This is a genomic window from Parageobacillus sp. NEAU-HV-2 (assembly GCF_059115485.1).
Genome location: NZ_JBXUJJ010000003.1, coordinates 281,763 through 339,433, shown reverse-complemented (window position 1 = coordinate 339,433; position 57,671 = coordinate 281,763). Strand labels below are relative to the sequence as shown.

Annotated in this window: 53 protein-coding genes and 1 pseudogene (1 of these 54 only partly in view); 46 read left to right on the top strand and 8 right to left on the bottom strand. The window is 46.0% G+C overall.

Going from position 1 to position 57,671, the window contains the following annotated elements:
- The 6 genes from AC1WMD_RS08010 to AC1WMD_RS07985 all read left to right on the top strand — a co-directional run bounded on the left by AC1WMD_RS08010 (position 1) and on the right by AC1WMD_RS07985 (position 7,413).
- On the top strand, positions 1 to 1,020 hold the full coding sequence (locus AC1WMD_RS08010; protein WP_494256603.1) for a S66 family peptidase: 1,020 nt from the start codon (positions 1 to 3) through the stop codon (positions 1,018 to 1,020).
- Positions 1,021 to 1,046: 26 nt separating this feature from the next.
- Positions 1,047 to 1,670: a histidine phosphatase family protein gene (locus AC1WMD_RS08005; RefSeq protein WP_043905065.1), complete on the top strand. Its 624-nt coding sequence runs from the start codon at positions 1,047 to 1,049 to the stop codon at positions 1,668 to 1,670.
- Between the two features lie 368 nt (positions 1,671 to 2,038).
- Entirely contained in the window at positions 2,039 to 3,220 is a 1,182-nt protein-coding gene (locus AC1WMD_RS08000) for a PAS domain-containing sensor histidine kinase (RefSeq protein WP_088124169.1), read from the top strand.
- Between the two features lie 270 nt (positions 3,221 to 3,490).
- Entirely contained in the window at positions 3,491 to 4,213 is a 723-nt protein-coding gene (locus AC1WMD_RS07995) for an EAL domain-containing protein (RefSeq protein ID WP_494256600.1), read from the top strand.
- Positions 4,214 to 4,443: 230 nt separating this feature from the next.
- Positions 4,444 to 6,504 (top strand): flagellar assembly protein A, encoded by a 2,061-nt coding sequence (locus AC1WMD_RS07990; protein WP_494256599.1) that lies wholly within the window; start codon positions 4,444 to 4,446, stop codon positions 6,502 to 6,504.
- 171 nt (positions 6,505 to 6,675) lie between these two features.
- Positions 6,676 to 7,413, top strand: a complete 738-nt coding sequence (locus AC1WMD_RS07985; RefSeq protein ID WP_494256598.1) for a LytR/AlgR family response regulator transcription factor — start codon at positions 6,676 to 6,678, stop codon at positions 7,411 to 7,413.
- 41 nt (positions 7,414 to 7,454) lie between these two features.
- Here AC1WMD_RS07985 and AC1WMD_RS07980 read toward each other — a convergent pair whose 3' ends face one another.
- From AC1WMD_RS07980 to AC1WMD_RS07970, 3 genes are read right to left on the bottom strand one after another with little or no spacing between them, the layout of a single operon-like run.
- Positions 7,455 to 8,849, bottom strand: coding sequence for a nucleoside recognition domain-containing protein (locus AC1WMD_RS07980; RefSeq protein ID WP_494256597.1), 1,395 nt, complete (start codon positions 8,847 to 8,849; stop codon positions 7,455 to 7,457).
- Positions 8,818 to 9,552, bottom strand: coding sequence for a FeoB small GTPase domain-containing protein (locus AC1WMD_RS07975; RefSeq protein WP_494256595.1), 735 nt, complete (start codon positions 9,550 to 9,552; stop codon positions 8,818 to 8,820). The genes AC1WMD_RS07980 and AC1WMD_RS07975 overlap by 32 nt, the downstream gene beginning before the upstream one ends.
- Complete coding sequence (locus AC1WMD_RS07970; protein WP_494256594.1) at positions 9,539 to 9,799, bottom strand: FeoA family protein; 261 nt, start codon at positions 9,797 to 9,799, stop codon at positions 9,539 to 9,541. Before AC1WMD_RS07970 ends, AC1WMD_RS07975 begins: the two co-directional genes overlap by 14 nt.
- Before the next feature lie 279 nt (positions 9,800 to 10,078).
- Between AC1WMD_RS07970 and AC1WMD_RS07965 the strand changes: the two genes are divergently transcribed.
- The 7 genes from AC1WMD_RS07965 to AC1WMD_RS07935 all read left to right on the top strand — a co-directional run bounded on the left by AC1WMD_RS07965 (position 10,079) and on the right by AC1WMD_RS07935 (position 20,711).
- Complete coding sequence (locus AC1WMD_RS07965) at positions 10,079 to 12,067, top strand: acetoacetate--CoA ligase (RefSeq protein ID WP_494256592.1); 1,989 nt, start codon at positions 10,079 to 10,081, stop codon at positions 12,065 to 12,067.
- Positions 12,068 to 12,191: 124 nt separating this feature from the next.
- Positions 12,192 to 14,414: a helix-turn-helix domain-containing protein gene (locus AC1WMD_RS07960; RefSeq protein ID WP_494256591.1), complete on the top strand. Its 2,223-nt coding sequence runs from the start codon at positions 12,192 to 12,194 to the stop codon at positions 14,412 to 14,414.
- 98 nt (positions 14,415 to 14,512) lie between these two features.
- The gene (locus tag AC1WMD_RS07955) at positions 14,513 to 15,373 is read left to right on the top strand and encodes a 3-hydroxyacyl-CoA dehydrogenase family protein (RefSeq protein ID WP_494256589.1); all 861 of its coding nucleotides are present in this window, start codon (positions 14,513 to 14,515) and stop codon (positions 15,371 to 15,373) included.
- An 84-nt stretch (positions 15,374 to 15,457) separates the two neighbouring features.
- The gene (locus AC1WMD_RS07950) at positions 15,458 to 16,237 is read left to right on the top strand and encodes an enoyl-CoA hydratase/isomerase family protein (RefSeq protein WP_494256588.1); all 780 of its coding nucleotides are present in this window, start codon (positions 15,458 to 15,460) and stop codon (positions 16,235 to 16,237) included.
- 170 nt (positions 16,238 to 16,407) lie between these two features.
- On the top strand, positions 16,408 to 17,760 hold the full coding sequence (locus AC1WMD_RS07945; RefSeq protein WP_494256587.1) for an MFS transporter: 1,353 nt from the start codon (positions 16,408 to 16,410) through the stop codon (positions 17,758 to 17,760).
- A 210-nt stretch (positions 17,761 to 17,970) separates the two neighbouring features.
- Positions 17,971 to 19,512: a class I adenylate-forming enzyme family protein gene (locus AC1WMD_RS07940; protein ID WP_494256585.1), complete on the top strand. Its 1,542-nt coding sequence runs from the start codon at positions 17,971 to 17,973 to the stop codon at positions 19,510 to 19,512.
- Positions 19,513 to 19,532: 20 nt separating this feature from the next.
- Positions 19,533 to 20,711, top strand: a complete 1,179-nt coding sequence (locus tag AC1WMD_RS07935; protein WP_494256584.1) for an acetyl-CoA C-acetyltransferase — start codon at positions 19,533 to 19,535, stop codon at positions 20,709 to 20,711.
- A gap of 173 nt (positions 20,712 to 20,884) precedes the next feature.
- Here the strand turns inward: AC1WMD_RS07935 and AC1WMD_RS07930 are convergent, their stop codons facing one another.
- Positions 20,885 to 21,664 carry an IclR family transcriptional regulator gene (locus AC1WMD_RS07930; RefSeq protein WP_494256582.1) on the bottom strand — a complete coding sequence of 260 codons (780 nt, stop codon included), beginning with the start codon at positions 21,662 to 21,664 and terminating at the stop codon, positions 20,885 to 20,887.
- Positions 21,665 to 21,885: 221 nt separating this feature from the next.
- Between AC1WMD_RS07930 and AC1WMD_RS07925 the strand changes: the two genes are divergently transcribed.
- The 7 genes and pseudogenes from AC1WMD_RS07925 to AC1WMD_RS07895 all read left to right on the top strand — a co-directional run bounded on the left by AC1WMD_RS07925 (position 21,886) and on the right by AC1WMD_RS07895 (position 29,394).
- On the top strand, positions 21,886 to 22,974 hold the full coding sequence (locus AC1WMD_RS07925) for a cupin domain-containing protein (protein WP_494256700.1): 1,089 nt from the start codon (positions 21,886 to 21,888) through the stop codon (positions 22,972 to 22,974).
- Between the two features lie 137 nt (positions 22,975 to 23,111).
- Positions 23,112 to 24,698 (top strand): class I adenylate-forming enzyme family protein, encoded by a 1,587-nt coding sequence (locus tag AC1WMD_RS07920; RefSeq protein WP_494256581.1) that lies wholly within the window; start codon positions 23,112 to 23,114, stop codon positions 24,696 to 24,698.
- 24 nt (positions 24,699 to 24,722) lie between these two features.
- Positions 24,723 to 25,586, top strand: a complete 864-nt coding sequence (locus AC1WMD_RS07915) for a fumarylacetoacetate hydrolase family protein (protein WP_494256580.1) — start codon at positions 24,723 to 24,725, stop codon at positions 25,584 to 25,586.
- A 26-nt stretch (positions 25,587 to 25,612) separates the two neighbouring features.
- The gene (locus tag AC1WMD_RS07910) at positions 25,613 to 27,064 is read left to right on the top strand and encodes an MFS transporter (protein WP_494256578.1); all 1,452 of its coding nucleotides are present in this window, start codon (positions 25,613 to 25,615) and stop codon (positions 27,062 to 27,064) included.
- A 23-nt stretch (positions 27,065 to 27,087) separates the two neighbouring features.
- A complete protein-coding gene (locus AC1WMD_RS07905) occupies positions 27,088 to 28,311 on the top strand; it encodes an FAD-dependent monooxygenase (protein WP_494256576.1) in 1,224 nt (407 codons plus the stop codon).
- A 19-nt stretch (positions 28,312 to 28,330) separates the two neighbouring features.
- A pseudogene (locus tag AC1WMD_RS07900) lies at positions 28,331 to 28,769 on the top strand (acyl-CoA thioesterase).
- A 40-nt stretch (positions 28,770 to 28,809) separates the two neighbouring features.
- Positions 28,810 to 29,394, top strand: a complete 585-nt coding sequence (locus AC1WMD_RS07895; protein WP_494256574.1) for a hypothetical protein — start codon at positions 28,810 to 28,812, stop codon at positions 29,392 to 29,394.
- A gap of 64 nt (positions 29,395 to 29,458) precedes the next feature.
- On the opposite strand, the gene AC1WMD_RS07890 is transcribed toward AC1WMD_RS07895, so the two are convergent.
- Positions 29,459 to 30,397: an amidohydrolase family protein gene (locus tag AC1WMD_RS07890; protein WP_494256572.1), complete on the bottom strand. Its 939-nt coding sequence runs from the start codon at positions 30,395 to 30,397 to the stop codon at positions 29,459 to 29,461.
- 52 nt (positions 30,398 to 30,449) lie between these two features.
- Positions 30,450 to 30,992, bottom strand: coding sequence for an IclR family transcriptional regulator (locus AC1WMD_RS07885; RefSeq protein ID WP_494256571.1), 543 nt, complete (start codon positions 30,990 to 30,992; stop codon positions 30,450 to 30,452).
- A 66-nt stretch (positions 30,993 to 31,058) separates the two neighbouring features.
- Between AC1WMD_RS07885 and AC1WMD_RS07880 the strand changes: the two genes are divergently transcribed.
- Genes AC1WMD_RS07880 through AC1WMD_RS07865 form a run of 4 tightly spaced genes read left to right on the top strand, consistent with a single transcriptional unit; the run spans position 31,059 to position 34,131 of the window.
- Positions 31,059 to 31,688 carry a branched-chain amino acid ABC transporter permease gene (locus AC1WMD_RS07880; protein WP_494256569.1) on the top strand — a complete coding sequence of 210 codons (630 nt, stop codon included), beginning with the start codon at positions 31,059 to 31,061 and terminating at the stop codon, positions 31,686 to 31,688.
- Between the two features lies 1 nt (position 31,689).
- A complete protein-coding gene (locus tag AC1WMD_RS07875; RefSeq protein WP_494256568.1) occupies positions 31,690 to 32,679 on the top strand; it encodes a branched-chain amino acid ABC transporter permease in 990 nt (329 codons plus the stop codon).
- Entirely contained in the window at positions 32,676 to 33,431 is a 756-nt protein-coding gene (locus AC1WMD_RS07870) for an ABC transporter ATP-binding protein (protein WP_494256566.1), read from the top strand. Before AC1WMD_RS07875 ends, AC1WMD_RS07870 begins: the two co-directional genes overlap by 4 nt.
- Positions 33,424 to 34,131: an ABC transporter ATP-binding protein gene (locus AC1WMD_RS07865; protein ID WP_494256564.1), complete on the top strand. Its 708-nt coding sequence runs from the start codon at positions 33,424 to 33,426 to the stop codon at positions 34,129 to 34,131. The genes AC1WMD_RS07870 and AC1WMD_RS07865 overlap by 8 nt, the downstream gene beginning before the upstream one ends.
- Positions 34,132 to 34,400: 269 nt before the next feature.
- Here the strand turns inward: AC1WMD_RS07865 and AC1WMD_RS07860 are convergent, their stop codons facing one another.
- On the bottom strand, positions 34,401 to 35,171 hold the full coding sequence (locus AC1WMD_RS07860) for an IclR family transcriptional regulator (RefSeq protein ID WP_494256562.1): 771 nt from the start codon (positions 35,169 to 35,171) through the stop codon (positions 34,401 to 34,403).
- An 18-nt stretch (positions 35,172 to 35,189) separates the two neighbouring features.
- Positions 35,190 to 35,951: an IclR family transcriptional regulator gene (locus AC1WMD_RS07855; RefSeq protein ID WP_494256560.1), complete on the bottom strand. Its 762-nt coding sequence runs from the start codon at positions 35,949 to 35,951 to the stop codon at positions 35,190 to 35,192.
- A 192-nt stretch (positions 35,952 to 36,143) separates the two neighbouring features.
- Between AC1WMD_RS07855 and AC1WMD_RS07850 the strand changes: the two genes are divergently transcribed.
- From AC1WMD_RS07850 to AC1WMD_RS07745, 22 genes are all read left to right on the top strand, one after another.
- Positions 36,144 to 37,421 carry a phenylacetate--CoA ligase family protein gene (locus AC1WMD_RS07850; RefSeq protein ID WP_494256559.1) on the top strand — a complete coding sequence of 426 codons (1,278 nt, stop codon included), beginning with the start codon at positions 36,144 to 36,146 and terminating at the stop codon, positions 37,419 to 37,421.
- A 60-nt stretch (positions 37,422 to 37,481) separates the two neighbouring features.
- A complete protein-coding gene (locus AC1WMD_RS07845) occupies positions 37,482 to 38,708 on the top strand; it encodes an FAD-dependent monooxygenase (RefSeq protein WP_494256699.1) in 1,227 nt (408 codons plus the stop codon).
- 14 nt (positions 38,709 to 38,722) lie between these two features.
- Positions 38,723 to 39,154: an acyl-CoA thioesterase gene (locus tag AC1WMD_RS07840; RefSeq protein WP_494256557.1), complete on the top strand. Its 432-nt coding sequence runs from the start codon at positions 38,723 to 38,725 to the stop codon at positions 39,152 to 39,154.
- Positions 39,151 to 40,089 (top strand): fumarylacetoacetate hydrolase family protein, encoded by a 939-nt coding sequence (locus AC1WMD_RS07835; RefSeq protein WP_494256698.1) that lies wholly within the window; start codon positions 39,151 to 39,153, stop codon positions 40,087 to 40,089. Before AC1WMD_RS07840 ends, AC1WMD_RS07835 begins: the two co-directional genes overlap by 4 nt.
- Positions 40,089 to 40,586 (top strand): DinB family protein, encoded by a 498-nt coding sequence (locus AC1WMD_RS07830; protein ID WP_494256556.1) that lies wholly within the window; start codon positions 40,089 to 40,091, stop codon positions 40,584 to 40,586. The genes AC1WMD_RS07835 and AC1WMD_RS07830 overlap by 1 nt, the downstream gene beginning before the upstream one ends.
- A 19-nt stretch (positions 40,587 to 40,605) precedes the next feature.
- A complete protein-coding gene (locus AC1WMD_RS07825) occupies positions 40,606 to 41,727 on the top strand; it encodes a cupin domain-containing protein (RefSeq protein ID WP_494256554.1) in 1,122 nt (373 codons plus the stop codon).
- 81 nt (positions 41,728 to 41,808) lie between these two features.
- Entirely contained in the window at positions 41,809 to 42,537 is a 729-nt protein-coding gene (locus AC1WMD_RS07820) for an MFS transporter (RefSeq protein ID WP_494256553.1), read from the top strand.
- A gap of 74 nt (positions 42,538 to 42,611) precedes the next feature.
- Complete coding sequence (locus tag AC1WMD_RS07815; protein ID WP_494256552.1) at positions 42,612 to 43,145, top strand: MFS transporter; 534 nt, start codon at positions 42,612 to 42,614, stop codon at positions 43,143 to 43,145.
- 141 nt (positions 43,146 to 43,286) lie between these two features.
- Complete coding sequence (locus AC1WMD_RS07810; protein WP_494256550.1) at positions 43,287 to 43,877, top strand: hypothetical protein; 591 nt, start codon at positions 43,287 to 43,289, stop codon at positions 43,875 to 43,877.
- 19 nt (positions 43,878 to 43,896) lie between these two features.
- Positions 43,897 to 45,357, top strand: a complete 1,461-nt coding sequence (locus AC1WMD_RS07805) for an aldehyde dehydrogenase family protein (RefSeq protein ID WP_494256549.1) — start codon at positions 43,897 to 43,899, stop codon at positions 45,355 to 45,357.
- Positions 45,358 to 45,481: 124 nt separating this feature from the next.
- The gene (locus AC1WMD_RS07800) at positions 45,482 to 46,453 is read left to right on the top strand and encodes an iron-hydroxamate ABC transporter substrate-binding protein (RefSeq protein WP_494256547.1); all 972 of its coding nucleotides are present in this window, start codon (positions 45,482 to 45,484) and stop codon (positions 46,451 to 46,453) included.
- A gap of 27 nt (positions 46,454 to 46,480) precedes the next feature.
- On the top strand, positions 46,481 to 47,518 hold the full coding sequence (locus AC1WMD_RS07795; protein ID WP_043905056.1) for a FecCD family ABC transporter permease: 1,038 nt from the start codon (positions 46,481 to 46,483) through the stop codon (positions 47,516 to 47,518).
- A complete protein-coding gene (locus AC1WMD_RS07790) occupies positions 47,515 to 48,510 on the top strand; it encodes a FecCD family ABC transporter permease (RefSeq protein ID WP_043905055.1) in 996 nt (331 codons plus the stop codon). Before AC1WMD_RS07795 ends, AC1WMD_RS07790 begins: the two co-directional genes overlap by 4 nt.
- 203 nt (positions 48,511 to 48,713) lie before the next feature.
- Complete coding sequence (locus AC1WMD_RS07785; RefSeq protein WP_494256546.1) at positions 48,714 to 49,289, top strand: GNAT family N-acetyltransferase; 576 nt, start codon at positions 48,714 to 48,716, stop codon at positions 49,287 to 49,289.
- Positions 49,290 to 49,471: 182 nt separating this feature from the next.
- Entirely contained in the window at positions 49,472 to 50,449 is a 978-nt protein-coding gene (locus AC1WMD_RS07780; RefSeq protein WP_494256544.1) for an ABC transporter ATP-binding protein, read from the top strand.
- On the top strand, positions 50,439 to 51,212 hold the full coding sequence (locus tag AC1WMD_RS07775; RefSeq protein WP_043905052.1) for an ABC transporter permease: 774 nt from the start codon (positions 50,439 to 50,441) through the stop codon (positions 51,210 to 51,212). Before AC1WMD_RS07780 ends, AC1WMD_RS07775 begins: the two co-directional genes overlap by 11 nt.
- 2 nt (positions 51,213 to 51,214) lie before the next feature.
- Positions 51,215 to 52,003 (top strand): ABC transporter permease, encoded by a 789-nt coding sequence (locus tag AC1WMD_RS07770; RefSeq protein ID WP_494256542.1) that lies wholly within the window; start codon positions 51,215 to 51,217, stop codon positions 52,001 to 52,003.
- Positions 52,004 to 52,107: 104 nt separating this feature from the next.
- Positions 52,108 to 52,497 carry a MerR family transcriptional regulator gene (locus tag AC1WMD_RS07765; RefSeq protein ID WP_043905050.1) on the top strand — a complete coding sequence of 130 codons (390 nt, stop codon included), beginning with the start codon at positions 52,108 to 52,110 and terminating at the stop codon, positions 52,495 to 52,497.
- Positions 52,494 to 54,023, top strand: coding sequence for a class I adenylate-forming enzyme family protein (locus AC1WMD_RS07760; RefSeq protein ID WP_043905049.1), 1,530 nt, complete (start codon positions 52,494 to 52,496; stop codon positions 54,021 to 54,023). Before AC1WMD_RS07765 ends, AC1WMD_RS07760 begins: the two co-directional genes overlap by 4 nt.
- Positions 54,001 to 55,674, top strand: coding sequence for an acyl-CoA dehydrogenase family protein (locus tag AC1WMD_RS07755; protein WP_043905048.1), 1,674 nt, complete (start codon positions 54,001 to 54,003; stop codon positions 55,672 to 55,674). The genes AC1WMD_RS07760 and AC1WMD_RS07755 overlap by 23 nt, the downstream gene beginning before the upstream one ends.
- 118 nt (positions 55,675 to 55,792) lie before the next feature.
- A complete protein-coding gene (locus AC1WMD_RS07750; protein WP_043905047.1) occupies positions 55,793 to 56,272 on the top strand; it encodes a DUF5680 domain-containing protein in 480 nt (159 codons plus the stop codon).
- A gap of 100 nt (positions 56,273 to 56,372) precedes the next feature.
- On the top strand, positions 56,373 to 57,671 hold the 5' portion of the coding sequence (locus AC1WMD_RS07745) for a monovalent cation:proton antiporter family protein (RefSeq protein ID WP_043905046.1). Its footprint extends 537 nt past the window's final position; the window shows 1,299 of its 1,836 coding nt (coding positions 1–1,299); it begins with the start codon at positions 56,373 to 56,375; the stop codon falls past the right edge of the window.

Genomic DNA, 57,671 nt, shown 5'->3' with positions numbered 1-57,671 from the left:
ATGATAATACGTCCGAAAAGGCTGCAGCGGGGAGATACGATTGGCATCGTTTCTCCTTCATCTGGCATAGCGGCATTGTGCCCAAGACGATTACAAAGGGGCATCGATGAGCTAGAGCGTTTAGGATTTAAGGTCGTCGTTGGAAAGAACGCCTGCAAGCGGAATGAGTATATGGCAGGAACGATCGAGGAGCGCATTGAAGATTTGCATGAAATGTTTTCTAATCCTGAAATTAAAGCCATCATTACGACGATCGGCGGAACGTGTTCGCACCAACTGCTCGAGGAATTGGATTATGAGCTAATCAAAAACAACCCGAAAATATTGATGGGCTACAGCGACATTACGGCCCTTCATGCCGCGATTCATCAGCGGACAGGACTGGTGACGTTTTTGGGCCTCGCCGTGCTGCCGCAGTTTGGCGAATATGGCGGATTGCTTGCCTATACGAAAACATATTTTGAGGCAGTTTTAATAGAGGCAAAAGCTGTTGAAATCCATAGCTCCGACTGCTGGGTGTTTGAACATTTGAAATGGGACATAGAAGACAATCGTCCGCGGAGCTCTCTTCCAAACAGCGGGATGAAGGTGTTAAAATCGGGATGTGCTGCCGGGCGCATTATTGCGGGAAATATGGGAACGTTGCTTTTGCTTGCGGGGACGCCGTATTTTCCGAATATGGACGGAGCGATTTTATGTATTGAGGATGACGAGGAAGAAACGCCGGCGTCCATTGACCGCTATTTGACACAGCTGCGCCAGATCGGTGTTTTTCGGCAAATTTGTGGTCTTGTTATCGGAAGATTTCACCCGTCTGTAGGGTTTCAGCACCAGTCGCAACTATTGCAGGACATGTTGTTGCGCTCGACGCGCGGATACGATTTTCCGATTGTGTATGATGCCGATTTTGGACATACCGACCCGATGGCGATTTTGCCAAACGGCATCCACGCCGAATTGAAAGCAACCGATGAAGGGAGCGTAGTATTCCGCTTGCTTGAGCCAGCGGTGGAACAATAAAAAACAACAGGAACGGGGGAACAAGAATGCTAACGTTATATTTAACTAGACACGGAGAAACCAAATGGAACATCGAAAAGCGGATGCAAGGATGGCAAGACTCGCCGCTCACGGAAAAAGGCCGGCAAGACGCGATGCGGCTTGGAAAAAGATTAGAAGAGATTGACTTGACCGCGATTTATGCCAGCACAAGCGGACGCGCGCTCGAAACCGCCCAGCTGATTCGCGGCGAGCGGTTGATTCCGATTTATACAGAGGAACAGCTGCGGGAGATTCACCTCGGCGACTGGGAAGGAAAGACCCATGAGGAAATCAAAGAAATGGATCCTATTGCGTTTGACCACTTTTGGAATCATCCGCATTTATACGCACCGCGGCGCGGCGAGCGGTTTATCGATGCCCAAAATCGGGCGTTTGCCGCCATTGAACGAATTATCGAACGTCACTCCGAAGGAAGCATTTTAATTGTGACACATGCGGTGGTGTTAAAGACGGTCATCGCTCGTTTCAAAAACACGCCGTTAAAAGAGCTTTGGGCTCCTCCGTATATGTATGGCACCAGTGTGACGACCGTGCGGGTGAACGATGGGAAGTTTGAGCTGCTTTCAGAAGGCGATGTGTCGCATTTGGAAGAAGTAAGGGAAGTATAATGGACCATATCCCGCTCCTTTTCGAAAACAAAGGAGCGGGATATGGTTTAATAGCGCTATACAAAAGACATTTGTCCGCAAGCTAATTCGATCGATAATAGTCATCTGCCTAGCTGCCTCCCGTTACACGTAATCCTGTCCTAGACCATTTTCATCAATAATATTTTTTCTTCACTTAGATTCCTGTTAGAAATAATTTGTAAATGTTTTGTCTGTGGTTGTTGCCTTCCTCCACAGCAAATTGGCATGTTTGTCTTAAATATGTAATTGTTTCCTTTTATAAATTTTACTATGATTATGGTGTCCTTGATTTAAATAAATTATAAAGGAGGTAACTATGAGCGTTACAGGATGCCATGATCTAACAATTGCTCTTTTTATTGTTATTACGGTTGTTTTCTCTTGTCTATTTTTATTTCTTGCGTTTTTTTGTTCATCATCGTTCGAAATATCAAATGATTTTTCAACAACAAGGCCTGATTTTTAAGTTTGTTAAAAAAGGGGATATATTTATCCATACATTTTGCGGCGGTAAATTGCTTCGTCGCTTGGGGATATCTCCAAGCGATGTTATTGGGAAAACGTTGCATGATTTTTTGCCTAAATCTGTTGCCGATAAAAAAATAGAACATTATCAAGAGGCTTGGAAGGGAAAAACGTTGTATTATGAGGCGGAGATAGACGGCATTAGTTATTTGACTAGTCTTTGTCCTATAAAAAAACATGGTAAAGTGGTCGAAGTTATTGGTTTTGCCATTGATATTACAGAACGAAAAACGATGGAAAAAGCGATAATTTGCGCAAAAGAGAAAGCTGAAAAGGCCAATCAGGCACAGTCAGAGCTTATTTCGAGGATGAGCCATGAACTTAGGACTCCATTAAATGGCATTTTAGGTTTTGCGCAGCTGTTAGAAATGGATGATTCATTAAATAGTCAACAGCGAGAATTTGTACAAGAAATATTAAGTGGCGCTCGCCATTTATTAAATTTAGTGAATGAAATGTCAGATGTTTCGAGAATCGAAACAGGGAAGTTAAAATTAAATTATGATATGATTAGACCCGGCTCTATTATTGACGAAACGATTAAGTTAATTCAACCGTTGGCGGACAAGAGAAAGATAAAAATCGTTAATCAAGTGCAGCTTGACGAATACTATGTGTATATTGATTCGACAAGATTTAGACAAATTTTATTAAATTTGTTAGATAACGCTGTGAAGTATAATCGCGACAATGGCATAGTGACAATTACGGGGAGAACGGAAGGGGGAATGATATATATACATATAAGAGATAGCGGGATTGGTATTCCTAAAGATGAGTACGAAAAAATTTTTGAACCGTTTTATCGAATAAAAGGAACCGGAGTTGACGGTACCGGTATTGGACTGGCTTTTGTAAAGCAGCTTATTCAATTAATGGGAGGAACCATTGGCGTGAAAAGTCAATTAGGAGAAGGAAGTGATTTTTGGTTTAGCCTTCCCGCCATAAAAGGAGATTATTCTAGCGATCGGTTAGTTTCAGGGAATATACGACAAAGCCGTTAGAAGTAAAACTATTTTTTAGAAAGTATTAACACAAGAATGAAAAAAAGAGAATCGATCCTTCGTTTAGCAGGGATCATTCTTTTTTTATTAACTTTGTAGAAAGATGTCGTTAAAAGTCGAAAAATCGATCTGATATGTCCCATTTTGTTCCTGATAAGAGAATATTATCGTCTCATATGCATGTAGATCATTAGACAAATGAAGAAGAAAAAATTTACATTAATTTCATCAATAAAATTCACTAATAAAACAGCGAATTGAGGGAAAACCATGAATTTTTACATAAAGAAATGGGAAACAGAGGGAAAAACATTTGAACATGTTTATCAACCGCTTTGGAATTTGGAAAATTGGAGCATATTTGGGTACGAGGCATTAATTCGTGTAGTGAATAGAAATATACAAAATGTAGAGCATTTGTTTCAAAAGGCTCGGGAAGACGGATATTTATATGAATTCGATACAGCCTCCATCAAAAATGCGGTATCCCATTTTCCTTTTTCAAAGCTGAATAAAAAATTACTATTTTTAAATATTTATCCTTCGACGATTCTTCATGATCGTTTTAAATGTTTTTTGGATGATTTGTTTAATCAATTTCCTGCGGTAAGCGGGCGAATTGTATTTGAGTTAAACGAGGCGAAGGAAGAGGAAGAAATTTGGGAGATTGCTGAATTAAAAGAGAAAATACAAATGATAAAAAATTACGGATTTCACATTGCGATTGATGATGTTGGAAGAGGAGTTTCGACGCTGCAAAAAATCATTGAGTTCCAGCCGAGCTACATTAAATTAGACCGGTATTTTGCGAAAGATTTGGCGGCCAATAAAGAAAAACAGCAAATAGTTGCTTTGCTGGCAAGTTATTGCCGCAAAAAAATGGTCCTTGTACTAGAAGGGATTGAAAAAGAAGTTGATTTAGCGCAGGCAAAATTATTAAGAGTACCGGCGGCGCAAGGCTATCTTTTAGGAAAGCCTCAGACATTTTTGTAAAAAGATTGTTTGTGATGGAAAACAGGCTGATACTTCATTGGCTGGCTATGTGCGAAATTTAGTCAAAGCCCGCTTTTTATCAAATACGCAAACAGGATGGGACAAATTCAAGTGTTAGCTGACGGATTTTATAAGTGGATGGTAACAAATGAAAAATTAGATCAAAAAGGATTAATCAGATGATTGTCCATTCCGATTTCTCTGTTATCTGCTTAAAGAGGTAGATGAAAATGGGACAAACAATTATTTCCAAAGGACATAATATAGAGGAAGCAATCAATGTGGGGCTCATGGTATTGAAAAGCACCCGCGAGGAAGTGTTGATTGAAATTATCCAAAAGGAAAAAAAAGGAATTTTTCGGATTAGATCCAAACCTGCGATTGTAAAACTGACAAAAATCGCAAAACCAAAAGAGCAACTTAATGACCTTAATCATCTTCGTAATATCGAAGACGTGATGAACGCTCCTGATTTCGATTCACATTCTGCTACTCAGACGGAAGAAAAACGTCAGGAAGTTCCGGAACAGCTTTTGCAAGATGAATTAGAGGGAAAAGTGTGGGTAAAGGATGGAAAAATTTTTTGTAAACCATCTCCTTTGCGTTATCCAACGGTTACGGCTGGATACGGAATTAAGCTTTTTAAAAACAATAAATTAGTCACAGGGACAACGATCGTGACGGAAACGGACCAATTCGAAATTAAAACAGATGAAAGAATAATAGAAACGAAATGGAGCATAACGGTTGACGAAAACAAATTACATGTCATTTTGCACGTAGAACCGGGAATGAAGAAAAGTTTTATCATCAAAGACATTGCCCCTGATTATCATATTGGACTGAGTGCGGAGGAACAAGTTGAGATTCGAAGTGATTTGCAATATGAACAAATATTGCAAAAGCTGAAAGAATTAAATGTTGTTCGAGGCTTTGATTTTGCCGAAATGGCAAATGCGGTAAATACGAAAAAAGCCGGCCGCTTTGTGATTGCTAGAGGTGTTAAACCGCAAGAAGGAAAAAATGGATGGGTAGAATTAAAGGTAAATTTGGCTAGCCGACAAGCGGGGCCTAAGCTTCGCGAAGATGGCACGGTGGATTTTCGTGAGTTGAAAAACATTCCTGCTGTCCGTAAAGGCGAAGTGATTGCCGTTGTTCATCCCCCAATTCCCGGGAAGCCTGGCGTAACTGTCACGAACGAGCCAATCCCGCCGCGGCCGACGTATCCAGTGATTGTTCAATTAGGCAAGGGAGTTACGGCAGTAGAGGACGGAACGAAAATTGTCACTATCAAAAGCGGGCGTCCCCATTTGGAACAAAATGGGATGCTAGTGAAAGTATCTATTATGGAAAAGTTCATTCATCAAGGGGATGTAAATATCGCTTCAGGTAATATTCATTTTAAAGGGGATGTTGATATATTAGGCAATGTTGAAGATGGAATGATCGTGGAAGCAGAAGGAAATATTACAGTGTTTCAAAATGTCAACCGCGCCAATATTACGTCCAAACAGGCAATCTTTGTGCGGCAAAATGTAATTGGGAGCATCATTTCCTCTGGACAAAGCAATATATTCGTTTTAGAGTTAATCCGTTTGCTGGCTGTCATCGAAGAACAGATGGAAAAGTTCGTTCTCTCCATTAAACAATTAACGGCTTTTTCTGCGTTTAAAGCGCAAAATAGCTTGTTTCCTTTCATTAAGCTGCTGTTAAGCGATAAATTTCGTTTGTTAGCTGCAACAACAAAACAATATATGGAGGTTAGCGAAAGGGGAAAAGATGTATTAGATCGCAACTGGATGGATCTCGCCAAGCGATTCCGGCTTTGTTTCTTTTCCCATGTTCCAAATGAATGGCATTCTTTAGAACAGCTTACCATATTGCTGGCCGATATAAGAGAGGCAATGAATAGGCATCGAATGGCGGAGCGCCAAAATGGCTATGTAGAGTTGATGTACGCGTTAAATAGCACAATATATTGCAGCGGCAATGTGGCGGTGCTCGGACAAGGATGTTATAATTGCAAAATTCACGCTGGCGGTTCTTTGCAAATAAACGGGGTCATGCGCGGAGGAGAAGTTTATGCCGAGCGAGGGGCGATCATTAAAGAATCAGGCTCAGAATTAGGAGTTCCGACGCGTATTGTTGTTCCATCTGATCAAACGATTAAAATCGAACTTGCTAGGGAAGGAACAGTGATTCAAATTGGCAAAGTAAAATACACTTTCCAAAAAGAGCGGAGCTACGTTGAAGCTGCTTTAAATGAGAAGCAACAAATTGTTTTTTTATAAAGTAAATGAAAAGGTTTTAGAAATAAGTTTCTTTTGTTAATGCTACTGGATTTAATTAATTGAGTAGATAGATAGAAACAGACGATCAGTTTTGACACACGACCTGCGGTTAGGTAAAGTAGGATGATGTTTTGTGCGTGAGGGGGGAAATGATAGAAAGGGGACACAATAATGGATTTCTTAAAAATTATTATTGCGGATGACAATGTGACATCGAGAGCCCTTTTACGCCACTTCATTCATTTTTTGCCGCAATATAAAATTGTCGGGGAAGCGAAAAACGGGGAAGAGTTGGTACGGCTTGTACTAGAGGAAAAACCCGAAATTGCATTAGTAGATATAGACATGCCTGACTTAAATGGGATGGAAGCGGTAAAAATATGCAAACAGCTTGTTCCTACCTTGCAGATTATTTTTATTACTGGCTATGATGAATTTGCCGTCGAGGCTTTCGAGATTTCTGCGACGGATTATATTGTCAAACCGATTGAGCGAACTCGTCTTTTCCATGCCCTGGAGAAAGCCCGCAAACTAATCGAATTATCCAGACAGAACTATTTATTAAAAAACAAAGACAAAAGACTTGGCATCAAATCACAAAGTTCCATTCTGTTCCTTCCTTTAAAGGATATTTTATTTATTGAAAAGGAAAGCAGAAAAACCGTCATTCATACTTCAAATGAACGGTATGAAACAACAGAAACACTAAGTGAAATCGAGAGTAAATTAGACGATTATTTTTTCAAAACCCACCGTTCGTACATAGTCAATTTGGAAAAAATAGTAAAAATTGAACCAGCAGGGGAAACATATTTAGCCCACTTTTTGGACAGCCATAAGATTGCTTATATTTCTAAATTAAAAATAAATGAGGTGCAAAAAAAAATCTTTAATATTCATGATATTTAATATCCCCCGTCCCTTGTTCCAAAAAGGGCGGGGGAATATGATTAAACGAGTCCAAACCATCGTGCAATATGCGCCGTCAAAAACGTGACGGTAATCGCTATAGCGGTTGGCAGAGCAAATGCGACAAACGTCCATTTTTTACTTTTTGTCTCTTTATAAATATTAACAAGCGTGGTGCCGCACGGATAATGAAGCAAGGAAAACAGCATCATATTGAACGCGGTCAGCCATGTCCAGCCGTGGTCGACAAAAATTTGTTTGAGCGAGTGAAGGCCATCGACTTCCGTCAAGGAACCGGTCGATAAATAGCCCATTAATAAAATCGGCAAGACGATTTCATTCGCAGGCAGTCCTAAAATAAACGCCATTAAAATATAGCCATCGAGTCCAAGCGCTTTGGCAAAAGGATCGAGCCAGTTTGCCAAATAAGCGAGAATCGTCGTATCACCGATATGAATATTTCCGAGCACCCATGTGATGATCCCGGCCGGAGCGGCAACCACAACGGCTCGTTTTAGCACATACATGGATTTATCTAATGTGGCGCGAACAATGGTATCCCATATTTTCGGACGACGGTATGGCGGCAGTTCTAATGTATAATGGGTCGGGATGCCGCGCAATGCTGTTTTTGATAGCACCCATGAAACCGTCAGCGTGACGACGATGCCAAACAGCACCATCGCGACGACAACACTAGCGGTGACGAATGTTTTCCATCCGCCTGTGTAGCTTGCCGCCATAAATAGAGAAGATAGCAAGATCAATGTCGGCCAGCGTCCGTTGCAAGGGACGAAATTGTTCGTTAAAATCGCCAGCATTCGCTCGCGCGGCGATTCGATGATGCGCGTCGACATAATGGCAGCGGCGTTGCAGCCGAATCCCATTGCCATCGTGAGCGACTGTTTTCCATGTGCGCCTGCCTTTTTAAACAAGCGGTCCATATTGAAAGCGACACGCGGCAGATAGCCGTAATTTTCAAGCAACGCGAAAATTGGAAAGAAGATCGCCATCGGCGGCAGCATGACGCTCACCACCCAGGCTGTGCCTCGATATAAGCCTAACACAAGCAGTCCGTGTAGCCAGTCAGGCGCATGGATCGCTTGAAAGAACAGCGTCAGATAGCCTTCCACCCCGCCGAAAAAGTTCGCTAACATGCTCGACGGGATATTCGCGCCGGCAACGGTGATATAGATGACGACGGCCAGCATCGCAAGCATAATCGGAAACCCAAGCCATTTGGAAGTAAAAATGCGGTCGAGCTTTTCCGTTTCGTCTTGTTTTATTTGCTTTGTATATGTTACGGCTTCTTGGCAAATGGTTTGGGATGTCCGGAAAATTGCCGATACGATTTGTTCACGGGCATCATTAGGCGCAAGCGCTTGTGCCTGGTGAACGAGCTGATCAAAGCGATGTTGCGGAATGGTGGTCTGCATGGGAAACCACCTCCTTTTGTAACAGAGTGGAGCGCTGCTGTAAAGCGCGAAGCAATGACGTGTCCCCATCGAGCAGCCGCAGCGCTACCCAGCGGGCCGGATACGCATCGCCGAACATTTCTTTAATGGATGGAGTCAGTTCATGAATGCGCCGCTCAATGTCCGGGTCGTAACGAACGACAATGGGATTCGTTTTGATTTTGCCGTGTACCATTTGATCAAGCGTTTCTAGCAATGCGTCAATTCCTTCTTTATTGCGCGCCGAAATCGGAATGACCGGCACTCCTAACGAAGCTGATAGTTTTTCGGGGTCGATGCGAATCCCTTTCTTTTTCGCTTCGTCCATTAAGTTGACGCAAACAATGACGCGATCCGTCATTTCGAGCACTTGCAACGCAAGATTGAGATTGCGCTCAAGCGCGGTGGCGTCAAGTACAACGATTGTCGCATCCGGCTTTTCAAAAATGATGAAATCCCGCGCCACTTCTTCATCTGCCGAGTTGGAATATAGCGAATACGTTCCAGGCAAATCAACCAGCTTATAACGGCAGTTTTTATAGGTGAAAAATCCTTCCGCATGAACGACTGTCTTTCCCGGCCAATTTCCCGTATGTTGGCGCAGCCCGGTCAAGACATTAAACAACGTGCTTTTTCCCGTATTCGGGTTTCCGGCAAGAGCGACTGTGCAGTTATTTAGTGCCATATCGGATTCTCTCCCCGTAGATATGGTCACTCTCTTCTTTTCTTAGAGCAACGGTCGTTTGAAATACCCGATAGGCCGTTGGATCGCCGAGCGGGCTTTTTTGCAGCACCGTGACTTCACAGCCGGGTACAAACCCTAAATCTAGCAATCTTCGCTTCATGATGGCATCATTTATAGCCAGTTTTGCAATGCGGAAACGTTCTCCCGGCTCAGAGTCGGATAAGCGGGAAATTTTTGCTCCTGCCATAATAGTTTCCCTCCTGTTAATAAGTTTGCCTGGTGTTATTTTTTTTACCTAGACCAACTTTTTATTTTATCTTATTCCTGTCTTGAATTTTTGTCAATCATTTTGTTTCGCCGTTTTACGACGAAATTTCCCTATGTAGATAAGTTTTTATCATTTATGAATTGTATTCTCAATAATAAGAAAAGGTGGTATTATATAAATAGTCTAACAATTCTGTATTATAAACACCAAAAGTCTAAGGAAAGGTGGTGGCGTCTGCGTTTTGAAACGCAGATCATTATGAAAGCGATTGCGGAAGGGACAGTGCTTTGGAAACCGACAAAAGAGCAAATAGAGAAATCCAACATTCAACGTTATATGAACTGGCTTAAAGAAAAAAAAGGACTTTCTTTTGAAACGTACCGGCAATTATGGACATGGTCGGTAGAGCAGCTAGAAGACTTTTGGGAAACGGTGTGGGAATATTGCGGTGTCAAATCAGCGACTCCATATCAATGTGTGCTGGAAGAACGCAAAATGCCTGGCGCAAAATGGTTCTCGGGGGCAACGTTAAATTATACGGAGCATGTATTCCGCCATGTGCGCGATGACCGTCCAGCGCTTATTTTCCGCTCGGAGCGCGTTCCGTATCGGGAAGTATCTTGGCAGGAACTAAAGGAAAAAACAGCAGCTGTGGCAACCGCCCTTAAAAAAATTGGCGTCAAGCCGGGAGACCGCGTTGTTGGGTATATGCCGAACATTCCGGAAACGGTGATCGCCTTTTTGGCGTGCGCCAGCATAGGCGCGATTTGGTCGAGCTGCTCACCGGACTTTGGTGCGGGCAGCGTTATTGACCGCTTCCAGCAAATAGAGCCGACCGTGCTGTTTGCGATCGACGGCTGCCAATATAACGGCAAAGAATTTGATAAGATGCCGATTGTTCATGAATTGCGTGAGAAACTGCCATCGCTGAAAAAGACGATTTTGCTTCCGTATTGGCGCGAACAGGTGCAAGCGCCGGATGATTCCGTGTTATTATGGGAGGATATTATTCAGGAAAAAGGCGAGCTTTCCTACGAATATGTGCCGTTTGACCATCCACTCTGGATTTTATATTCCTCGGGGACAACCGGGCTGCCAAAACCAATTGTCCAAGGGCATGGCGGTATTTTGTTGGAGCATTTAAAGGTGTTCGCGATTGCGGAAAATATGACAGAGGAGAGCACGTTTTTCTGGTTTACGACAACGGGGTGGATGATGTGGAATTTTCTCATCGGCGGTTTGCTTGTTGGGGCAACAGTGGTGCTTTATGACGGCAGCCCGACCTATCCGGATGGTAACGTATTATGGGATCTGGCCGAAAAAGCGAAGATTACCCATTTTGGCACGAGCGCAGCGTTTATCAACGTATGCATGAAACTAGGGCTGAAACCGAAAGAATCGTACGACTTGTCTCATTTGCAGGCGGTTCTTTCTACTGGGTCTCCGCTCACTGTCGAAGGCTTTTCCTGGGTATACGAAAATGTCAAGGAAGACATTAATTTGGCCTCCTGCAGCGGGGGGACGGATGTATGCACGGCCTTTGTCGTCGGCTCGCCGATTTTGCCGGTTCGCGCCGGCGTCATTTCCTGCCGCGCGTTAGGGGCGAATGTGCAGGCATTTGATGAAAATGGCGAGCCATTAATTAATGAAGTCGGGGAGCTCGTAATTACCGAACCGATGCCGTCGATGCCGTTATTTTTCTGGAACGACAGCAATCATGAACGCTATATTAGCAGCTATTTTGATACGTATCCAGGGATTTGGAAGCATGGCGACTGGATTAAAATCGATGAGGAAGGCGGCTGCGTCATTTACGGACGTTCTGATTCTACGATTAACCGCGCCGGTGTCCGCATGGGCACAAGCGAGATTTACCGCGCCGTGGAAGCGGTCGACGAAGTGCTCGAAAGCATGATCATCGATTTGGAAATGATGGGCAGAACCTCATTTATGCCGCTCTTTGTCGTATTGAAGCCGGGCGCGATGCTCGATGAGGTGTTAAAAGAGAAAATCAAGCAATCCATCCGACAAAACGTGTCGCCGCGCTTTGTCCCGGATGAAATTTACGAAGTGAAGCAAATTCCAAAAACGTTAAACGGAAAGAAAATGGAAATCCCAATCCGCAAGCTGCTGCTGGGATTCCCGCTCGAAAAAGCGGTTAATCCAGGGTCGATGGCGAATCCGGAGGCGCTTAACTTCTTCATTGAGCTGGCAAAGACGATCGAAACGAAGACGCATACGAGTTGATGGATCGGATCTCCTCCTTCATGGGGAGGATAAACAAGAGGTTGTTATTAAGTGCTGCCGCTTAATAACAACCTCAATGCATGTTGACGATGAGATTTGATTACAAATAAAGGAGAACCGGGGCATGGAGCTAAGCAAGCGGCAAAAGCTAATGAAAAAAATTGAAAGTCATTTGCGGACGACGGCGAGAAAATTAGTGAAGTTTGATACGGAAGGAGAAGCGTTGCAATACTTGGTCAATTCGTTTCGGGCGGAGCTCGAATGTGATTTAATTGTCATTGTATTAAAAGAAGGAAATGATGTAGTCCCTACATTGTATCAGGGTGACTTTCTATACGGAACGACATATCCCCCTATTGAGATCACCAGCTGCTCGCCCCGATTGTTTGAAGGAAGCGTAACGTTTCAAGAGATGGAAGGCGATGATACGTGTCCATTAATCGGTTTATTGAGAAAGAACGGCATCAAGACATGGTTTAGCGTCGTAATTAAAGACGAGGAAAACGAATATGGTATTTGCATGATCGGATTTCAACGCCATGTATCTTTGCTTGCTGAGGCAAAGCAGCTTTTCGACCATTTTGGCGAAGATGTCGCCCTTGCGATTACGGTGGCCAAGAAAAAAGAAATACAGCGGAGGAAAATGGTCGGCATCGAGTGGATTGCACAACATTTTTCTTTGGATATGCCGATTGAGCAGTTTGTTGAAAAAATTGTCGAACGGGCAGGGAAAGGGACAAATGCAGCCGGTGCCTGTATGTATTTATACAGAGAAGAAGACAATAGTTTTGTTTTTCATCCCCCTTCGTACGGAAGAGTGAACAGCCCGGATCAAATTATGATGAAAAATAACTACCGGGTAAGCGATTATTTTCCTTTCTTAGAGAAACCGGGCGGAGATCAATTAACCGTTCCGCTAGTCGTCAATTTCAAAACGATCGGGGTATTGCATGTCGAGAGGAAAAAAGGAGGAAGGTTCACCAAAGAGGATCTAGAGATCCTCGACATGCTTGCGAACTATGTTGCCGTGATGCTGGAAAATGTCCGGCTATACCAGCAGGAACGGGACCATACCCATCGCCTGCGCTTTCTGCTTCAATATCAACAAACGTTAATGAAAGAAACGATTCGGCACGAGGATTTTCACGGCATCACAAAAACATTGAGTAAAATGTTTGCCAAAGACGTTATTTTATTTGACCGGTTTATGCGGCCGATCGCGTATGAATTGGGGCGCTTGAACGAGCAACAGTTTCGGGAAATTGCGAAACAAGCGTCAAGGCAAGTGCCGTGGAAAAGCAGTATGGGTGGATATTTTCAACTTGATTGCCTCCTGGATGTTTCGGTTGCTGTTTGGCCAATTAACAGCGGGGGAGATGTGGTCGGCTATTTAGCCATTGAAGCATATCCGCAAGAAATAGATGATTTTTTTCGCTTGAGTGTCGAATTAGCCCTCAATATTTTCTCTATCCAGTTTATTAAACAGAAGCTCGTTTTTGATACAAAGGAACAGCTTAAAGATAGCTTTTTGCATAAATTGTTGACAGCAGAGATTCAGGATGAAGAGAGCATTATCCAGTATGCCAATGTATTTCAATGGAATATTTTTGACGAGCATCGAATCGCTGTATTGCATCTGCAATTTCCCGCCCTCGAGCAACAACATACCGATTTGTTAAAGCTGAACGCAGAGAGAGCGGCATTATGGGACCAATTAAAAGTGCGAATTGCCATTGAGGATCCAGCCGTTTTATACGGCTCCATAGAAGATAAATATATTTTGATTGTTCCGGCAAGCAAAGAAAAGAATCAGCCAGCGAAATATTGGAACGAGTGGCATCGGCGGATCAATGGATGGATTGAGGCGGAAGGAGCGTCTTGCCGCGCGTTTTTTGGCATCGGGGGAATTACAAAATCGATCAGCGATTATTATTTTTGCTACCGGCAGGCGGTACAAGCATTGCAAGTCATTTTCCATGATTTTCAAGGGACGAGTTTGGCATTTTTTGATGAGCTAGGGGCGTACACGGTATTGCACCATTTAAAAGAAATTTCGGCAGCGAAACTGTTTGTGGAGAAATATCTTGGCCCGGTGATTCAATATTCATCGGAAAGACACGTTGATTTGCTGCAAACGATCCGCGTCTTCCTCCATTGCAACGGCAATTTGACAGAGGCTGCAGAAAAGCTGTATATCCACCGAAGCACACTTCAATATCGGATGGAAAAAATAGAAGAAATGCTTGGCTTTCCTTTAAACGAGTCGGAGCAACGGTTTAACCTAATGATGGCGTTAAAATTATACGATTTATATGGTCTTGACTCCGCAAAAATGATGAAAAGATAAGCTTGTTTTCCTGCATTATGCAGGTATTTTTTTTATATTCACCTTTTTTATAATAATTAGCAAATAAAAAGAAAATTCAAAAAAGGAGGACTTGAACAATGATTTCGACAATTGGAGTCGTTGGAGCTGGCACAATGGGAAGTGGCATTGCCAATTTAGCCGCTTTATCAGGATTTAACGTCATTTTAGTAGATCTTGAAGAACGCGTACTGCAAAAAGCGTTATCGCGAATGGAATCGTTTATGGATAAGAGTATCGCGAAAGGAAAAATAACCCCCGAGCAGAAGCACGAAGCGATGGAAAAGGTGAGAGGATCTACGGATTTGCTTGAAATGAAACATGCCGATGTCGTCATTGAAGCGGTCATTGAAAACATGGACGTGAAAAAAGAAGTGTTTTCAAAGTTGGATCAAATTGCTCCTGAACACGCCATTCTAGCAACGAATACTTCATCGATGTCCATCACCGAAATAGCTTCCGCAACAAATCGTCCTAACCAAGTTGTCGGTATGCATTTTTTCAATCCCCCGCAGCTGATGAAACTCGTTGAAGTCGTTCGAGGATATAAAACTAGCGATGAAACGGTCGAACAAGCGAAAGAACTCGCGCGAAAACTGAAAAAAGAGCCGGTCGAGGTCAAGAAAGATTCTCCGGGTTTTATTGTGAACCGCATTATGATTCCGCAATTTATCGAAGCGATTCGCCTAGTTGAAGAAGGAGTTGCCTCGATGGAAGATATTGATAAAGCAGTGACACTCGGTTTGAACTATCCGATGGGGCCATTTACGCTGCAAGATTTTGCCGGAGTCGATATCGGCCTTCACGTCATGGATTATTTTTATCAAGAATTTAAGGACGACCGGTTTGCCGCCCCCTTGCTGCTGAGACAGCTTGTTCGGGCAGGAAGGCTAGGCAGAAAAACGGGAGCCGGCTTTTATGACTATGACGATGCCCAATAAACATTGCCATCAGAAGTAGGCATGACCATCATCGTTGATCATTCGTGTTGAACAAACATTAGCCAACTGTTGGAGGGAGTTATCATGAACTACGAATTTTTACAATATGAAGTGGAGAATCAAGTAGCGGTCGTATACATTAACCGCCCCCCGTTAAACCCATTGAATACAAAAGTGTTTCATGAGTTATACGCTCTGATCGATGAGTTGGAAGCAAATCGCCATGTTAGAGCCATTGTGATTACTGGGAAAGGAGAAAAGGCGTTTGTAGCCGGGGCCGATATTCATGAAATGCTGGACTTGGATTTAGCGGGAATGATGGAAATGAACAAAATTTCACGGGCCGCTTTTTCAAAAATCGAAAACGCTTCCAAACCGGTCATCGCCGCCATTAACGGGATTGCGCTTGGCGGGGGCTGCGAATTGGCGCTCGTGTGCGATTTGCGCATTTGTTCAGATAAAGCCAAGTTTGCTTTTCCGGAAGTCAACCTCGGCATTATCCCAGGCGGCGGGGGGACGCAGCGCCTGCAGCGCATCGTCGGCCAAGGGGTGGCCAAAGAACTGTTATATTTCGGAGAGATGATCGATGCACAACGGGCGCTCGACATTCATTTAGTGAATAAAGTTGTCCCATCCGATCAGCTATTGCCGGCCGCAAAAGAATGGGCCGAGAAATTAGCGCAAAAACCAGCAATTGCGATGCGAATGCTCAAAGAAGCGGTCAACACAGGAGCCAATGTTGACTTGCAGTCGGGGCTTATGGTGGAAAACGCCTGCTTCGGAAACGCCTTTGCGACAGAAGACCGGAAAGAAGGAATGCGTGCCTTTGCAGAAAAGAGAAAGCCGGTGTTTAGCGGAAAATAAATAAACATCAGGGTATGCAGTTGGTATCAGGGATGGTTAGGAAAGTCCGCTGCCCTATCAACTTGGACATAGGTTCGCTACCTTTGGGGGCGGATTTGTCCTTAACAACTAGCACCCCAAAGGTGGCGGATGACGAGGACAAAAAATGAATATATGAGGAGGGAGTTAGTATGAAACAAATTCATCTGATCGATGTGATCGACAATAGCCGAATCCGTTCTTTCCATATTTGGCTCATTGTTTGGCTGTTCCTTGTTATCACGTTCGATGGGTATGATGTTGTCATTTATGGCGCTTCTGTTCCTTTGCTTATTCAAGAATGGGGAATTTCAGACGTTACCGCAGGCGCCATTGGTAGTTATACGGTAATCGGAACTGCCATTGGCGCGGTATTGTTTGGAATGTTAGCTGATAAAATGGGGCGTAAGAAAATTATTTTATTAACGACATTCTTATTTGGTTTTTTCACATTGCTTTCCGGTTTTGCCCCAAACCCGATTTTATTCACCATCTCTCGTATAATCGCTGGGATTGGCCTCGGCGGCGTTATGCCCAATGTCATTGCGTTAGCGACAGAAATTTTTCCAAAGCGAATTCGTACAGCGATCGTCGCCGCTATTTTTTGTGGTTATTCTGTCGGAGCCATTGCTGCAGCATTGACGAGCCGGGCTCTTTTGCCGATGGTTGGATGGGAAGCCATCTACTGGATCGGGGGTGTTCCACTGCTGTTTCTCCCGTTTCTAATGAAAGGTGTTCCAGAATCAATTGGGTTTCTTTTGGAAAAGGGAAGGGAAGAAGAAGCACGAAAAGTTCTTTTATTGATCGATCCTAATATCGGCAATGATGGTGCAGTTGAACTAGTGAAGCCCGAAAGCAAAGTTCAAGACTCTTTGCCTATTGTTAAATTATTCGAAGAGAAAAGAGCTTTTAGCACAGTCATGTTTTGGATTTCTTGTTTCAGTGCATTTGTGCTGATCTACTCGATGAATACATGGCTTCCTCGCCTGATGATGAAAGCGGGTTATGATTTGAGCTCCAGTCTTGCGTTTACTGCCGTGATGCAAATGGGAGCGATCATCGGTACGGTTGTTTTCGGTCCGTTAGTCAATAAATGGGGATTTAAGAAAGTACTTGTTCCTTTATTCTTCTGTGGAGCGATCGCCTTGTCGCTCATCGGCTTTACGAACAGTATGTTAGTCGCTTTTGCTCTAATTGCGATTATTGGTGCTGCCTCGGTCGGCGTTCAAAATATTGCGAATGCGTTTGTTTCCCAATACTATCCGGAAATAATGCGCTCCACTGCTTTAGGAAGTACGATGGCGTTTGGACGAATTGGCGGAATCGTTGCTCCGACATTTGTAGGGATTTTATTATCCTTTAATTTATTACCCCAGTATAATTTTGCGGCGATTGCGAGCGCAGCCGTACTAGGCGGGCTGGCGATGTTATTAGTACAAGAAAAATATGCTGTTTATCATAAAGAACAAGTTGGATCAACTAGTGAGAGAATTACTGTTTCATAAATATTTGTAGCTTTTCGTCACTGTAGGATATCCAGTTCAATTGTAAAGGGGGGAGCAACCAAAAAATTTGAACACTTATTCACAGCTCATATTGAAATAGGGAGCCCAATAGATTTTCTTAATAAAATGATGTTTATTAAGGAGTCAGAAAATCGATAAAAGTAGAAGTTACATTCTTTAACTTGTTTCGAGATGGAGGGATGGGGAAATATGGAGGCTATTAGCGTGTTGTCCGTTCCTCAGCTGTTAGAAAAAGCAGCAATGGAAAATCCGCACAAAGAGGCGGTTTATGACCTTCGACGCAGAATCACATATGGTGATTTGCATAAAGAAGTTCACCGCTTAGCGTCTGCGTTAGTTTCACTTGGCATCAAACAAGGGGATCGGGTCGGGGTTTGTTTGCCGAATTGGCTTGAAACGGTTCAATTATTTTTTGCCATCGCCAAAATCGGAGCCATTGCCGTCCCTTTTAATCCAAAATACAGACAGCATGAAGTAGAACATATTATGAAAAATTCCGGGATGAAAGTCGTTTTTATATGCGAGGAACTGGAGAAAAATACCGGGTTGGATCTAATTCAAGCGAAAGTGGGCAAAGTGATTACAGTTCGTTTTACAAAAGCGGGGATTGATTCCTTTGAGCAACTCATCGCCCGCTCACCAGAACAACCGTTGCCAGCTGTTGCGCTCGATTCGTATCGTGACTTATTTTGCATTTTATATACTTCAGGCACGACCGGCTCTCCAAAAGGGGTAATGATCACCCACCGCAGCGTAGTCCAATCCGGTATTGCCATTGCGAACAGTTTAAAGTGTAATGCGAACGATGTTTTTCTTATTTGCACACCAATTTTTCATATATTTGGCATGGCGTGCAACTTAATGTCGGCTGTATACAGCCAAGCGAAAATGGTACTGCAAGAAAGATACAGTCCAAAAGAAGCGTTGCAATTGATCGAAAGAGAAAAGGTGACGATCCATCACGCCGTTCCGGCTATGTTTAAGATGGAATTAAATATTCTGAATTTTGAATCATTTGATTTATCCTCCTTACGTGCGGGTATAACAGGGGCTGACGTCTGTCCGTTAGATACAGTGAAAGCCATACGCGAAAAAATGGGAATGGTGTTATGTATATCGTTCGGTACAACGGAAACCGGATCTGTCACGATTACGCCGTTTGAAGCGACAGAGGACCGAATTTTTGAGACGGTCGGCAAAGCATTGGAAGGAAACGAAGTGAAAATTGTCAACGACCGAAGAGAGGTGCTTCCTCCAGGGCAAATTGGGGAAATTGCCTGCCGGGGGTTTGGCGTTATGAAAGGGTATTATAACATGCCTAAACAGACAGCCGAAGTGCTTGACCAAGACGGTTGGTATTATACCGGGGATCTCGGGGTCATGGATGAACACGGTTATATTCAATTCGTGGGACGAAAGAAAGAGCTAATTATTCGAGGCGGATACAATATATATCCAAAAGAAATCGAAAACGTTTTACAGCAGCACCCAAGCGTTCTCGCATCTGCCGTTATTGGTTTGCCTGACCCAGTCTTAGGCGAATCTGTTTGTGCGGTTATCCAGCCTAAGGAAGGAGTTCACGTAACTGAAACAGAAATTCTTGAGTTTTTACGCCCGTTGCTAGCCGACTATAAACTTCCGAATAAGGTTGTTTTTGTTACACAATTCCCCATAACGGCAAGCGGGAAAATCCAAAAAGGAAAATTAAAAGATATGTTAAAAGATTTTTGAACATTGAGAGGGGTAAGACGATGCGTACAGATATTGTGTTGCTTGAAGGAGCACGTACGGCGTTTGCTAAATTTTGCGGTTCGTTCCGGGATATTTCGGCGACCGATTTGGGGGCGATTGCGGCACGGGAGGCGATGAAGAAGGCGAAAGTGGAGCCGGAAGAAATTCATCATGTGGTGTTTGGAAATGTGCAACAGTCTAGCCGGGACGCTCATTTGTTGGCCCGTCATGTTGGCTTAAAGGCGGGGGTACCGATCGATGTGCCGGCTGTGACAGTCAACCGTTTATGCGGGACGGGTTTAGAGGCCATTGTCATGGCGGCGAGGTTTATTTTAAGCGGAGAGGCGGAAGTGGTGCTGGCAGGAGGGACAGAAAACATGAGCCAGGTTCCGCACGTCATCCGCGGCATGCGGTGGGGAACGGCGTTAGGCAGCCCGACCGTGGAAGACTGGCTGTGGGATGGGCTGTATGATACATTTGGCGGCTGCAGCATGGCGATTACGGCGGAAAATTTGGCGAAGAAATATCATATTACCCGCGAGGAAGTCGACCGTCATGCGCTCCGAAGCCATCAGCGGGCTTTGGCGGCGATTGAGCGGAGGTATTTTCAACAAGAAATTGTTCCGGTGACCATTCAGGAGAAAAAAGGAGAAAAAGTGATTGATACGGATGAACATCCACGCCAAACGAGCATGGAACAGTTAGGAGCGCTAAAACCGCGCTTCATTGAAAACGGTGTCGTGACGGCCGGCAATGCAAGCGGGATGAACGACGGGGCGGCGGCGGTGGTCGTCGCTTCAGGAGAGTATGCGGCGAAACGAGGGTTGAAACCACTTGCCCGGCTTGTTTCTTGGGGGATCGTCGGGGTCGAACCGCAGTACATGGGAATCGGCCCTGTTCCGGCGATTCGACAAGCGTTGGAAAAAGCCAATCTGTCTATGGATGACTTAGATTTAATCGAAATTAACGAGGCGTTCTCGGCCCAATATTTAGCGTGCCAGAAGGAATTAGGGTTTGACGATGAAAAAGGCAATGTAAACGGCGGCGCTGTCGCCGTTGGCCATCCATTGGCCGCTTCGGGAACGCGGATTACGTTGACGCTTGTGTATGAGCTGGCGAGAAGAGGCAAGAAATACGGCGTTTCCTCCTTATGCATAGGCGGTGGCCAAGGAATCGCCGCGATTTGGGAGAGACTATAATCTTCCATACGAGTCGAAAACGGGCATAGCGGCGGTCTTCCCCGTTTAGCAGGGAAAACCGCCTTATTTTATTTCCACAATCGGCACGGCCGACGTCTCAAGGGCAAAATTTGCTGTACTAAAACGAGGAAGGCGTAGGAGATTTCCACCTCAACGGTTCGGTCACGTGCTATTTATGACGGATAGTGCGCGATATGTCCGAGCCGTTTCGATATATGTTGGGCGGTGCCGACCGTTTGGCGGACGAGTTCGGACAGCGACTCCATCATCTTAAACGTTGCGCCGGCCAACCCGATGGCGCCAATAATCCCGGTTCGGTCAAAAACAGGGGCGGCGACAGCCGTAAAGCCGATAAATGTCTCATCTTTATCGACAAAAAATCCATCGTTCCGAATCGTGTGTAAACGTTCCATAAATTCGCGCTCGTCAACGATCGTATTCGGTGTGTGGGCTTCTAGCGGATGTTTTTCAATGATGGCTTTCACCTCTTCTTCAGGCAAATAAGCCATGATCGTTGTCCCGAGCGCCCCGTAATGCAATACACGCCGGCGGCCGATATACGAGCGCGGCTGGAAGCTGTCGTCGCTATCGAGGCGAATTAAATATTGCAAGCTGTCTTGTTGGCGCACGGCAAATAAAACTGTATGTCCTGTTTGTGCTTGCAATTCGTGCAAAAACGGCTCCGCCTCGCGCCGCATGTCTAAGTTTTCGAGGACAATTCCCCCATATTCGAGCATTTTATAGCCGAGGCGGTACAAATTCTCCTTTTGGTCATAATGAATAAGCCCTTGTGTCTCTAGCGTCCATAGCAGGCGATAGACAGTCGCTTTCGCCAGCTTCGTTTTGGCGACGATTTCCTCAATGGAGAGGCTTGGACGTTCGAAACTAAAACAGTTTAAAATATGAACCGCTCTTTCTACTGAACGAATCGTTTCCACATTTACATTTCTCATTGCTGTGCCCCTCTGTTACTTTCTAGTCTCCGTTTTTTAAAAGTATTGTAGCATAAAGCGATAATAAATGTATACGTTTGATGAAGGAAAGGATATATACTTTTGTTATATTTAAAAAATTTTGACAAATAACAGGGTTTGTTATATATTTAAGTTGTAAAAGTGAATTATTAATTCACTATATGAATTAGAAAGGAGAAAGAACATTGGCGGACACAAAAATGAAAGCGCTTGAACGGCTGAACGAAGATTTGGAGAAAGTGTATTTAGGTCCATTATGGGAAAAGCTCGGAAAAATGGTGACGCCGGAGCCTGACCACGAAGTTGTCCCGTATTTATGGAAATGGGAGACGATCCGCAAATATTTGCTGGAAGCCGGAGAACTGCTTCGTTTAGGAAGGGAAAGCGAGCGCCGGGTTGTTTATTTGCAAAATCCGTCCTTGTTGAAGCGTGGCTTGATCGGCTACTCGACCAATACGCTTTATGTAGGAGTGCAACTGTTGTTGCCAGGTGAAGTAGCGCCTGCGCATCGCCATAGCCAATCGGCCATCCGGTTTATTATTGAAGGCGAGGGAGCCTATACAGCAGTCGATGGCGAAAGAACGTATATGGAGCGAGGAGATTTGATTTTAACTCCGGCGTGGACGTGGCATGATCACGGCCATGAAGGAACTGAACCAGTCATTTGGATGGACGGCCTCGATGTCGGATTGGTGAGAAACTTTGCTGGTTCGTTCTTTGAGCCGTATTCCGAAGATGTATTCCCTGTTACCGGCCCTCACAACGGTTCGACTTTCAAATATTCAGTGGGCGCATTGCGTCCGGTCACTGACCGGAAGCGAAAAGGATATCCTTCTCCCTTGATCGCCTATAAGTGGAAAACAACCAAACAAGTGTTGGAGAATTTGTCCAAGCTCGATCCAGATCCGTATGACGGCTATGCGGTCGATTATATTAACCCGTTGACAGGGGGATCGGCGGATTTGCGAATCGGAACAACGATGCAAAAATTACCTCCTGGCATGCACACAAAGGCGCACCGCCATGTCCATAGCGCAGTGTACCACGTCCTTGATGGGGAGGGATACACCGTTATTGATGGGGTCAAATTTGAATGGTCGAAAGGAGATTTCTTTATTTTGCCGCCTTGGAGCTGGCACGAGCATGTCAACACCGGGGAAGCCGACGCCCACCTGTTCTCGATTAACGATTTGCCGATCATGGAGCTGCTTGATCTTGAAAGGGAAGAAGCTTACAACAAAAACGGCGGCCATCAGTCCATTATCGATGTATTTCAGCCGACCTTCTGAATCTCCCACGACTCGAGTCGAGGGGTTCTTGGGTACGCATGACTTTTCGAAATGCACTCATCACGTTTCCCAAGACTTTCTCTTTTGTATTTGTAAATGTTTCGTATTGGCAGGCGCTAGTTAAGACGGAGGAGGTTATGCGGTTGAATAACAAAATGCCTAGTATGGTGCAAGAGGTGCTTCATCATGCCGTCTCCCGCTATGGAAAGAAAACAGCGATTATTGACGGTGAGAAAACGCTGTCTTTTGAGGAAGTGAACGAGCGATCTTTGCGGTTTGCCGAGCGGTTGAGCGGTTTAGGCCTTCAGAAAGGCGATGTAGTGGCGGTGCAGTTGCCAAACAGCTGGGAGTTTGCCGTGACCCATTTAGCTTTAGCACGCCTCGGAATCGTAATGGTGCCTGTGAACTTAATGTACCGGCAAAAAGAGTTATCGTTTATGTTTTCATTTGCCCATGTGAAAGCCGTCGTTACCATTGACCGCTGGAAAGGATTTAACCATGCAGAAATGATGGAATCCCTCCAGCAGATTGTCCCAACTTTAGATTATATAATCGTCGTTGGGGAAAGTAAAGGACTGCGTCAATATAGTTTTCAAACGTTGTTAAACGATAGCGGTTTGTCTTCGGCAGATAGAGAGGGGGAGAAGCCATTCCCTTCTCCGGACGATCCGATGTTGATTATGTTTACGTCCGGAACGGAGTCCGACCCAAAAGCGGTGATCCATACGTATCGGACATTTATTCCTGCCCATTTACATAATGGGCAGGAATACGGATTAACGGCTGACGATGTCATGCTTTGCTTGACGCCTATGGGCCATATGTTTTCCTTGCCGATGATTTTAATGGGCCTTTATAGTGGTGCTGCTCAAGTGATGCTATCGCAATTTTCGGTCGAGCGTGTTTTAGATGCCTTCAGTCAGCACGGAGTGACGTTTTGCGTAGCTGCGCCTGCCCATTTGATTGATATGTTAAAAGGAACGGATGAAACAAAAGAATATCCGTCAAAACTACGTCTTGTCTTAACCGGGGGAACAAAAATTCCGGTCTGGATGGTGAAATCGTTCCGGCAGCGTTTCTGTTGTGACGTTGCTGCCCAATGGGGAATGACGGAAATTGGAGCGGGATCGTTCACACGACCGAATGACGCAGCCCATCTCGCTTCAGATACGGTTGGCCGGGCGTGCCCGACGGGGGAAATTTGCATTTTTGATGAGAACCATCAGCTGCTGCCAAACGGAAAAGTAGGAGAAATCGGTTTTCGTGGTCAGTCTCTATTCAAAGGATATTATAAAAATGAAACAGCCACCCGGCAATCAATGACGGAAGATGGGTTTTTCCTCACCGGAGATTTAGGGTGGAAAGATGACGATGGTTACATTCACTACGTTAGCCGGAAAAAGGACATTATTAATCGCGGCGGATTAAAAGTGCACGCGGCGGAAATTGAGGAAGCGCTTCTTATGCATCCGCATATCCGTCAGGCCGCTGTTATTGGGATTCCAGATGAACGGCTTGGGGAACGCGGCTGTGCGATTGTCTCATTGAAAGAAGGAACAACGTTTTCATTGGAAGAAATGCAACAATACTTGCTTGAAATAGGGATGGCTAAATATAAATTGCCTGAATATTTAAAAATATTAAACGAATTGCCGACTACTGCGTCAGGAAAAGTGAGCAAGGGAGTTTTGCGGAAACAGTATGTACAGTTAGAAGTTAAATAAAGAGAGAAAGGGAGAGAACAGCCGATGAAACTGGCATTATTTAACGACTTTCAGCTCGGAGTGATTGTAGATGATGTCATTTATGAGATCGGGAGCCATTTATTTGGCCGCTTTCATCAAGGAATCGGCTTTTGCCCGATGGTTCAGCTTATTGCTGAATTTGACGCATATCGCTCGGAAATTGAAAAGAAGCTGCATGAATATCCCTCTTATGCCTTAGCGGATGTCCGGCTGCGCCAGCCGGTGAAGAAGCCGGGGAAAATTGTGGCCGCTCCCGTTAACTATGTGTCTCACCAAAAAGAAATGAAAGTGGAACATACAGCAAGGGGGCTAGGCTTTTTCTTAAAGGCGCCATCTTCGATCATTGGGCCGAACGACACAATCGTTTTGCCTGATCCGAACCGCCGTTTTGATCATGAATTAGAGTTGGCCTTTGTCATTGGAAAAACAGCGAAAAATGTCAAGGCGGAAAACGCTTACGATTATATATTCGGCTATACCGGGCTTATGGATGTGACGTTGCGTCCGGATGAAACGCACCACGAGGAACGGTGTTTGCGCAAGTCGTTTGATACGTTTACACCGATGGGGCCATGGATCGTGACAAAAGAGGAGATTGCGGATCCAAACAATATAAACATGGTGCTAACAGTAAATGACGAAGTCCGGCAACGGGTCAACACAAAGGAAATGATCTGTTCTGTCGCTGAACTCGTGGAAATTTATTCCCATATTATGACTCTTGAGCCGGGTGATGTCATTACGACAGGGACGCCGGATGGCGTCGGGCCGATTCATGACGGGGATGTTGTCAGTATGGAGATCGAGGGGATCGGGAGCTATTCCGTCCGAGTTTCCTTAGCGCCTAATGCGGCTGTATTGCGGTAAATGAGAAGGGGAAGGGAGAATGGTTCATGGAGAAAGGCTGGAAGAGGTATCACACAATATGGTTGATGCTCTTTTTAGGCTGGGTCGTTTCTTATATTGACAGGACGTTAACAGGGCCTGTCGTCACATGGATGATTGAAAATAAGGTCGAATTTTTGGCCGAATCGCCCAACCCGCACGCGCTTGGGGGATTGCTTGGCAGCCTGTTCTTTGCCGGGTACATGCTAACGCAATTTCCCGGCGGGTATTTTGGCGACAAATTTGGTTATCGCGTGATTGTCATCATTAGCATTTTGTGGGCTGGCGTGACGACGTTATTGACCGGTTTGGTCGGCGGATTGACAGTATTTATCGCGTTGCGTGTGCTTACCGGATTAGGGGAAGGCGTCTTTTATTCTAACGACCGTTCCTTGATTACCCAAGTGACGCCGCCAGAAAAAGTCGGGCTGGGAATGGGCGTTGTGCTGACCGGTCTTACGCTTGGGTTAACGATTGCGACGATTGCTACTCCATATGTTATTCAGCTGTTTCAGCCATCGATGGGGACGCATGCATGGAAAGCGCCGTTTTTGTTCATGGGGATCATTACTTTGCTCGTTGGTACGATGATGTACAAATGGATGAGACCGGCCGGCTTTACGGTCCAATCGGAGTCGTATGGCCCACCGGTAGGCAAATTGATGCAAACTTCCATTTTGTTCTTAGTCATCATCATGGCCTTGTATTATGCCACCAATGCCATGCAATTATCGCCGACAGCGATCGGCTTGGTTTTAACAGTATTGGCCGTTTTGTATATCATTTATATTTATAAAACAAAGAGCGAGGAAGTCGGACCGATCGTAAAAAGCCGCAACTTGTTGCTTTTATATCTTTCGTTTATTCCAGTTTTATGGCATTTGTGGTTTTACGGCTTCTGGTCTGTTGCCATTGTTCAAGACTTCGGGGGCGGCACGCTCGTTTCGGCGGCGCTCATCGCTTCATTTAATGCCGTTGCGGGACTGATCGGGTTTCCGCTTGGGGGAAGATTAGCCGACCGATATGCTAACACGGCCAATGGAAAACGAAATGTATTGGCGGTGTTGACGGGGCTGTTGACAATCTTCATTTTCATCTTTGCTTTTTATGTCATGTCAGGGGGCAACAATCCGGCAATCATGTCTCTTATTTTGTTTACTTCCGGGGTGTTCTTTTTCGCGCTTCAGCCGGTCAACCATGCCATTACAGCCGATTTTGCCCCGTCGAAGCATAAAGGAGCGGCGTTTGGGATGCTGAATTTGTTTTCCGAAATTGGAGCGTTATTAGCGCCGGTGATTTCGGGGGCCATGCGCGATCATTCAGGGAGCTGGGGAAGTGCGTTGTTGCTTGATGGCATTTTAATGGCAGCGAGCTTGCTGCTTGTCATCGCCGTAAAACCTGCTTTAGAAGGCAGACTAACTGCTGCAATAAACGCTAACGAAACGGATGTAAGCCATTAAAGTTGTCGAAAGGAGATATTCGCATGAAAGGGAAAACGAATCAACGGCCCGTCCTCGTGATCGGGGCGGGCCCGATAGGACTGACTGCCGCATTAGCGTTGCGCCGTTTTGACATTCCGGCGACGATCATCGAAGCGGAGCCGAAGGAGCGCATTCGTCCGGGGAGCCGCGCGATTTATTTCCATAAAGCGACGCTGAAACATTGGGAGGACATTTATCCAGGACTTGGCTTTACTTTTGCGAAGCACGGGGTCGTCTGGCCTGTCAAGCGGACGCTGTTCGGCGGCAAGGAAGTATATATAAAGCGCTATCCGGCCCCGAATCGTAATGAGCTGCCGCCGTTTACGAGCTTGCCTCAAGTGGAAGCGGAAAAATTTTTGTATGAGGCGTGCGTAGCGGCAGGGGTGGAGTTTATTTGGAATTCACCTGTCCGGCAGCTAGAGACGAATGAAAATGGGGTGATTGTAACGACGGAGTCCGGGGAAGTATGGCAAGCCGATTACGCGATTGGTGCCGATGGAGCCCGGTCTGTCGTTCGGCAGTCGCTCGGCATCGAGCTAGAGGGTCCCCGTTCCCGCGACCGTTTCGTTGTTGTTGATATCGAGGAAGACCCGTCCGCCCCGCTTCCATTAGAAAGGGTGTTTCATTATCAACATCCGGCTATGGAAGGAAGAAATGTATTGTTTGTGCCGTTTGCCGGCGGATGGCGGGTTGATTTGCAATTGTTTGCCGAAGATGACGCCCAACAGTACGGGAGCATCGAAGGGGTGCGGCAATGGATTCCAAAAGTCATGGATAAAAAATACGCTGATCGCATTACATGGGTGTCGATGTATCAGTTCCATCAAGCTGTGGCCCGTTCGTTCACCGATGAACATTGCCGCGTTGTTTTAGCGGGAGAGGCTGCCCACCTTTTTGCCCCGTTTGGAGCGCGCGGAATGAATTCCGGTGTGGCAGATGCCATCGTGGCGGTCAAGGCGATTCATGCCGCCTTCCAGGCGGGAGAGCGGTCGAAAGCAAAGCAGATCATTGCCGAAGCGGCACAAGAGAGAAAAACAGCGGCCCAATACAATCGGGACTGTGCGGGCCTTGCGTTAGAGCATATTCAAGGACGCTCCCCGATGATGAATATGAAACGGGAACTGGCTGCCTCGCTTTCTTCGATCATACCGAGTTTAGGAAAATGGCTGGATGAAGGCCCGTACGGACCGAAATCCGGACCGCCGCAATTAGCTACCAAGTATTGAGAAAGAAGGAGAAGAAGCGATGAAAAAAATCGAGTACCGTTTTCAAGTGCAATGGGGAAGACACAGATGCGGCGGGAATCGTCTTTTACCCGAATTTTTATAAATGGATGGACGAAGCTACGCACCACTTTTTTGCCGAACTCGGTTACCCGACAACGGCGCTGTTTGAACAAAAGATAGGGTTACCGATTTTGGAAGCCAAATGCCAATTTCGCTCCCCGTTATTGTTTGGCGATGAAGTCCGTGTTTGCTCAACGATCACGGAATTTCGGGATAAAGTGTTTCAAATTGTCCATGAGTTTTATAAACATGAAACGGTTGCCGCTGTCGGATATGAGACGAGAGCATGGGCATCATTTGCCGACGGAAGGCCAAAGGCCGTCCCGATTCCGGCAGAGGTGAAACGGGTGTTGGCCGAGCGGAATCCGTCCCGTTCGGCGGCGTTTCAGACGGAGTAAGAGCTAAACGGATAAAGATGAAACAGCTAGGAGGAGAACGATGGCCACGTTGTTAAATACGGAGAAGGAAATGTATGGACCGCGGACCGAGCAAGCGGTCGCCATCCTTTCCAGACTGTTAAACATGGATTGGTTTGCCAATGTAGGTACTCCCCATTATCGGAAAGAGGCAGAAGAAGCGATCCGTAAATGGATGGACAGCTTCCATTTGGAGCGTTATCATATCCGTTGGCTAGAGGAAGGGGAGCTCGTCCCTTCTTTAGCGGAGATGAACTTGGCGAAAAGCCCGTTATGGCGCTCTTTGTTTCCCATTCCGGAACGCATGAAGCAGGCGGCGGCAGCTGCAGGGAGAGAAGGATGTTTGGCCAAGCTGGCCGATGAGATTCCAGCCCATTTATTCCATGATTGTTTCGATGCGGCGTATCGTGCTTTCCATCAATACGGCACATCAGTAGTAAAAACCGCTGTCTGTTCGGTCATGTATATCGGGGGAATGGCTTGTGCCTGGGAATCTGTTGGCGATCTTGACGGATGGGAATCAAATCCGTTTCGTGCGCTGCTGCGAGTACTCGAGTACGGGCATTGGCCGTTAGGCATGGATGAAGAACAATTGTATCTGTTCTAGACGGCATATGGCCGCAAGCAAAGGGGACGACGAAGAACGTTCGTCCCCTTTGGCTTGTTTTCCGTTATGGCAAGCCTAAGAAAGCCTGGACGGCTTCAAGGCTTGGCTGTACGGGCGGCCAATGCGATAAATCAAACGGAAAATCAGAGCCTGGCAATACCCGCTCTTTGCCGACGAGATCGATCAGCAGCTGCAGCGCTCGACTGTCCCAAAGAACCGTATCGAACCAAAAGCGGCGCAAATAGTCGGTTGGCGGGGCTTGCAACGAGGCGGCCACCGGGCGCCACATTTCATATCCTTTTTGCAGCCGGCCGATTTGATAAGGGAGAAAACCGCCGCCATGGGCCAATAAAATACGAACGCGCGAGTAGCGGTCCATCCAGCCGCCCAGCAACAAATCAGTGGCGCAAATGGTCGTCTCCCAAGGGACCCCGATTAAATTCGCCATTCTCCGCCTTTGAAGGCGCGGGTCGTCGCAAAGAAGCGGATGGATAAAAAGAATGGCGCCTAACGTGTTCGCCTCTTCCCAAAACGGAATCAAAGACTCATCGGTAAGCAGCTTCTGCTGAACAGATGGGCCGATGATGGCCCCTTTTAACCCGCGCTGCATGGCCCGCCGCAGTTCCAATGCCGCTTGCTCCGGCTGATTGAGCGGCACTGTCGCCAAGGCGGACAATCGATCGGAATGCTCTGATACCCAGCGCGATAAGGCATCGTTATAGAGGTGTGACAATTCTTTGGTGATTGTTGCCTCAACGTCATATAAAAACAGTTGAGGAATCGGGGATACTAACGAATGAGAGACTCCTGACTGGTGCTGCGCCTTGAAATAGGCGTGCGGGTCGATGAATTCCTCTTTTAAACCAAATCCCCATTGATGATTGATTGTCAGCATTTTTCCATTGTCGCCCCAATGGACAGGAACATGTTTTTGCTCCACTTTGAGCCACTGCATAACTTCCGGCGGAATAAAGTGAGTATGGACATCAAAACGGCTTTCCATTGTCTCCTTCTCCCTTCTAAATCATTATGAGATGGACCGCCAAGTTTGACATTTATGACGATCGCGGCCAGTAACCTAGTTTTTCAGAAATCTCGTTCGCTGCGCGTTTTACTTTAGCAATGATCGAAGGGTCATACGGATGCAGGCGATGGACCGGTCCGATGACGCTAAGGGCGTATACGACATTTCCCGTATAATCCCGAATCGGCGCTGCGACTGAGGCGACCCCTTCGCGAAGTTCTTCAATGCTAATGGCGTACCCTTGACGGCGGATCGTACGCAATGCATCGCGCAAAACGTGCGGATCGGTAATCGTATTCAAAGTGAATCGCTCTAATCCTTGTTCGATATATGCTTCAATTGCCTGCTCCTCTTGGTATGAGAGCAACACTTTTCCCGAACTTGTACAGTGCAGCGGATTTCTCCTTCCGATATGGGAGAGCGCTTGAACAGGCTGTTGGCTTTCGACGCGGTGAATATAGACGACGCTTGGGCCGTCCAGCACAGCGATGTGCGCCGTTTCCTGCAGATCGCCAACAAGCCGTTGCAATATTGGTTGCGCTTCGCGGTTGATTTCCAAGTGGGACGTTAACACGGTATTAAGTTGCTTTGGATCGCTTTGCTCCTATCAGTTCTTTTAACAGCCGTATTAGGGATTATATTGGAAAAACTACTCATTAAGCATGTATATGGAAAAGAGCTTGAACAAGTATTATTAACTTTCGGCTTAAGCTTTATTATCGCTGATGTTGTGAAATGGATATGGGGCACAGAAATGCAAACACTTTCGGCGCCAGCCTTACTTAACGCATCCTTATCAATCGGGGATATGGTGTTCCCGCTTTATCGCTTATTTGTCGTCTTTATTGGCTGTTTATTAGCTTTACTATTATGGTACTTGGAGAGCAAAACGCGTATTGGTGCGATCATTCGTGCAGGTGTAGATGATCGTGCAATGGTTGGTGCTCTTGGTATAAATGTAGGACTCGTATTTACTGGAGTATTTGCATTTGGAGCGGCATTAGCAGGGTTGAGCGGTGTTTTGGGTGGACCGCTGATCGGAATGTATACGGGGATGGATAATGAAATTCTTGTCACTTCCCTAATTGTCGTTGTCATTGGCGGTTTAGGTTCATGGAAGGGTTCCTTCATCAGTGCCATTTTAATTGGTGTAATTGAAACATTTGGAAAGGTATGGTTCCCATCTTTATCGATGTTGACGGTGTTTCTGATCATGATGATCGTTTTAATCATTCGTCCGCAAGGATTGTTTGGAAGAGAGGTGGCATAGTGTGAAAAAGATTTTTCTCTATACTGTTCTGCTTATTCTCCTCGTTTTAGCTATGCCGCTTGTATTATCTGATTTTGGGATGAATTTGGTGACTGAAATTTATATCATGGCCATTTTTGCCATGAGTTTGGGATTGATTATGGGCTACGCAGGAATGGTGTCGCTCGGACACGCTGGTTTTTTTGGCATAGGTGCTTATACGGTTGCGATCATCGGTCAGTATGTGCCGAATACGTATTTGTTGCTTCTGATCTCCGTTGTGATTTCCGGATTGATTGCCTTAATTACCGGTGCAGTATTTATACGTACGTCTAAATTTTACTTTTTGATGATTACGCTTGCATTCGGACAATTATTGTATGTCTTATTTTGGCAGCTGAAGCCTTGGACAGGTGGAGCAGATGGGATGTCGGTCTCTGCCATCTTGAATCTCGGTTTTGGAGAGATTGTATCTCCAAATGGGTTCTATTATGTAATGGGCGCTGCCTTTATCATTTCCTATATTCTTTTGCGCCTGTTTGTAGAATCTCCGGCCGGAAAAATTACGAAGGGCATTATGGAAAATGAAGCGCGTATGAGTGCTCTCGGCCATAATGTCCGGATTTATAAATTGCTAGTTTATACGTTATCCGGATCTTTAGCAGGATTGGCCGGATCGCTCTATTCGTACTTTAATGTGTTTGTTTCACCTGATTTGTCAAGCTGGACATTTTCCGGTCAGGTGATGGTGATGGTGATTATCGGCGGAGTCGGTACTTTACTTGGGCCGGCGGTCGGGGCAGGCGTTTTTATCTATTTGCAAAACTTTATGAGTACTTATACGGAGCGCTGGCCGATGATCATGGGGGCTCTGTTGATTATCCTTGTTCTTATTGGGAAAGGCGGAATGATTCATTGGCTGCAATATGTTAAAGATATCATTTTTTTACGCAAACAAACCAATGAATCAGCTCCACAAAAACAAGTGAAGAAAGAGGAGGTAGTGAATTGAGCTTACTAAAGGTTGAAAATATCAGCAAATCATTTAAAACGCTACAAGTATTGCACAATGTTTCATTAGAAGTGAACCCTGGGGAACGCCATGTGATTATTGGACCTAATGGTGCAGGAAAAACGACGCTCTTTAATTGTATAACGAATCTCTTGCCCATTGATTCCGGGGCTATTTATTTAGACGGAAAAGACATCAGTAAACTTCCCGCCCATCATCTCGTCCATTTAGGAATGTCACGGACATTTCAAAAAAATAACTTATTTGGCGATTTAACAGTGGAGGAAAATCTTCATCTAGCGCTAGTAGCTAAGAAATCGTATCGATATAACGTTTTTTCACCGCTGGCAAATCGTTCAGATATACAAAAGGAAGCAAATGCAATTTTGGAACAATGGGAAATCTCTTCTCAACGCCATGTGAAGGTCAAAAATCTTTCCTATGGAGAACAACGATTGCTGGAAGTACTATTGGCCATGGCCAGCAATCCAAAGATTCTTTTATTAGATGAACCGACGTCCGGAATGTCCCCAGCGGAAACAGCGCAAACTTCAGAAATGATTCAAAAACTTCCTCGTTCCATCGCGCTAGTAGTGATTGAACATGATATGGAAGTCGTCTTTGCCATTGCTGATCGGATCACGGTTCTTCACCATGGGGAAGTCATATTAAGCGGGGCTCCGGAGGAGGTCAGAAACAATGAAATGGTAAAGGAAATTTACTTCGGAGGAGGCGCGAAACAACATGCTTGAGCTTCAAGATGTCCATTCCTATTACGGAACAAGCTATATTCTTCAAGGGGTGACATTTTCAGTTCCAAAGGGAAAATGTGTAGCGCTTTTGGGGCGGAATGGAGCGGGAAAAACGACAACGATTCATACCATTGCCGGTTTGCATAAATCCAAACGGGGCAGCATACGTTTTAAGGATCAACAGTTGCAATCTTTGTCTCCTCATCAAATTTCCCGTCTTGGAATCGGTTTAGTGCCGCAAGGAAGAAGGATTTTTCCGTCGCTTACTGTAAAAGAGAACTTAACGATGTCAGCGCGAAAAAGAAAAGCAAATGACGGGAGCATAAATTGGGAGCTGGAGAAAATTTATGAGTTATTTCCTGTATTAAAAGAACGGGAAAAACACTTGGGCACACAGTTATCCGGCGGACAGCAGCAAATGTTAGCGATTGGTCGGGCGCTTATGACGAATCCGGAGTTTTTGCTGATGGACGAACCATCCGAAGGACTTGCCCCGGTGATTATTGATCAAGTGGGTGAGATCGTCATTAAATTAAAAGAGACAGGACTGTCCATATTGATGGTTGAACAAAATATCGCACTTGCTTGCAAAGCGGCAGATGAGGTATTGATTATGAACAAGGGCAAGATTGTATGGCACGGTACCCCGGATCGATTAATGACGAATGAAGAAATACAACACAAATATTTAGGTGTTTAATAAAGTATGAATATGTTTAGTGTCTTGAATCGGGCGCACAGGGCAGTAAGCACCGTATTGGTGCTTGTCCATGAAAGTTTTGGGGAACATGACCGGGGGTTGCAAAATCACGCTATGCCCAAGAGCGAGGATGTCCCAAGCGGAGCGGGACATCCTTATTTATATACGTTTTAGATAACAATATCATATCGATGTTATGTTTTGTTTGAACGTAGACAACCTTTTGAGTGAGTCTCAGATTCATTTAGTAACGAGTAAGGAGAAGATGCTTAATCGCAATATCCGAGCAATGACGAAATTTCGCGCGCAGCTTGGCAAGCAAGCCCGATGAACCGAGGAATGGCCGCTGGAGTGATTCGCTGATTCGGTCCGACGATGCTTACGGCGGCAACAACCTCTCCGGAATAGTCGCGAATAGGGGCGGCAATGCTCGTTGCCCCTTCGTGCAGTTCGTCAATGCAAACGGCATAGCCTTTTTGGCGAATGGCCGCTAATTGGCTGATGAACTCTTTTGGATCGGTGACCGAGTTCGGCCCGTATTTCGGCAATCCGCGGCGGAGGATGTTTTCGATCGTTGCCCTCGGGCGGTAGGCGAGCATCACTTTTCCGGAGCTTGTGCAAGTGCATGGATTGCTTCGGCCAATGTAAGACAGCAGACGCACAGGGTGCGGGCATTCAATTTTATAAAGATAAACGACCCGGTCATCCTCTAGCACCGATAAATGCACCGCCTCCCCTGATTCGTTCATTAGAGCATGCAAGACGGGAAGGGCGTCTTTAAATATTTCGGTATGCAGGTCAACCACTCCGCTCAAATGCAATACTGAAAGGCCAAGACGGTATTTGCGGTTTTTTTTGTTTTTTTCCACAAATCCCTCTTTTTCCAATACAGTGAGCAGCCGGTGAACCGTTGTCTTGTGTAATCCCAGTTGTTTTGATATTTCTGTGATTCCTAACTCTGGCGCCTCAACCGAAAATAAGCGCAAAATGCGTAGTCCGTTTTTCACTGACGAGAGAGTACTATCTATTTTTTCCACCATCTGTGTGCCCCCTTGTTTTTACAGTTTCGCTGAAATGGCTTGTGCCGTTTGCACGACAAGCTGTGTTAAATACGGAAGAGAACGATCGTTGACGCGTTGGATCGGTCCGGCAATGGAGACGGAGTAGCGAACGTTTCCGTTGCGGTTTCGAATCGGGGCGCTGATGGATGTCACCCCTTCGTGCAGTTCTTCGCTGCTGATGGCATAGCCTTGTTGCTTCACTTGCGCTAGTTTTTCCAGAAGTGCTGACGGTGAGGTGATCGTTCTTGATGTGAAGGAAGGAAGCCCTTGGGCGATGATGCGGTCGATCGTTTCTCTCGGCTGATAGGCGAGAATGGCTTGGCCTGTGCTGGTGCAAAATGCGGGATTTTTTTTGCCGACGTAAGAAAGAAGACGAACAGGATGATCGCATTCTACTTTGTATAAATAGATGACGTCAGCGCCATATAGCGTGGCCATATGCGCGCTTTCTCCTGATAAAGCGACGAGTTCCTGCAAAAAAGGAAGCGCGATTTGGCAAATGGGAAAACGGGAATGAATAATTTTTTTCATCGCCAGCAATGAAGTACCGAGAGAATAAAGGTTTGTCTTTGGATCTTTTTTGACAAAGCCTTCGCTTTTTAACGTTTGCAGCAGCCGATGGGCAGTGCTCTTGCCGACGTTTAGCCTCTCCGCAATATCAGCGATGCTAAGCTCTGTCTCATCCATTGAAAATAGATGGAGCAGCCGTAAAGCGTTTTCCAATGATGAAAACGACGTTCGTCCTTTGCGTGCTTTCATTGCATCCTCCCCTCCTCGTTTTGATAAGAAATCGCTTTCAAAAAACAGCATAATTTTTGCTTTTGTTTCGCATAGAGGAATATCGAACTTTTATACGGGACAATTATAATATAACATAACATTCAGAACGTTTTAAATGTTGCAAATTTAAATATAGTAAAAAAGAGTAGGGAAGAGGGGAGGGAAAGCAGGATGACATTGTCGATTCGGGAGATGGAGTTGGAGTTACAACAATACCAGCTGCAAAAAATTAATGAACTGCTTGTATTTGTTACACAGTTTAACGAGTTTTATAAGGAAAAATTTCGCAACCTTTGTTTGCCAATGCGGTCGATGGAAGAATTCCGAAAATTGCCGTTTACGACGAAAGAAGAGCTCGTTCAAGACCAGCAGCTATACCCACCGTTTGGTCGAAACCATTGCTATCCGGAAACGAGTTATGTTCGCTACCATCAAACGTCAGGCACTTCTGGCAAACCGCTTAAAATTTTGGATACGGAGGAGAGCTGGAACTGGTGGCGAGATTGCTGGTTTGAAGTGTTGAAATCGAGCGGGGTGACGAACCGCGACCGCTTGTTCCTCGCCTTCTCGTTCGGGCCGTTTATCGGTTTTTGGTCCGCATATGAGGCAGCTAAAAAAATGGGAGCGCTCGTGATCCCCGGGGGTGGGCAATCGTCAAAAGAGCGGCTATATAGCATGATGGAAAACCGGGCGACAGTATTGCTTTGCACGCCGAGCTACGCCCTTCACTTAGCTGAAGTAGCGGAAGAAATGGGAATCGATTTGCCCTCGACTACTGTAAGGGCCATCATTATAGCAGGGGAACCTGGCGGGTCTGTTCCGTCAACGCGGCAGCAGATTGAAACGCGATGGGGAGCGGCCGTGTACGATCATGCTGGGATGACGGAAATGGGGGCGTACGGCTACTCGTGTTCGGCACGAAACGGACTTCACATTAACGAAGCGCAATTTTTGGCGGAAATTATCGACCCGGAAACGCTGCAGCCAGTTAAGGAAGGGGAGCGTGGCGAGCTAGTGCTCACCAATTTCAGCCGTTACGGCTATCCGCTCATTCGCTACCGGACGAAAGATATCGTGCTTTGTTCTTCGACGCCGTGTTCTTGTGGCAATCCGTATCGATTTTTGCCAGGCGGGATTATTGGACGAGTCGACGACATGGTCGTGGTTCGCGGTGTCAACATTTTTCCGTCGTCCATTGAGACGATTGTCAGAGAGTTTGCGGAAATCAAAGAGTTTCGCATCGTTTATTATACAGAAAATGAAATGGACCAAGTCAAAGTGCAAGTAGAGTCAGAAACGGACGTGGAACGACGGCTGGCTGATCGCTTAAGGGAACGGATCGGCATCCGGATCGATGTCGAACGGGTCGCCCAAGGATCACTGCCCCGTTTTTCAATGAAGGCGAAACGGGTCGTTGATCAACGGGATCACCAAAAGCAAGTAGGGTAGAGTGCTGGATAGACGGGAACCGAGCTATGGATATCGAAAAGGGAAAGGAGAGAGTTGATGATGGATCAAGCAAATGTAAAGCGGCGTCCGGTCCTCGTTGTCGGAGCCGGACCAATCGGGTTAACCGCGGCATTGGCGCTGCGCCATTTAGGGCTTCCGGCGACGGTCATTGAAGCAGAACCGAAAGACCGTCTCCGTCCAGGAAGCCGGGCGATTTATTTCCATAAAGCTACATTAAAGCATTTGGAAGATATTTATCCGGGGTTAGGGGAGACGTTTGCTAAACATGGGGTTGTCTGGCCGGTCAAGCGCACGTTATTCCGCGGCAAAGAAGTGTATGTTAAACGGTATCCGTCCCCTGATCCGAAGGAGCTTCCTCCATTTACAAGTTTGCCGCAAGTGGAAGCGGAAAAATTTCTGTATAACGCCTGCCTTGAGGCAGGAGTCGAATTTATCTGGGAGACGCCGGTTCGCGAGGTCCATACCGATGAGGCAGGAGTCACCATGATTACCGAATCCGGTGAACAGTGGGCGTGCGATTATATGATTGCCGCCGATGGTGCGCGTTCAACCGTCCGCAAGTCGGTCGGCATTGAAATGGAAGGGCCGCGGACGAAAGATTACTTTGTTGTTGTCGATGTGAAGGAAGATGAAACAGATCCGCTGCCGCTAGAGCGGGTGTTTCATTATCAACACCCGGCCGTAGACGGACGCAATGTCTTATTTGTGCCGTTTGCCGGAGGGTGGAGAATTGATTTGCAGCTACTTGACGAGGATGATCCGGAACAATTCGGCAGCGTTGAAGGCGTGAAACAATGGCTGCCGAAAGTGATGCCGGAAAAATATGCGGATCGCATCACATGGGTATCGACGTACCGCTTTTTCCAAGTCGTTGCCGAGTCGTTGACCGACCGTCATCATCGCGTGTTGTTAGCCGGTGAAGCGGCGCACTTGTTTGCCCCGTTCGGCGCGCGCGGCATGAACTCCGGTGTGCCGGATGCGATCATGGCGGCGAAAGCGATTCGGGCAGCGCTTGATGCGGCCAATCGCGAAGAAGCGAAAGCGGCCATTGCCGCGGCCGCCAACGAGCGGCTGATCGCGGCAAGATACAACCGCGACTGTGCTGGCATCGCCTTAGAGCACATTCAAGGAAGCGCTCCAGCCGTCAATATGAAGAGGGAAGTGGCTGCTTCACTGGCCCCGATTTTGCCGCGCCTAGGCAAATGGCTTGATGAAGGGCCATATGGTCCGAAATCGGGGCCGCCGCAACTGTCGACTAAATATTGATAGGAGGAAAATAGATGGAGTACAGATTCCAAGTCCATTGGGGAGATACAGACGCTGCCGGCATTGTCTTTTACCCGAACTTTTATAAGTGGATGGATGAAGCTTCCCATCACTTTTTTGCCACCATTGGGCATTCGACGTGGAAGTTGTTTCAAGAGGAGCAAATCGGAATGCCTATTGTTGAAGCAAAATGCCAGTTTAATTCCCCGCTCTTTTTTGAGGATCAAGTATGTGTGAAGTCGGCCATTGCCGAACTGCGGGAAAAGTCGTTTCGCATTCAGCACCAGTTTTTCCGCGGGGAACAGCTGGTCGCGGAAGGATATGAGGTGCGAGTTTGGACAAAGTTTGTCGGCGACAGGCCGAAAGCGGCTCCGATTCCTGCTGAAGTTCGCGAGAAAATGCAACGGGAGGCCGCGACGATCGCACGTGAGGAGGGATCATGGTGAAAATCATTAACTACCGGTTAGGAGACGCGATGCGTGCCGGGTGCATCGTGGAAGACCAAGTCATCGATCTTCATCAAGCGTATCTTGCACGGTTAAAAGCAAAAGGATATCCGCGGGCCGAACAGCTGGCCGCTGCGCTTGTCCCGACCAATACAATCGAGCTGCTTGAAGGCGGGGAAAAAAGTTTGGAAGAGGCGCAAAAAGCGGTCGAATTCGCCTTGGAAAATGGGCTGACGATGGACCGTACCAAAGTGAAAATCGAAGCCCCGGTATTAAAACCGAATAAAATCATTTGCGTAGGCCATAACTATCGGGAACATATTTTGGAAATGAAACGGGAATTGCCGGAGTATCCAGTGATTTTCGCTAAATTTAACAATACCATTATCGGTCCGGAAGATGACATTCCGCTTCCGCCAATTACCGAACAGCTTGACTATGAAGCAGAATTTGCGTTTGTGATTGGAAAACGGGCGCGCAATGTAGCGCAGACCAATGCGTTAGATTATGTGGCAGGGTATACGATCGTCAATGACGTAACGGCAAGGGATTTGCAGCGTAGAACGCTGCAATGGCTGCAAGGAAAGACGCTGGATGGCAGCGCGCCGATGGGACCGTGGCTGGTGACAAAAGATGAAATTCCTGATCCTCATTCGTTAGAGATTGTGTTGACGGTGAATGGGGAAGAACGCCAGCGTTCGAATACGAAAAATCTTGTATTTAATGTTCATTACTTAGTGGAATTTTTATCCCATATTATGACGCTTGAGCCTGGCGATGTAGTATGTACTGGAACTCCTGGTGGAGTTGGAGTAGCCCGGAACCCGCAAGTATTTTTGCAAGATGGGGATGTGGTGCGGATTGAAGTAGAGAAGATAGGAGTTCTTGAAAATCGTATTAAAGCAGTATCGAACGCCGTGGAGGTGGGACGGTAATGTCAAAAATTCAACAATATCAAGAAGAAATGAATCAATCTATTGATGAAATGATTCAGAAAGCAAAAACATTGTCAGAAGAGGTGATTCGCTGGAAACCATCTGCCGAGGAATGGTCTATTATGGAGATACTTTGTCATGTGGAAGAAATGATTGGTTATTGGACAAGAGAGCTTGTTCGTGTCATTCGCGCGGGCGGAACCGAATGGGGAAGAGGTTTGCAAGATGAAGCGAGATTAGCAGCGGTCCGTCAGGCAGATCAACGCTCCATTTCAGATGTAATTCATGGGATCGAACAAGCAAAGCAGTTTGCCAATGAACAGTTTGCTTCGTTGAGTGACGCAGATTTAGCTTTGGAAGCACCACACCGCAATCCAAAATTCGGGATAAAACCGATGGCTTTTTTAGTCGAACATTTTATCACGGAACATTTAGCAAACCACAATAAACAGATCGAAAGAAACTTGAAAAAATATGAATCACAACAAAGGGCATGAGGAGGGACGAAAGAAAAGAATGGAAGCCAATTCGTTTTTCCAAAGCAAGGAAGTAAAAGAGTTTACGAAAAAAATCGAACAGTATCATTTAGGGCCGCTATGGGAAGCGATTCCCGATTTAATGCATAAGGAGCCGACACCAGAAGCTGTTCCATATCTGTGGAAGGGCGAAATTATTCAAAAACTATTGCTTGAAGCGACGCAAATTTTTACTCCCGAGCGCGGCGGCGAAAGAAGAGCCATTTACCTGCAAAATCCAGGATTAAAGCATCGCCAGCCATGGGGATGGGCGTCGACAACCAATACGTTGTACGCAGCGGTGCAGCTTATTTTGCCGGGGGAAACGGCACCTTCTCATCGACATACCCAAAGTGCAATGCGCTTTATTACCAACGGTAAAGGGGCTTATTCGATCGTACAAGGGGAACGGTTATTTATGGAAGAAGGAGATTTCTTAATTACACCAGGTGGGTTATGGCATGGCCACAGCCATCCAGGAGATGGGCCAATGTTTTGGATGGATTGTCTGGATATTCCATTTATTTATGCAACAGGCGGTACTTTCTTTGAGCCTTATCCGGATGGCATTGAACCTCCATCATTGCCGGATGATTACTCGGCGCGAAAATATCGGGGTGGAATGGTTCGGCCGATTAGTGATCGTAATGCAAAAGTAGCGCCATTAGGGTTATACAAATGGAAACAAACGGAAGCGGCGTTGGCGGGGCTAAGCGATTTTGAACCGGATCCTTATGACGGCATTGCCGTCGAATATATCAACCCATCGACCGGACATACCGCAAATCCAAATATCGCTGCCTGGATGCAGAAGCTGCCGGCAGGCTATCACTCCAAAGCGCATCGCCATACGTATTCGGCTATTTACCACGTATTTAAAGGAGAAGGATATACCGTTATTAACGGCGTCCGTTTTGATTGGACAAAAGGAGATTATTTTGTTATTCCAAATTGGGCTTGGCATGAACATGTGAATGTGTCCAATGAGGAAGCACTATTATTCTGCGCAAATGATCTACCGATTATGGAGAAGCTTGGTTTGCAGCGGGAAGAGGAATATCCAAACAACAATGGATATCAACAGGTGGTTAGTGAGTTTAAACCGGAGGTAGGCGTTGTGTAAATCAATCTCCCCTGTGATCTTTTCTACTACAGGGGGGATGGTAGTTTTTATATTGATGGAGATAAAAAGGGTTTGGTAACGATGGCGGAAAAAATATATATCAATCATCTTATTGATAAGCAGCCTTTACATCGTTTTCATATACGTTTGTTACTGATGTGTATTTTTATTATTGTGGCCGATGGTTACGATATGTTTATGCTCGGGCCGATTATACCGTCCTTAATGAAAGAGTGGGGGATTGGGCCTGTTGAAGCTGGCGCATTGAACAGCTATGCATTAATTGGCATGATGTTTGGAGCGATGCTATTCGGTCCCATCGCCGATCGGTTTGGAAGGAAAAATATTATTCTAGTTTGTTTTTTAATTTTTACCGTGTTTACCTTTATTTCAGGATTTGCAAATAGCAGTACTTTATTTGGCATACAACGATTTTGTGCGGGTTTAGGGCTTGGGGGAGTGATGCCGAACCTTGTTGCTTTAGTGACAGAATATGCGCCTACAAAATGGCGTAGCACGCTGGTCTCCATTATGTTTAGCGGTCATGCATTTGGGGGAATAGTGGCATCGATCAGTGCGATTTATCTGATCCCTCATTTTGGCTGGAGAGCAGTCGTGTGGGCAGGGATTATTCCTTTGTTTTTTGTTCCTTTCTTTTATCGATGGATGCCGGAATCTATACATTTTTATGTCAAAAGAGGACAAAAGCGGCGTCTAGTTTCCGTTTTGAACCAGCTGGCTCCGAAAAATAAGTATCACGAACAAGATGAATTTGTAATCAATGTGGAAAAAATATTGGATTTCCAGTAACCAGCTTATTTTATGAAAAACGCGCTCTAAGCACAATTATGTTTTGGATTTCATTCTTTATGTGTCTACTAGTGATGTATGGATTAAGTACGTGGCTTCCAAAAATCATGCAGGAAGCAGGATATCCGTTAGGATCGAGTTTAACATTCCTTGTCACGTTGAACACAGGTGCGGTAGTGGGAGCTATTGTTGGTGGAAGGCTTGCTGACCGCTTCGGCGGGAGAAAAGTTCTCATTGGCTTTTTCTTTCTGGCGTTTTTCACTCTTACCATTTTAAGCTTTAAACCAAAGGTCTTTCTTCTTTATCTTCTAATTGGCGTGGCTGGCGGAACAACGACTGACACGCAAATTGTAGCGAATTCTTATGTTTCGCAATATTATCCAGTGGAAATGAGATCTACAGGAATTGGCTGGGCGCTTGGAATGGGAAGGATCGGCGGGATTGTTGGACCAATGCTAGGAGGAGTTTTGCTGAGTCAGCACCTTTCCTTGCGTAGTAATTTTCTAGTATTTGCTGTTCCTTGTATTATTTCTGCTTTAGCTATTTCTTTCGTTCAGGAAAAATATAGTCAGCGTGTTATTGTGGATAGTAATGAAAAAATAGTATAGCAATAAGTATTATACGTTCGTTTTCTTAGAAAATATTTTTAACGAGATAAAAGGATTCTAGACAAAATAGAAAAGGAAGAGAAAGGACAACGAAAAATTATTTGAAAGCGCTATCTATCAATAGATGGGAGGAGAAAGAAAATGGCTGCATCCCCGAATACGAACGCGATAACGAAAGATATGCTCTGTCTAAACGATGAACGAGTGAATCGGTTGCTTCAACGTTTATCAAAAGTAAATTGGTTGTCATCGTTTGCGGAGAAGGACGGTAAGGAAGTAGAACGAGTAATTAAAGAATTTGCTCATTTCTTCGGTCTGGAACATTGCGAAATAAAGTGGATAGCGGAAGAAGAGCTTCCTTCGTTTTTAGAAGAAATGAAGTTGGAAGACAACGATGTATGGCCGCAATTGCAGCAGGTGCCAGAGAAAATAAAGAACCAAGCGGAACAAGTGGGCAGGTTGGATGTATTGTTTACTCTCACGGATGAGGTGCCAGCGCTAATTTTTCACCATTGCTTTGACAAGATATTTGCCGCGTTAGGACGATACGGATCCTCCACTGTGACAACGGCGGTTTGCTACATGATGTATATCGGCGGGATGGCATGCGCATGGGAGCTAGTTTCTGATATTAAAGGCTGGGAAACGAATCCGTTTCTTTCCTTGATTGCTGTGCTGGAACATGGACATTGGCCTCTGGGGTTAATTGGAAAACAATTTTATGTTATATAATCCAGGAGGATGGTTGGCCATGGAGCGTTATGAACAATGGAATCAAAGTTTTATAAACGGCGAGTGGGTCGAAGGAGAAAGCAGTCGAACATACGATATTTTAAACCCGTATGATAATTCAGTCATTACCTCTATACGTCTGGCAACGGTACAACAGCTTCATGAAGCGTTTGAGGTGGCAAATGAGGCACAAAAGGAGTGGGCGCGTTCATCCGTAGAGGAAAGAAAAGAAGTATTGCGTAAAGCAGCGGAGTATTTACAAGCCAATCGTGAAGCCATTATTGATGTCATTGTCCGTGAAACGGGGGGAACACTTCTCAAAGCAAATGTGGAATTTCAGCTTGCGATCGAAATTTTAGAGGAAGCTTTGCGTTATGCCGATGAAATTCAAACAGTGAGAGAAGTACCTTCTAACATCGAAGGAAAAGTCAACTATATTTATCGCCTGCCATTAGGGGTTATCGCCTCTATTTCTCCGTTTAATTTTCCGTTGAACTTATCGATGAGAACTATTGCTCCAGCCATTGCTTTAGGGAATAGCGTTGTGCATAAACCGGATATTCAAGTTGGATTAACAGGAGGAGTTATTATTGCAAGAGCTTTTGAGTATGCCGGTCTTCCAAAAGGGGTATTAAACGTTATCTTAACAGATATTGAAGAAATCGGCGATGAAATGCTAACCAACCGACATGCCCGTTTGATTAGCTTTACTGGTTCTACTGCTGTCGGCAAACATATTGGAGAAATTGCGGGAAGACAGTTAAAGCGAGTCGCTTTGGAACTAGGGGGAAATAGCCCATTCGTCGTATTATCGGATGCTGATGTGGATCGTGCAGTGGATGCTGCAATATTCGGCAAATTTATCCATCAAGGTCAGATTTGTATGATTATTAATCGTATCATCGTGCATGAAAGCAAGTATAATGAGTTTGTGGAAAAATTCGTAGAAAGAGCAAAATCACTTCCATATGGTGATCCGAAAGATCCGCATACGGTTATTGGTCCATTGATTAATGAAAAGCAGATGGAAAAAGCATTACGAATGATTGAAGAGGCAAAGCGTGAAGGAATAACGATGGCTTTAGAAGGAAAGCGAATCGGAAACATTTTGACTCCGTATGTTTTTATTGATGTCGATCCGTCGAGCAAGCTGGCACAAACTGAATTGTTTGCCCCGATTGCTACAATTATCAAAGCAAAAACGGATGAAGAAGCTATCGCTATCGCCAATAACACAGAATATGGATTAAGTTCCGCTATTTTTACGAGTGATTTAACTAAAGGGAGAGAATTAGCATTACAGATTGACAGCGGTATGACCCACATCAATGACCAAACAGTGAACGATGCTCCGAACATTCCGTTTGGAGGCAATAAAGCAAGTGGGTTAGGAAGATTCGGGAATCCATGGGTTGTAGAAGAATTTACTGTTACCAAATGGGTATCTGTGCAAACAAAGGAGAGAACATATCCATTTTAAATTAGGTGGGGAAGCTGGCTCTTATAAGGGTTAGCTTCTTCTTTTTTATTGACACATTAAATGAAAAAGATTATCATTTTTATTGGTTATGATTTTCATTATCGTTTAGAGGGGGATCAAGAAGATGTGGAAGAAAAAAAGAAATATAGCATGGATGATAATGGTAGTTCTTATTCTCGTCTTCACAGCCGCCTGCGGAAATGAGAAAAATAATATGGACTCGGAAAAGCAGGCAAAAACAGAAGAGAAAGCAACGAAAACATTTACGATGGCGAACGGCAAAAAAGTCGAAATTCCCGCTCATCCAAAGCGGGTGGTAATGCCATATGAATTTTTAGGAAACGCTCTGGCGCTTGGCGTCAAACCAGTCGGCGTCACGCAAGCGGTCATGGAAAACCCGTACATAAAAGAACAAGCAAAAGGCATTGAAAACGTCGGTAACCCGATTTCCCTAGAAAAAGTCGTTGAATTAAATCCGGATTTAATTATTGTATATTTAGAAGACCAATACAAACAGCTATCGAAAATCGCTCCAACTGTTTTCATTCCATTCGGCCATTATAAAGACATTCAGGAAGAAATGCGCGTATTTGGCGAGCTTCTCGGCAAGCAAAAGGAAGCGGAGCAATGGATTCAACAATTTGAGGAGAAAGCGGCAGCCGCCCGTGAAAAAATTAAAGGCGTCATCGGCGAAAATGAAACTGTTGGCATTTATAAACTGCAAGGAAAAGATTTTTATGCTATCGGCGACAATTTTGGCCACGCCGGTCAAATTATTTATAACGCTCTGCAGCTGACACCGCCAGAAAAAATTAAGCAAGAAGTGATTCAAGGCCCGCAATGGAAATTGATTTCGCTAGAAGCATTGCCTGACTATGCCGCTGATCATATGTTTTGGACGGTATATAAAATGGACGGAACCGAACAGGCGGAAAAAGAGCTGAAAAACAGCGCGATTTGGAAAAACTTAAACGCGGTTAAAAACCATCATGTTTATGAAATGAAGATCGAAGACATTTGGTTTTCGGATGCGATTTCACTTGAACATCAGCTCGATCTTGTCGTCGATACGCTTCTTTCCGCTAAACAAAAATAGGATGCGCTGCTAGCAAGGAGAGAGAGAATGGAAACAGGAATACGAGAAAAAGATCGAAAAACGCCATCACGCCCGTGGGCGGCGGCGCTGGTGCTGGTCGTTGGACTGAGCACCATTCTTTTTAGCATCGCCGCATCGATATCGGTCGGCGCGGCGGACATTGGCTTAGCAACCGTGTGGGATGCGCTTTTCCATTACGATGCGCGGCAAACCGCCCACGCCGTGATCCGCGATTTGCGCCTGCCCCGCTCTCTTGCCGATGTGCTTGTTGGTGCAGGTTTTGCCGTTGCGGGTGCGATCATGCAAGGAATGACGCGAAATCCGCTTGCCGATGCCGGGCTGCTTGGGCTCAATGCGGGTTCGACATTAGCGGTGGCGGTCTGTTTTGCGTTTTTTTCTGGACTTTCGTATCAAGCGCTCATCCTTTGGTCGTTTTGCGGCGCCGCGGTTGCCGCAGCGCTCGTGTGTGGAATCAGCTCGCTTTCTAGAGGCGGTGTGACGCCGATTCGCCTCGTGCTGGCGGGAGCCGCGGTCAGCTCCTTGTTTACCTCGCTTAGCGAAGGAATCGCGATTCATTTTCAGCTCAGCCAAGAATTGGCATTTTGGTTTGCCGGCGGTGTGGCAGGAGTGAAATGGAGCCAGCTGAAACTGCTGGCGCCTTGGCTTGTTTCGGCTTTAGTTTTTGCCTTATTATTGGGGCCGTCAATAACACTTCTCAGTTTTGGCGAGGAAGTGGCGGCCGGATTAGGACAAAAAACGAAAATGGTGAAGTTAGCGGGAGCGTTTGTGGTGCTGATGCTTGCCGGCGGCGCGGTGTCGGCGGTCGGCCCGATCGGGTTTGTCGGCCTTATTGTTCCGCATTTGGCCCGCTTTGTTGTTGGTGTCGATTATCGCTATGTCATTCCGTGTTCTGCGGTGCTTGGCGGATTATTGATGATTTGGGCAGACATTGGCGCGCGGGTGATCAACCCGCCGTATGAAACGCCGATCGGCGTGCTGTTTGCGTTAATCGGGGTGCCGTTTTTCTTGTATGTTTCCCGCAAGCGGAAGGGGGAATTTGCATGAACCGCCGTCGTATGATGATTCCTCTTCTTTTCTTTTGTCTGCTTGTGATCGTTGCCATCAGCCTTAATACAGGAGCAAGCCGCATAAATCCAGTGGAAGTGGTAAAAACACTTGCTGGCATGGGAACGGCAAAGCAAGAGCTTATTTTATTTGAGTTTCGCCTTCCGCGCATGTTGATTGCGGTATTAGCGGGCGCCGGGCTGGCGCTTTCGGGATGTATCATTCAGACGATATCGCGCAACCCGCTTGCCGACCCGGGTCTTTTAGGGATTTCCACCGGTGCAGGAGTGATGGTGGTGCTGTATCTTTCTTTATTCCCAACCGGCGCGGACGCGCCTGTGCTCTTTCTCCCGTTTCTTGCGTTTATCGGCGGCGCGCTGGCGGCCGCTCTCGTGTTTGCGTTGTCGTACGAGCGGCAGCAAGGCCTGCTTCCCGGACGCATCGTTTTGACAGGAGTGGCGGTCGCCGCGGGGTTAAGCGCGCTTATGACGGTGCTGTCGCTGCGGCTTAGTCGGGAGCTGTACCAATTTGCGGCGGTTTGGCTGACGGGAAGCATTTGGGGAGCGACGTGGGACTATGTGTGGACGTTGTTGCCGTGGGTGATTGGGCTGTTTCTTTTCGTCTATTGCAAAGCCCGTGTGCTGGACGCACTATCGTTCGGCGAAACGATCGCCACCGGGCTTGGGGTGGCGGTGGCAAAGGAACAGCTGCAATTGCTGGCGGCCGCCGTTGCCCTAGCGGCTGCTTCCGTATCGGTAAGCGGGGGGATCGGATTTATTGGACTCATCGCTCCTCATCTGGCACGGCGGTTGGTCGGCACGCATCATGCCTATGTCGTGCCGGCGTCGGCATTGCTTGGCGCGTGTTTGTTATTAGGGGCAGATACGGTTGGACGCGCGGTGTTGCAACCGTCGGAAATTCACGCCGGCATTGTCGTCGCCATGGTCGGTGCGCCGTATTTTTTATACGTACTGGCTCGTTCCGCTCGTTAAAGGCAGGCTTCATCGTGTTAACTATAATGATTAGAGGATATTATGTTCAACATAAGGACATATATCCTCTTTTTTCATACACAGATTCATTATTATTGATAGGTAAAACAATTGTTTTTTAGAGGGGGAGTTTAGTTAAAGAAGGAAGATCTCACAAAAAGGCAGAATAATACAGTAAAAAGGCTCTTGGGGGAAGTGCGAAGATGAAAATTGAGGATATATATAATAATTTACCAACACTCGAAACGGAAAGACTTAACCTTCGAAAATTTACCCTTGACGATGCACAAGATGTGTTTAATTATGCTTCCGAACCAGATGTATCAAGGTTTGTACCTTGGGAGGCGCATCAATCTATTGAAGACTCGTATAATTTTATAAACTATATCCTAAAGCAATATGAAGAGGGAAAGTTAGCTCCTTGGGCAATTGAGTTAAAACAGAATAAGAAAGTAATTGGTACAATTGATTTTTGTGCGTGGTTTCCTCATCATTTTAGAGCAGAGATAGGCTTTATTCTATCGAAGGAGTATTGGGGTATGGGTTTAATGGTAGAAGCAGCCACTAAGGTTATTCAATTTGGCTTTGAAAAAATGGAGTTAAATAAAATTGAAGCTTCTTGTATGGTTGAGAATGTTCAATCGCAAAGAGTTCTACAAAAACTGGGAATGAGATTAGAAGGAATTTCAAGACAAAAATACTTTATTAAAGGAAAGTTTCGTGATATGGCGAATTATTCAATCCTGAAATCAGAATATGGGATAAAGATAAAATCTTAATCACCTTATAGCACTAACGGAAAGGAGCGTACATATTGGTCATGTATAATATGTACGCTCCTTTATTTTTTAGGCCTTGATAATGATGCAAAGCCTGCTTTTTTGTTTGCATGCTGCTCGCCAATCATATAAAAATAATGTACGGACAAAATTTTCTTGGCATCAGCTGGGGGAAGAAAACGATGATTGACGTGAAGCATTTGCATAAATCATTTCGCGTGCATGCCCGCCAGGCGGGCTGGCTGGAGGCCGTGCGCAGCTTGTGGAGGCGCGAATATCGCGTGGTGGAAGCAGTCAAAGGTATTTCGTTTACGATTCAAAAAGGAGAGATTGTCGGGTTTTTAGGACCGAATGGAGCAGGAAAGACGACGACGATGAAGATGCTGGCCGGGCTGCTGCATCCGACTTCGGGAGAAATTACGGTCGGCGGCTTTGTTCCGTTTGAACAAAAGGCTGAATTTAAAAAAATGATGAGTTTGGTGATGGGGCAAAAAAGCCAGCTCATTTGGGATATCCCGCCGATGGAAACGTTTTTGGTCAACAAAGCAATCTATGAAATCGATGATCGGACGTTTCGCGAAACGTTGGACGAATTGGTCGAATTGCTTGAGTTAGCACCGCTGCTAGACAAACCGACGCGCAGTTTGTCGCTCGGACAGCGGATGCGCTGCGAGCTGGCGGCGGCGCTATTGCATCGTCCGCAAGTATTGTTTTTAGACGAGCCGACGATCGGGCTTGATGTCCATACACAGGAAAAAGTGCGCCGCTTTATCATTGATTACAACCACGAGCATGAAACGACCATTTTGCTGACGTCGCATTATATGGGCGATGTGACAGCGCTGTGCGACCGCGTCATGATTATCAATTATGGAAAGCTGATTTATGATGGGGAGTTGACGGTGCTGACGGAGAAGCTCGCCCCGTACAAGCGGCTCGAAGTTCGCTTTGCCAAGGTGCCTGACGTGCGCTGGGAAGATTACGGAGAGGTTGTGGAGATTGAAGACGGCAATGTGGCATTGCGGGTGGCGCGGGAGAAAGTGGCAGAAGTGTCGGCACATTTTTTGCAGCATTTTCACGTCCATGACATAAACATTCAAGACCCGCCGATGGAAGAAGTGATTACGCGCGCGTTTCAGGAGGGATTACATGATTCGTAAATATATCGCCCTTCTGCGCATGAAATATATCGAAATGCTTGCCTATCGACTAGCCACTCTCGTCTGGATGACAGGCGCCGTCACCCAACCGCTCATTACAATGGTCGTATGGATGAACATTGATCCGTCCCAAAGCGATGCTTTCCTTTTTTACTTTATGGCGGTCATTTTTGTCGAACGGATGACGAGCGCGTGGGACGTGTGGGAACTAGACCATGAAATTCGCGAAGGGACATTTTCCAACTATATTATTCGCCCGCTCCATCCGATTCACTGGGCGATTGCGGAAAATATCGTTTATAAAGTGTTATTTCTCGTCATATTAGTGCCGATATGGGCGATAGCGGCACTGTTTGTACCCGCGCTTCGCTTTGATGTGACAGGCGGACAGGCGCTTCTGTTTTTGGCGGCGGTGTTGCTTGGCGCGGCACTGCGCTTTTTGCTCAGCTATATTTGCGGGCTGCTCGGCTTTTGGATTACGAAGGTGACGGCAGTATATAGTTTGTTAGAAGTAATTTCTTTGTTTTTATCGGGGCGAATTGCGCCGCTGTCCATGCTTCCGCCGCTTTTACAGCAATGGAGCGTCTTCTTGCCGTTTCGCTATATGATTGGCTTTCCGATTGACATTATTACTAAAGCAGCCAACGGCCATGATATGCTGCAAGGTTTCGCCATCGCATCGATTTGGATGGTTGTATTCATTATTGCCCTACGGTGGATATGGGAAGCAGGATTAAAGAAAAATCAGGCAGTAGGTGGTTAAGCATGCGAAGATATGTGCGGATTTTCCGCGAGTTTTTCCGCGCCTGTTTTGTGGAAGAATTGGAATATCGCAGCGAGTTTCTCGGCAATCTTATCTCCAGCTTTTTTGGCATCGGGATTGCGATTTTGACAGTCAACATCTTTTTCTATCAGACCGATCAATTGGGAGGCTGGACGTATGCCGATGTGCTTGTCTTGCTCGGCGTCTTTAATACGCTTAGAGGGCTGATTGATTTTGCGCTGCGTCCGAATATGCCGCGTTTATTAGAACATGTTCGGAGAGGGACGTTAGACTATATTTTGACAAAACCAGTCGACAGCATGTTTTACGTCAGCTTCCGCCATTTAGTGTTTTGGCGCCTGATTGATGTGTTGCTTGGTCTCGGTGTCATTGGCTACGGATTAGTAGAAAAACATTATATTCCGTCACTAGTGGATGTGGTCGTCTTTATCGTGACGATCACTGCTTCGTTTGTGTTAATTTATTCGTTATGGATGATGCTGATGACGACGTCGTTTTGGGTCATCCGCATTGACGACTTGTCCTTTATTTTTGATTCGTTTTTTGAAACAGCAAGATTTCCGGTCGGCATGTACCGCGGCTGGGTGCGCGTTGTGCTGACATATGTACTGCCCGCCGCTGTCATTACGAACATGCCGGCGTTGTCGTTGTTAGGAAAGTGGAATATGACGACCGCGCTCATCGCCGTTTTGCTGGCCTTGGTCTTTCTATGGTTGGCGCGCCGCTTTTGGCGCTTTGCGCTTCGCTTTTATACGAGCGCGAGCAGTTAAGGAGGGAAAGCCCTCCTTTTTTATATGTTGAAAATTTAGTTGACTTTGACGTAAACGTAAATTAAAATAAAATTCAGAAAATTAAAATGATAAAAGGGACCAACATGCGTTACTTCACTATTTCCCAACTGGCACAGGAATTTGATATTAGCACACGGACGATCCGCTATTATGAAGAGCGCGGTCTGATTGCGCCGATTCGCACGGAATCGGGGCAGCGTCTGTACACAAAAAAGGAGCGCGCGAAATTAAAGCTGATTTTGCGCGGCAAGCGCTTTGGCTTTTCGCTTGAGGAAATCCATGAAATGATTTCGCTTTTTGATCAAGACCGCACCGGACGGAAACAGCTGGAAAGAACGATTGAATATGGAAGGCAGAAAATAAAGGAGGTGAACGAGCGGATCGACGATCTCATGCAGCTGAAAGAGGAGATGGAAGCGATGCTAGTGGATTTTGAAAAGCGATTGCGCGAATTGGAGGGATTGGAAGGATGAACATTTCGGAACTTCTTGCCCGCAATGCGAGAAAATTTCCGGATAAAACTGCGATCATTGATGGAGATATAGTGCTTTCGTATGCGGAAGTGGACCGGACTGTCAACCGCCTGGCTTCGTCGCTTTCCCGGCTTGGCATTTGCCAAGGCGATAAAGTCATTTTGTATATGCCGAATACGAAAGAATTTGCGTTTGCTTACTTTGCCGTGCTTCGCCTTGGCGCCATTGTCGTTCCTGTTAATGCGCGCCTCACTGCTTCCGAGGTGCAATATATTCTTCATCATAGTGAAGCCAAAGCGGTGATCGCCCATGAATGGATTTGCGGGCAGCTTGATTCGCTTGTAGGCCAAGAGAATATTGTTTGGATTAAAACAGGAGAAGCAGCCGATGGATGGGTATCCATGGCTGACTTGATAGCGGCAGGGACGCCGGATCCGATTGTTTGCCCGCTGAACGAAGAGGATGAAGCAACGATTTTGTACACATCGGGAACAACAGGACGGCCGAAGGGAGTATTGTTTACGCACCGCAACATTTTTGCCGTCGCGACGATGATGGTCATCGAGACGAAAATGGACCGCCACAGCCGCATTTTGCATATGATGCCTCTCAGCCATTCCGCACCGCTGCATTTGTTTTTTGTCGGCGGCACCTATGTCGGTGCCACCCATGTACTGGCACCCGCGTTTTCTCCAGAAGCATTGCTCCAGCTTGTCGAACAGCACGAAATCACCCACTTTTTTGGTGCGCCTGTTGCTTATTTACTGACCGCAAAGCATCCGCGCCTGCATGACTATAATCTTTCTTCCATCCGCTATTGGACGTACGGCGGCGCGCCATTGTCACGCGATGAGGTGTTGTTTATTGCCAGCCAATTCCGCACCGACCGCCTCATGTGTTTGTACGGACTCACCGAAGCGGGTCCGAACGGAACGTATTTATCGCCGGAGGAGCACGCCGCAAAAGCCGGCAGCGTCGGCAAATACGCCGCCCTTCATTGCGAAGTGAAAATCGTTGATGACCAAGGGAAGGAAGTGCCGTCGGGGGAAATCGGCGAGATTGTGCTGCGCGGGGAAAGCGTGATGAAAGGCTATTATAAAGATGAAGAAAAGACGAAGGAAACGATCAAAGACGGCTGGCTCTCTACCGGCGATTTGGCCCGCCGCGATGAAGACGGCTATATTTGGGTAGTCGATCGCAAAAAAGACATCATTATTTCCGGCGGCGTTAACATTTATCCGAAAGAAGTGGAAGATGTGCTGCGAACGCATCCGGACATTATCGATGTCGCAATCGTCGGCGTTCCGCATCCGGAATGGGGAGAAACGGCAAAAGCGTTTGTCGTTGCCGCCAGACCGCTGGAAAATCTCGCGGAAGATTGTAAACGTTTTCTAAAAGGAAAGATCGCTGATTATAAAATTCCGCGCTTATATGAGCAAATCGAGGAACTGCCGCGCAACGCGACAGGAAAGGTGTTAAAACAAGTGTTAAGGGGGAAGCACGATGAGACGGCTGCGCGACATTGATCCGAATTTACTCGCCAACTTGAAAAAGTATTTAGATGACGAGTTGTATGCCTATGCCGAAGAAAAGCTGGAACAATTCTATCAGCTTTGCATGACCGATATTGACCGCCGCGCTGTACACACCGACCGTGAAGGACAGCCGCGCCTGATCAAATACGATCGCTTTGGCAATGATATTTCCGAAGTATGGGTCAATGAAGGCTACCAGCAGACCGCGAAACAAACGTATGAAACGGGAATCGTCGGCTACGTCCATAAGCCGATTCCTGAGCTAGGACGGAAAGGAAATTACATTTATTCGTACGCACAAGGCTACCTGTTGTCGCAGGTGGAGACAGGTTTTTATTGCCCGGTGACGTTGACCATGGCCACCGCTTATTTGCTAGAGCATTTTGCCGATGAGGAATTGAAGAAGAAATATTTGCCGCATGTGATTTCTACCGGGGAAGTCGAGCTGTATGAAGGCGCCACTTTTTTAACGGAGCGCCAGGGCGGCTCTGACGTTGGCGCCAATGCGGTGCGCGCCGTTCCGTGCGGTGATCATTACAAGCTGTATGGCGAAAAATATTTTGCCAGCAACGCCGGCCGCTGCGGCGTCGCCACCGTTCTAGCGCGCATCGACGGGAGCGAGCCGGGAACAAAAGGGCTGAGCTTATTTCTCGTCCCGTGGCGCAACGAAAACGGCACGCTAAACGGCATTCAAATCCGCCGCTTGAAAGATAAGCTCGGGGTGCGCGCCGTGCCATCCGCAGAGGTTGTCTTTGACGGGGCGAAAGCGTATGTCATCGGCGATCCGAAAAAAGGCTTCTATTATATGATGGAGGCGTTAAACTTGTCGCGCGTCTGCAATGCGGTCGGGTCGATCGGCATTATGAAGCGGGCGTTAGAGGAGGCAAAACAGTATGCCGCTAACCGCACCGCTTTTGGCCGCAAGCTGACCGACTATCCGATGGTAAGGGAAACGCTCGCCAATTTGACGGCAAGGCAAGAAGTACAAACGAGCGCCTGCTTTGACATGATTTCCGTGTTCGACCGCGTCATGACTGCGCCGGATGAAGCGACGGAGGACGAAAAAGCGTGGAACCGTCTTCTCATCGCCTTGCTCAAGATGCGCACCGCTGAAGAAGCGATTGCCTTTGCCCATGAAGCGATCGAAATGCACGGCGGCAACGGCTATATCGAAGATTTTGTGACACCGCGCTTGCTTCGCGACGCGCAAGTGCTGACGGTATGGGAAGGGACGGCCAACATTTTAGGACTGGAAGTATTGCGGTTAATGCGCAAATACCGCGTTCATGAGCAGTTTATTGCCAAAATGACGAAGGCGCTCTCTACGCTTTCCGCCGATGTAGAGCGGCTCGCCACCCCGGTGAAGCAAGGATTGCACGAACTTGCGGAAGCGTTGAAACAGCTAAACGGCCAACCAGAAGAGGTACAAACATTTCACGCGAAAAAAATCGCCAACCGCCTTTGCGACATTTATTTAAGCGTCGTCGCCCTCGAGCGTGCACAGGAAAATGAGCGGAATTGCTTGATTGCCCAGCTCTTTTTACAGCACATTTGGAATCGTCATTTAGTGGATGAACAGATGCTTTCTGTTCGCCATTTTGAAATGATTATTCATGAACAGAAGCAGCTATCTTTTTCATAATGGAAATGATACAGAGCCGCTTTCATGACGGCTCTGTTTTATTGATGAATGAAGTGGGTACAATTCGATATAATCAACAATATATTAGGCTCGATGGAGGAAGGAGAGGGAAACATCGATGGAAAGAGATACGGCAAATTTCATTGATTTTCTAGTGGAAGCAAAAAAACGGACATACGCTTCCGAGACGAATAATGCGTCGGTCCGTCCTTTATGGAACGGAGCAAAGCAGCTGGAATATCAGAAGGGAGACTATTTATACCGCGATATTTATTTCGGCTCCGTTTTTTTCGCTGGGCAAGAAGTAGTAGAAGAAAAAGAGAGGCCAGTATGGTCGATGGTATATTCAGGAGGCATCGTTATTCCCAGCTTACCACGGGAACAAGTAGCTTCTGTTTATGCGTTTTTACGTAAGGCGCTCCGATTAGTTGATATGCAAGCGCCATATCGCGGCCCGCGTCAATGGCAAGATGGTCCGTATACATATCAAAATGATTATGAAGGCACATGGGAACGCTTTTATGGGGAAGAGCGTATTTTGATCGCAGGCGAAAAAGTGTATAAGTTACGCTACAGCGGCGGTATGATAATACCGTGATTCCAGAGCCGGAATTAGCGAGCTGAAACCGTTTTGTTGCCAAATTGGTTTCTATCGGATAATATCTAAAGTCTAGAAAACGTTTGGAAAGGAGAATGGCATGGCGGAACAGTCATCGATTACTTCGTTGTTAATTGTCGTTGTCGTTGCTTTTTTGACGCCAATATTATTGAATCGTTTACGCCTGCAGGTTATTCCTGTTGTCGTGGCGGAAATTATCGCCGGCATTATAATCGGGAAGACCGGATTTAATCTTGTCAAACCGGACATGTGGATTGAAACGTTATCGACATTAGGCTTTTTGTTTTTAATGTTTTTAAGTGGATTAGAAATTGATTTTTCCGCGTTTGCGAATAAACCGAAGGCAAACAGGAAACAAAAGGAACCGAATCAATTTGTCGTCGCTTCGTTGATCTTTTTGGCTATTTTCGCGTTGTCTTATGGGCTTTCCTATTTATTTGTATTAGCAGGTTATATTGATAATGCGTTTTTAATGACATTAATTATTTCTACTATTTCGCTTGGTGTTGTTGTTCCTACGTTAAAAGACACTAATCTCATGAAAACGACGATCGGACAGACCATTTTACTTGTTGCGGTTATTGCTGATTTAGCGACAATGATTTTATTGGCGGTTTTCGTTTCGATTTATGAACCAGGACATAAAAGCATTTGGTTCCTTCTTGGCTTGTTTGCCGCAGGTGTCGCTTTTTATTTTGTTGGTAAATATTTCAAGAAACATTCCTTTATGGAAACGATGGCAAAAGGAACGGTGCAGATCGGCACGCGCGCCGTATTTACGCTGATTATCGTCTTGGTCGCCCTATCGGAGACATTAGGTGCCGAAAAAATTTTAGGGGCGTTTTTAGCAGGGGTGCTCGTTTCTTTGCTGTCGCCGAATAAAGAATTGGTGCATCAATTAGATTCCTTTGGTTACGGATTTTTTATCCCGATCTTTTTTGTCATGGTTGGAGTCGATTTAGATTTGCGGGCGCTGGTCACCGAGCCGAAGATTTTAACGATGATTCCGCTATTGGTGGCTGCGTTGGCGATTTCGAAAATTATTCCTGTTTCTCTATTAAGAATCTGGTATGACACAAAAACAACGTTCGCCGCGGCGTTTTTGCTTGTTTCGACATTGTCGCTCGTCATTGCCGCGGCTACGATTGCCGAGCGCATCGGCGTCATTGACGAAAATATGAAGGGCGCGCTTATTTTGGTGGCGGTCATCTCCAGCATCGTTTCGCCGATTTTGTTTAAAAAACTATTTGTGAAGCCGAAAGAGGAAGACAAAAAGATTGCCATTTCGTTTATTGGCACGAACCAATTTACGTTATCGGCCGCAAGGGAATTAGATGAACACCGCTATGAAGTGACGCTGTATCATATCCAGCAAGAA

What these genes read in the sequence shown, in the direction of transcription:
- AC1WMD_RS08005 (WP_043905065.1), top strand. Translation starts at nt 1,047, where the DNA reads ATGCTAACGTTATATTTAACTAGACACGGAGAAACCAAATGGAACATC.
- AC1WMD_RS07945 (WP_494256587.1), top strand. Translation starts at nt 16,408, where the DNA reads ATGAAACAAATTCATCTGATCGATGTGATCGACAATAGCCGAATCCGT.
- AC1WMD_RS07935 (WP_494256584.1), top strand. Translation starts at nt 19,533, where the DNA reads ATGCGTACAGATATTGTGTTGCTTGAAGGAGCACGTACGGCGTTTGCT.
- AC1WMD_RS07895 (WP_494256574.1), top strand. Translation starts at nt 28,810, where the DNA reads ATGGCCACGTTGTTAAATACGGAGAAGGAAATGTATGGACCGCGGACC.
- AC1WMD_RS07910 (WP_494256578.1), top strand. Translation starts at nt 25,613, where the DNA reads ATGGAGAAAGGCTGGAAGAGGTATCACACAATATGGTTGATGCTCTTT.
- AC1WMD_RS08010 (WP_494256603.1), top strand. Translation starts at nt 1, where the DNA reads ATGATAATACGTCCGAAAAGGCTGCAGCGGGGAGATACGATTGGCATC.
- AC1WMD_RS07765 (WP_043905050.1), top strand. Translation starts at nt 52,108, where the DNA reads ATGCGTTACTTCACTATTTCCCAACTGGCACAGGAATTTGATATTAGC.
- AC1WMD_RS07960 (WP_494256591.1), top strand. Translation starts at nt 12,192, where the DNA reads ATGGAGCTAAGCAAGCGGCAAAAGCTAATGAAAAAAATTGAAAGTCAT.
- AC1WMD_RS07980 (WP_494256597.1), bottom strand. Translation starts at nt 8,849, where the DNA reads ATGCAGACCACCATTCCGCAACATCGCTTTGATCAGCTCGTTCACCAG.
- AC1WMD_RS07950 (WP_494256588.1), top strand. Translation starts at nt 15,458, where the DNA reads ATGAACTACGAATTTTTACAATATGAAGTGGAGAATCAAGTAGCGGTC.
- AC1WMD_RS07985 (WP_494256598.1), top strand. Translation starts at nt 6,676, where the DNA reads ATGGATTTCTTAAAAATTATTATTGCGGATGACAATGTGACATCGAGA.
- AC1WMD_RS07990 (WP_494256599.1), top strand. Translation starts at nt 4,444, where the DNA reads ATGGGACAAACAATTATTTCCAAAGGACATAATATAGAGGAAGCAATC.
- AC1WMD_RS07920 (WP_494256581.1), top strand. Translation starts at nt 23,112, where the DNA reads ATGCGGTTGAATAACAAAATGCCTAGTATGGTGCAAGAGGTGCTTCAT.
- AC1WMD_RS07970 (WP_494256594.1), bottom strand. Translation starts at nt 9,799, where the DNA reads ATGGCAGGAGCAAAAATTTCCCGCTTATCCGACTCTGAGCCGGGAGAA.
- AC1WMD_RS07925 (WP_494256700.1), top strand. Translation starts at nt 21,886, where the DNA reads ATGAAAGCGCTTGAACGGCTGAACGAAGATTTGGAGAAAGTGTATTTA.
- AC1WMD_RS07845 (WP_494256699.1), top strand. Translation starts at nt 37,482, where the DNA reads ATGGATCAAGCAAATGTAAAGCGGCGTCCGGTCCTCGTTGTCGGAGCC.
- AC1WMD_RS07830 (WP_494256556.1), top strand. Translation starts at nt 40,089, where the DNA reads ATGTCAAAAATTCAACAATATCAAGAAGAAATGAATCAATCTATTGAT.
- AC1WMD_RS07840 (WP_494256557.1), top strand. Translation starts at nt 38,723, where the DNA reads ATGGAGTACAGATTCCAAGTCCATTGGGGAGATACAGACGCTGCCGGC.
- AC1WMD_RS07810 (WP_494256550.1), top strand. Translation starts at nt 43,287, where the DNA reads ATGGCTGCATCCCCGAATACGAACGCGATAACGAAAGATATGCTCTGT.
- AC1WMD_RS07905 (WP_494256576.1), top strand. Translation starts at nt 27,088, where the DNA reads ATGAAAGGGAAAACGAATCAACGGCCCGTCCTCGTGATCGGGGCGGGC.
- AC1WMD_RS07775 (WP_043905052.1), top strand. Translation starts at nt 50,439, where the DNA reads ATGATTCGTAAATATATCGCCCTTCTGCGCATGAAATATATCGAAATG.
- AC1WMD_RS07915 (WP_494256580.1), top strand. Translation starts at nt 24,723, where the DNA reads ATGAAACTGGCATTATTTAACGACTTTCAGCTCGGAGTGATTGTAGAT.
- AC1WMD_RS07855 (WP_494256560.1), bottom strand. Translation starts at nt 35,951, where the DNA reads ATGAAAGCACGCAAAGGACGAACGTCGTTTTCATCATTGGAAAACGCT.
- AC1WMD_RS07800 (WP_494256547.1), top strand. Translation starts at nt 45,482, where the DNA reads ATGTGGAAGAAAAAAAGAAATATAGCATGGATGATAATGGTAGTTCTT.
- AC1WMD_RS07795 (WP_043905056.1), top strand. Translation starts at nt 46,481, where the DNA reads ATGGAAACAGGAATACGAGAAAAAGATCGAAAAACGCCATCACGCCCG.
- AC1WMD_RS07770 (WP_494256542.1), top strand. Translation starts at nt 51,215, where the DNA reads ATGCGAAGATATGTGCGGATTTTCCGCGAGTTTTTCCGCGCCTGTTTT.
- AC1WMD_RS07805 (WP_494256549.1), top strand. Translation starts at nt 43,897, where the DNA reads ATGGAGCGTTATGAACAATGGAATCAAAGTTTTATAAACGGCGAGTGG.
- AC1WMD_RS07790 (WP_043905055.1), top strand. Translation starts at nt 47,515, where the DNA reads ATGAACCGCCGTCGTATGATGATTCCTCTTCTTTTCTTTTGTCTGCTT.
- AC1WMD_RS07785 (WP_494256546.1), top strand. Translation starts at nt 48,714, where the DNA reads ATGAAAATTGAGGATATATATAATAATTTACCAACACTCGAAACGGAA.
- AC1WMD_RS07860 (WP_494256562.1), bottom strand. Translation starts at nt 35,171, where the DNA reads ATGGTGGAAAAAATAGATAGTACTCTCTCGTCAGTGAAAAACGGACTA.
- AC1WMD_RS07815 (WP_494256552.1), top strand. Translation starts at nt 42,612, where the DNA reads ATGTATGGATTAAGTACGTGGCTTCCAAAAATCATGCAGGAAGCAGGA.
- AC1WMD_RS07955 (WP_494256589.1), top strand. Translation starts at nt 14,513, where the DNA reads ATGATTTCGACAATTGGAGTCGTTGGAGCTGGCACAATGGGAAGTGGC.
- AC1WMD_RS07750 (WP_043905047.1), top strand. Translation starts at nt 55,793, where the DNA reads ATGGAAAGAGATACGGCAAATTTCATTGATTTTCTAGTGGAAGCAAAA.
- AC1WMD_RS07850 (WP_494256559.1), top strand. Translation starts at nt 36,144, where the DNA reads ATGACATTGTCGATTCGGGAGATGGAGTTGGAGTTACAACAATACCAG.
- AC1WMD_RS07940 (WP_494256585.1), top strand. Translation starts at nt 17,971, where the DNA reads ATGGAGGCTATTAGCGTGTTGTCCGTTCCTCAGCTGTTAGAAAAAGCA.
- AC1WMD_RS07975 (WP_494256595.1), bottom strand. Translation starts at nt 9,552, where the DNA reads ATGGCACTAAATAACTGCACAGTCGCTCTTGCCGGAAACCCGAATACG.
- AC1WMD_RS07890 (WP_494256572.1), bottom strand. Translation starts at nt 30,397, where the DNA reads ATGGAAAGCCGTTTTGATGTCCATACTCACTTTATTCCGCCGGAAGTT.
- AC1WMD_RS07825 (WP_494256554.1), top strand. Translation starts at nt 40,606, where the DNA reads ATGGAAGCCAATTCGTTTTTCCAAAGCAAGGAAGTAAAAGAGTTTACG.
- AC1WMD_RS07865 (WP_494256564.1), top strand. Translation starts at nt 33,424, where the DNA reads ATGCTTGAGCTTCAAGATGTCCATTCCTATTACGGAACAAGCTATATT.
- AC1WMD_RS07995 (WP_494256600.1), top strand. Translation starts at nt 3,491, where the DNA reads ATGAATTTTTACATAAAGAAATGGGAAACAGAGGGAAAAACATTTGAA.
- AC1WMD_RS07930 (WP_494256582.1), bottom strand. Translation starts at nt 21,664, where the DNA reads ATGAGAAATGTAAATGTGGAAACGATTCGTTCAGTAGAAAGAGCGGTT.
- AC1WMD_RS07820 (WP_494256553.1), top strand. Translation starts at nt 41,809, where the DNA reads ATGGCGGAAAAAATATATATCAATCATCTTATTGATAAGCAGCCTTTA.
- AC1WMD_RS07760 (WP_043905049.1), top strand. Translation starts at nt 52,494, where the DNA reads ATGAACATTTCGGAACTTCTTGCCCGCAATGCGAGAAAATTTCCGGAT.
- AC1WMD_RS07780 (WP_494256544.1), top strand. Translation starts at nt 49,472, where the DNA reads ATGATTGACGTGAAGCATTTGCATAAATCATTTCGCGTGCATGCCCGC.
- AC1WMD_RS07965 (WP_494256592.1), top strand. Translation starts at nt 10,079, where the DNA reads ATGAAAGCGATTGCGGAAGGGACAGTGCTTTGGAAACCGACAAAAGAG.
- AC1WMD_RS07755 (WP_043905048.1), top strand. Translation starts at nt 54,001, where the DNA reads ATGAGACGGCTGCGCGACATTGATCCGAATTTACTCGCCAACTTGAAA.